Consider the following 56,179-nt stretch of genomic DNA (forward strand, 5'->3'; position numbering starts at 1 on the left):
GAGTCCTCCTCGCTGCGGTCGTCATCCACGCCCGCCTCAGTTAAGAGACACGCTCTAGCCGAGGGCCGCGAAGGCGTCGTCCGTCCGCTCCAGGATCGCGTCGATCTCCCCCTCGGTGTGGGCCGCGGACAGGAACCAGTTGTGCCAGGGGTGCAGGTAGACCCCCCGCTCGACGGCGGCCTCCGCCCACGCCGTGACCAGTCGGAAGTCGGTGTCCCCGGCGAAGGACAGCATGGGCATCTGCACCGGGCCGGTCTGCGCGATCTCGAACCCGTGCGCCGCGGCCTGGCGGGCCAGGCCCTCCCGCAGCCGGGTGCCGGAGCGCTTCATCCGCGGCAGGGCGTCGCCCCTGCGGAGCTCCGTGAGCGTCGCGAGGCCGGCGGCCAGCGGCACCGCCCCGGTCCAGAACGACCCGGTCACGTAGATCGACCGCACCGCGTCCCGCAGGGCGTCCGTGCCGGTGACCGCCCCGAGGGGCTGGCCGTTCGCGATCGCCTTCGACCACGCGGCGAGGTCGGGGCGCACGCCGAGCGGCTCCCAGCTGCCGCCGAGGTCCAGTCGGAACCCGCACCGGACGTCGTCGAGGATCAGCACGGCGCCGGTCCGGTCGGCCAGCGCTCGCAGCCCGCGGGCGAAGGCCGGGTCGACGAGCTCCTGGTCCCGCTTGATGTCGTGGCGCATGGGGCAGACCAGGATCGCGGCGAGATCGTCCCCCGCCTCGGCCGCGGCCGCCTCGGCGGAGGCCGGGTCGTTGTACTCGTAGTGCACGAGGTGGGCCTGGTCCGCCTCGGTGACGCCGGCGCCGCGCAGCGCGAACCCCGGGACCGCGCCGTGGTAGGCGCCGTCGGCGACCAGCACCTTGCGCCTCCCGGTGGCCGCTCGCGCGATCGTGACGCACGTGGTGGTCGCGTCGCTGCCGTTCTTGCAGAACAGCGCCCAGTCCGCGGCCGGGACCGTGTCGACGAGCAGCTCGGCGAAGTCGACGGCGACCGGGCTGGTCCCGTCGAGGCAGTCGCCGCGGTCGAGCTGGTCGAGGATCGCGGCCGTCACGCCCGGGTGCCGGTGGCCGAGCACGACCGGGCCCCAGCCGCACATCAGGTCGAGGTACTCGCGGCCGTCCGCGTCCCGGACCCGGGCGCCCTCGCCGGACACCGTGAACTGGGGATGGGCCGCACTGAACGCGCGCACCGACATGTGTCCGTACATGCCGCCCGGGATGACCCTGTCCGCGCGGTCCCGCAGCGCCAGCTCGTGCGCCCCGAGGGAGGTCTGGGCGGTGGTCATGCGGCGTTCTCCTTCGTGAGCAGCTCGCGGGCGACGGCGGCGATGCCGGGTCCGTCGAGCCGGTAGTGGGCGTAGAGGGCCGCGGGCGGCCCGACGGGGACGTGCTCGTCGGGGACGCCGTGGCGGCGGAAGCGCGGCGCGAGCCCGGCGTCGAGCAGACACTCGGCGACCGCGGAGCCGAGCCCGCCGGTCACGTTGGCCTCCTCGACGGTGAGCACGCCGCCGGTCGTGCGGGCCGCGTCGAGCACGGCCTGGCGGTCCAGCGGCGAGATCGTCCACATGTCGACCACGCGGGCGGAGAGGCCCTCGGCGGCCAGCTCCGTGGCGGCCTGCAGCGCCGGGTGGACCTCGGAGCCGGTGGCGATGATCGTCAGGTCGGACCCGTCCCGGAGGGTCTCGGCACGCCCGAGCTCCAGCTCCGGTACGACGTCGTAGACCTCCGGGTCCCGCCCCCGGCCCAGCCGCAGGTACATCGCGCCCGGGTGGTCGAGGGAGAGCCGCAGCAGCGCGCGCAGGTGGTTCGCGTCCGTCGCGCACACGACGGCGAGGTCGGCGATGCAGCGCATCATGCCGAGGTCTTCCAGGCTGTGGTGGCTGGTGCCGTAGAAGCCCATGGACATGCCGGAGTGGTGCCCGACGACGCGGACCGGCAGGTTCGGGTACGCGCAGTCGGTGCGGATCTGTTCGGCGCACAGCAGCGCGGCGAAGGAGCCGAACGTCGCCGCGAACGGGACGAAGCCGCTCGCCGCCATCCCCGCCGCGAGGGTGATCATGTTCTTCTCGGCGATGCCGACGTTGACGAACCGTTCGGGGTGGCGGGCGCCGAAGTCCGTGGCGCGGTTGGAGCGGCCGAGGTCGGCGGTGAGCACGACGATCCGCTCGTCGTGGTCCGCCAGCTCGGCCAGCTCCGCCCCGAACACGAACGCGGGGACCGCGCGGGTGTCGGTGCCGTCGACCGAGCGGGAGTCCTTGAACCCGAAGAACTCGGCGGGACTCTGGGTCGTGCCCTGCGTGGGGGTCATCGGGTCAGCTCCGCCAGTACGTCGTCGTAGTCGGCGCCCGCGAGGTTGCCGACGTGCCAGTCCGGGCTCAGCTCCATGCGTGCGACGCCCTTGCCCTTCACGGTGTCCGCGACGATCACCTGCGGGACGGTCCCGCCGCGGGCGGGCAGTGCGGCGAACGCGGCGAGCAGCGCGTCGAGGTCGTGGCCGTCGACTCGCTGCGTGCCCCAGCCGAAGGCGGCGAAGCGCTCGGCGATCGGCTCCGCGGCCATGACGTCGGAGACGAAGCCGTCGATGCCCAGCTGGTTGGCGTCGACCACCGCGACGAGGTTCCCCAGCCCGAAGTGGCTCGCCGACATCGCGGCCTCCCAGATCTGGCCCTCGGCCAGCTCCCCGTCGCCGAGCAGCACCCAGCTGCGGTGGTCGCTCCCGGCCAGCCGACCGGCCAGCGCCATGCCGACGCCGACCGACAGCCCGTGCCCCAGCGACCCGGACGAGAAGTCCACGCCCGCGATCCGCTTCATGTCCGGGTGGTCGCCGAACGGGCTGCCGAGCCGGGTGTAGCCGTCCAGCTCCGCGGGGTCGAAGTAGCCGAGGTCGGCGAGCACGGGGTAGAGCCCGATCGCGGCGTGCCCCTTGCTCATCACGAACCGGTCCCGGTCCGGCAGGTCCGGCCGCCCGGGATCGAGCCGCAGCTCGGCGTAGTAGAGGGCGGCGAGGATCTCCGCGCAGGAGAACACCGCGCTGTAGTGGCCCGCACCCGCGATCCGGGTGAGCCGGACCGTCTCGGTGCGGACGAAGCGCGCCTTCTCGGCGAGCTCGCGGGTGGTGGGCACTCAGGACTCCTTGAAACGGTCGAGGACGTTGCCGGTCACCCGGGCGGTGTCGTTGTCGCCGCCGGCGTGGCTCATCGCGGTCGACCAGGCGATGGACCCGACGGAGAACACCGCGCCGCCACCGGGCCGGTGGAACAGCACGACGTCGGCGTGGATCTTCGGGTGCGGGCCGGGCGGTGGGGCCGCGTAGCCGTGGTCGACCTCCTCGGGGACCAGCGCGATCCGCTCCGAGTGGCCCACCGACGAGGCCAGCACGACGGCGTCGGCGGGGGTGCCGAGGGCGACGTCGGCCCGGTCGAGCTCGTCGCCCGCCGCGCCGCCGAGCCCCGGCCCCTCGTCCCCGAACACGTCCCCGACGCCGGCCTTCACCCCGTCGAACACCCAGGACACCGCCGGGTCCGCGCTCGCCGCGGTGCGCCGGTACCCGGAGCCCTTGTCGAACCCCTGGGCGGTGAACCCGACACCCGCGAGGACGTTCGGCGCCCGCCCGCGCAGGCGCCAGAGCCCACCCGGCTCCCCGGTCGCGGACAGGTGCTCCTCGCCCGGGTCCGACACCCAGGTCGCGACGCCCGCGTGCCCACGACGGATCTCCAGCGCCGCGGGCACGCCCGGGTGGCGGGCTGTGACCTGGTAGAAGCCGTTGCCGCCCAGGTACATCAGCCTGCCGCCGGTGCGGGTGTACTCCAGGTAGGAGTCCAGCATCCCGGCCGAGCAGTACTCCGGGTGCGCCCCGGTGAGCACCACCCGGTACCGGGACAGGAGGTCGACCCCCTGCTGCTCGACCTCGTCGTCGGTGACCACGGCGTAGTCCTCGCCGCGGCCGTCGAGCCAGTCGAGGAGCAGCAGGTCCTGGGCGAAGTGGCGGAACCCCCTGGTGGTGGGGGTGTAGTAGTCCGGCCGGACGTTGACGATCGGGCGCAGCCGGGTCGAGTAGCAGACCCCGGAGCCGTCGGTGTGCACGTCGTAGAGCGACCGGCCGAGCTCGGGATGCCGGGCGAGCCACCGGTCGCGCTCGTCGATGCCCCGGTCCTCCCCGTAGAGGGTGAGCCGCTCGGTCTCGTACTCGGCGTAGGTGCGCCAGTTCGCGTACGCCAGGTAGGTCCAGGTCGGCAGCACCACCAGCACCGGGGCGGTGGGGGCCGCCGGGGTGACGACGACCGGGATCCGGTCGGTGTCGACGGTGGGTCCGGTCCCGGCGGTGATCTTCAGGGCGTAGACCCCGCTCGGCAGGTCGGCGGGGACCGCCCAGGTCAGATCGGTGTCCCAGCCGGCGTCGGCGAGGTCGTCGTCGTGCAGGTGCAGGGCGTCGAACTCGACGGGGGCGGCCCGGAAGTCCCGCTCGGTGCCGGTCCAGAACGGGCCGGGCACGCCGCGGGTCGGCAGGTGGTGCACGTCCGCGCCGGTGGTGAGCCCGCCCCGGTCGGGGACGCGGGTGCCCCCGGGATCGACACCCAGGTCCAGCGCGCTCGTCGTGGCCGGGTCGAGCAGGGTCAGCGGGTCGGCGCCGCAGGCGAGGGCCTCGGTCACGGCGGCCGACCACGGCACGCCGACCACCGGGCGGGCCACCCCGCCGTTGAAGGTCCGGCCGAGGCCGGGGCCCGACGTGCCGTCCGAGCCGATCCACAGCGGTCCTGCGGCGGTCACGCTCCCGGTGGCCGCCTCCGCCGCGGCCACCGGGAGCCCGGGCCGGTGCAGCTCCAGCCGTGCCGTCGGCCCGTCGAGCACGGCGGCCGCGAAGGCCCACCGCCGCTCGGCCACCGGGACGTCCAGGGCGAGCAGGACCCGGTCGCCGTCCCGGAGGACCAGACCCGTCCCCGACACCGCCAGGACGAGGGCACCGACGGCGAGCAGCGGGCGCTCCGCCGCGGGCAGCGTCGGGCGGAACCAGAGGGCGAGACCCAGGCCGGACCGCGGCGACAGCGGCGCGGTCACGGCGTGGGAGCCGGAGGTGGTGTGCTGCACACGGCCGGGCACGGTGGCGGGCAGATCCGCGGACACCGGCTCCTCGACCGGCGCGGACCCGTGTCGGGGCCCGCCGCCACGCCGCAGCCGGACGATCTCCGGGCGCACCCGCGGGTGGTCGGTGGAGATCCGGAAGGCGACCTCGCCCCCCGCCGGGACGGACATCCGGTCGCCGTACCCGACCAGCCTCACCGGTTGACCCAGCCCGTCCAGCGCCGGGTGGCCTCGTCGAGGTTGGCGGCCCACCAGGCGTTGTCGCGGACGACCGTGGTGCCCCGGGACTGCGGGCCGTCGACGAACTCGGCGATCTGCGGGTCGCTGCTCGCGGCGGCCGCGGTGTTGGCGGGGCCGTACGGCAGCCGGTTCGCGATCGCCTCCTGGTTCTTCCGCCCGATCAGGCTGTTGATCAGCTGGTAGGCCTGCTCCCGGTGGGGGGCGCCCTTGACGATCGTCACCACGTCGAAGTAGCGCAGCGGCTGGTTCCAGGCCACCGCGAGCGGCGCTCCGCTCTTCATCGCGTCGTACGCACGGCCGGGCCAGGCGAGCATCATGTCGACCTCCCCGGACTGCAGCGCCTGGGTCTGCTGGGCGCCGGTGTCGTAGAACCGCAGCGAGGAGCGGATCCCGTCGAGCTTGGCGAACGCCCGGTCGTAGTCCATCGGGTAGAGCCGGTCCCCGGGGACGCCGTCGGCGAGCAGGGCGGTCTCCATGCCCGCGTCCTTGGCGTAGTTCATGATCCCGCGGTTGCCGGGGAACTTCGCGGTGTCGTAGAAGTCCGCCCAGCTCGTGGGCGGGTTCGCGCCGTACTTCGCGGTGTTGTAGACCAGCAGGAACGACGAGTTGATGACCGGGACGCCGCACTCGGACATCTGGCTCCGGTCGAGTCCGGCCGTGTCGACCCGGCTGTAGTCGATCTTCTCGAAGAGCGTGTCGCACTTGCCCATCGCCGTGTAGGGCGTGGCGTAGAAGACGTCCCAGGTCGGGTTGCCGGCCTGGACCATCGCCGTCAGCTTGGCCTCGTTGTTCGGCGACTCCTCGGCGACCGACACGCCGTCGGCGGCCAGGTCGGCATAGGCGTTGGCCTTGAAGATCTCGGCCAGCGTGCCGCCGGTGTTGGCGAAGACGACGGACTGCGCGCCGCCGCCCGCGGACTCGCCGACCGGGCCGAAGCACGCGGTGGCACCGAAGCCGACCAGGCAGGCCAGGGCGACGGCCGTGAGGGCACCTCTCGTGAAACGCATGGGGGACCACCTTCGGGGAGGATTTCAGAATGTGAAACGCACTTCGTATCGCAGAAAGCATGGCCACACATTTCCGGTGCCGTCAAGAGCGGGCCGAGTCCGGGCCGGATGGCGTTTCCTCGGCGTTACGGCCGATCGACGGGGGTTGACACGACCCGCCTCCGACCGCCACGGTGACATTTCGCTTCGTGAAATGCGTATCGAATAGCGGGAACGAAAGGGGCCGGTATGGCCGTCAGCACCCCGCCGCGACGGGCGTCTCGCGCCCCTGCGGACCGCGGGACCGCCCCACCGGGTCGCCGCCGCGGCCTGCTCCTGCGGGCGACCCTGCTGCTCGCCGTCCCCGCCGTCGTCGTGCTGGTGGTGTTCTTCGTCGTCCCCGCGCTGCGGCTGCTGTGGCTCTCGGTCACCAGCCCGGAACCCGGCCTGGGGAACTACGCGGCGCTGGCCACCGACGACGTGTCGGTCACGGTGGTGCTGCGGACCCTCGGGATGGCGGCGATCGTCACCGTGGTCTGCCTGCTGGTCGCCTACCCCTACGCCTACCTGATGACGGTCGTCTCGGGCCGGTGGCGGGCGGTGCTGCTGGCCGTCGTGCTCGTCCCGTTCTGGACCTCGCTGATGGCCCGCACCTTCGCCTGGGTGGTGTTGCTGCAGGACAACGGCCTGGTCAACACGCTGCTCGGGGCGGTCGGGATCGCGCCGGTCCGCATGTTGGGGACGACCGCAGGCGTGACGGTGGCGATGGCGCAGGTGATGCTGCCGTTCGTGGTGCTGCCGGTCTACTCGACCATGCGCGGCATCGACCGCAGGCTCGTCGACGCCGCGCTGAGCCTCGGCGCGCGCCCGTTCGCCGCCTTCGCGCGGGTCTACCTCCCGCTGTCCTTCCCCGGGGTCGCCGCCGGGGCGACCCTGGTGATGGTGCTGTCGCTCGGCTTCTACGTCACGCCCTCGCTGGTCGGGTCGCCGCAGCAGTCCATGCTGGCCCAGTTCATCTCGGTGCAGGTCAACCAGCTCGTGAACTTCGGCGCGGCGGGGGCGCTGGCGGTCGCGCTGCTGGTGGTCACCCTCGTGCTGCTCGGCGGGGTCCAGCTGCTCACCCGCACGAAGGGCACCCGCCGGGCCGCGGGCGCCGGGCTCGCGGGAGGTCTGACGTGACCGGCTCGCCCGTCCTGCGTCGCACGCTCGCCGTCCTCGGTGTCCTGGTCGGGGCGTGGCTGGTGGTCCCCACCCTGATCGTGATCCCGCTGAGCTTCTCCGGCGAGGACAGCTTCGCGTTCCCGCCGCGGACCTGGGGGGTGCAGCACTACGTCACGTTCTTCACCGAACAGAGCTGGCTGACCGCGCTGCTGGTCTCCCTGCAGCTCGCCGTGATCGTCACCGTGGTGGCCACGGTGCTCGGCACGATGGCCGCGTTCGCGTTGGCCCGCAGCACGTTCCGCGGCAAGGGCGCGGTCGACGGGCTGTTCCTCGCGCCGCTCATCGTGCCCGGGATCGTGGTCGCGGTGGCGATGTACGCGGCCTTCCTCGGCTGGGGGCTCATCGGCACGCCGACGGGGTTCGTGGTGGCGCACACCGTGCTCGCGCTGCCCTTCGTCACCGTCAACGTCACCGCGGCCCTGAGCGGCTTCGACCGCACGCTGGAGCGTGCCGCGGCGAGCCTGGGCGCCTCGTCGTGGGCGACCTTCCGCACCGTGACGCTGCCGATCATCCGGCCGGGGGTGTTCGCGGGCGCCCTGTTCGCCTTCGTGACCTCGTTCGACGAGGTCGTGGTCTCGATGTTCATCCAGTCCCCGAACCTGCAGACGCTGCCGGTGCGGATGTTCACCTCGGTGACCAACGAGGTCGATCCCACCATCGCGGCCGCGTCGACGGTCGTGCTCGTCGTGTCCACCGCCCTGCTCGGGCTCGCCGGCATCACTCGGAGGAACCGCAGCCATGCTTGAGACCCCGACCGGAGCGGGCATCCGCACCGAGGCCCTGACCAAGGTCTTCAAGGGGGCGGTCGCACCCGCCGTCGACGCCGTGGACCTGCACGTCCGACCCGGCGAGTTCATGACTCTGCTGGGCCCGAGCGGGTCGGGCAAGACGACCACGCTGAACATGATCGCCGGGTTCGAGACGGTCACGTCCGGCCGGATCCTGCTCGACGACACCGACATCGCCCGGCTGCCGCCCTACCGGCGCGATCTCGGCATGGTGTTCCAGAGCTACGCGCTGTTCCCGCACATGACGGCGGCGGAGAACGTCGCGTTCCCGCTGCGCAGGCGCAGGGTCGGCAAGGCCGAGGTGGCGCGCCGCGTCCGGGAGGCGCTGGAGCTGGTCCACCTCGGGGAGCACGGCGACCGCCTGCCCGCCCAGCTGTCGGGCGGCCAGCAGCAGCGCGTCGCGCTGGCCCGTGCCTTCGTCTTCTCCCCGCGCGCGATGCTGCTCGACGAGCCGCTGGGCGCGCTGGACAAGAAGCTGCGGGAGTCGCTGCAGCTGGAGATCGCCCGGCTGCACTCGGAGCTGGGCATCACCTTCGTCTTCGTGACCCACGACCAGGAGGAGGCCCTGGCCCTGTCGGACCGGATCGCGGTGTTCCGGGACGGGCGGATCGAGCAGGTGGGCACGCCCGCGGAGCTCTACGAGACCCCGGTCTCGCGGTTCGTCGCCACCTTCCTCGGCGACTCCACCGTGTTCGCGGGGACGCTGCGGGGCGGGCTGCTCGACACCGGCACCGCCCAGCTGCACGCGGACGGGGACGACGGCGGCTGCGCACTCGTGGTGCGCCCCGAGCGGATGCGCCTCGGCGCGGGCGGGGCGGGGTCGAACACGTTGTCGGCCACCGTGACCGACGTGGTGTACCAGGGCGCCTTCCGGCGGGTGCTGGTCGCGTTCGACGCGGGCGGGACCGGCCAGGTGCGCGACACCGACGGCTCCGCCGTCGCCGCGGGGGACCGGGTCGAGGTGAGCTGGCCCACCACCGCCGGAGTCGTCGTCGCCGACTCCACGGTCGCGGAGCCGGTGCCCGCATGAACGACCCGGGGAGCGCCTCGCGGGCGCAGCGTTCCCCCCGGGCCGAGACGTCGAGCCTGGCCGCGGCCAAGCAGGCCGTCGTCGACCTGGGGCGCAGGCTGGCGGCCGACGGTCTCGTCGTCGGGACCGCGGGCAACGTCAGCGTGCGCACCGGCGAGCTGGTCGCCGTGTCGCCCTCCGGCATGCCGTACCGCGACATCACCACCGAGGACGTGGCCGTCCTCGGGCTCGACGGGACCGACCTGGGCGGCGGCAGGCCGTCGTCGGAGGCCCCGCTGCACCTCGCCGTCTACGCGAGCACGGACGCCGCGGCCGTCGTGCACCACCACGGCCTGCACAGCGCCGCCGTCTCGACGGTGTGCGACGTGCTCCCCGCGGTGCACTACTACGTCATGAAGCTCGGCGGGCCGCCGCGCGTCGCGCCGTACGCCACCTACGGCACCCCCGAGCTCGCCGCGTCCGTCGAGGCCGCGCTCGCGGGCCGGACCGCCGCGCTGATGCAGAGCCACGGCGCCGTCGCCTACGGAGCGAGCCCGGACGAGGCCTACGACCGCGCCGAGCTCGTCGAGTGGCTGTGCGCGATGTGGGCCGCGGCCGTCCGGCTGGGGGACCCCCGGGTGCTCGACGACGCGGAGCTCGCCGCCGTGGTGCGGCGGATGGGGGAGTCGTGAGGGTCGTCTGCCTCGGTGCCCACATCCTGGACGTGCTCGGCAGGCCGGTCACCGACATCCCGGCGGGCCAGGGCCGACGGGTGCTGGAGGAGATCCGCGTGACGGCCGCGGGCACCGCGGGCGGCACCGCGGTCGACCTGGCCAAGCTCGGCGCGGACGTGGTGAGCGTCGGCCCGGTGGGGGCGGACGCCGCGGGCCGGATGCTGCGGCTGCTGCTGGCCGACCACGGTGTGGACACCTCGGGGCTCGTCGCGAAACCCGCCGCCACGCCCGCGACCATGCTGCCGATCCGACCGGACGGCAGCAGGCCCGCGCTGCACGCCCCCGGCGCGATGGCCACCCTGACCGGCGCGGACGTGGATCCCCGGCTCCTCGCCGAGGCCGACGTCGTGCACGTCGGCGGGCCGGACGTGTTGGGCGACTTCGCTCTCGACGCCCTGCCCGAGCTGCTGCGACACGCCCGCGCGCACGGCACGGTCGTGTCGATGGACCTGCTCAGCGTGGCGCGCCCCGAGCTGCTCGACCGGCTCGCGGTGCTGTGGCCGCTGGTCGACCACCTGCTGCCCAACGACGACCAGCTCCGCGGGCTGACCGGACGCGCGGACCTCGCCGAGGCCGCCGCCGTGCTGCGCGGCCGCGGCGTCGGGACCGTGGTGGTGACCCGGGGTGGCGACGGCGCGCTGGTGGTGTCGGACGCGGGCGCCGCGCAGGTCCCCGCGCTCGCGGTGCCCGTCGTCGACACCACCGGGTGCGGAGACGCGTTCACCGCGGGCTACCTCGTCGGCCTCGACCGGGGCTGGTCGGTCGTCGACGCCGCGCGGCTGGGCACGGCGGCCGCCTCCCTCGTCGCGCAGGGGCTGGGCTCGGACGCGGGGATCGTCGACCTGCCCTCCACGCTGGGTCTGGTGGGCTCGGCGTGACCGGTAGCGTGATCGTCACCGGGAGGGGCGCGCGATGACGGACAAGGCAGGCGGGGAGCCCGTCCGGGTGCTCGTGAAGGCGATGGCCGTGCTGGACCTGCTCGCCGAGGTGGACGAGATGGGCCTGGGCGACATCGCCGCCCGCCTCGACCTCAACAAGAGCACCTGTCACCGGGTCCTCAGCACGCTGGCCGCGGGCGAGTTCGTGGAGCGTCCCGCGCCCGGCACCTACCGGCTGGGGATCGGCGCGTTCCGGATCGGCAGCGCGATGGCCCGGCGGATGGGGGTGCGGGAACGCGCGCTGCCCGCGATGCGGGAGCTGTACCGGGCCACCGGCGAGACCGTCTTCCTGCTGGTCCCCAGGGGAGGCGAGGCGGTCTGCGTCGAGCGGCTCGACGGGCGCTACGCCTCGACCCACACCCTGCGCGTCGGCGGCGCGCTGCCGCTGCACCTCGGCGCGGGCCCGCGCCTGCTGTTGGCCGGGCTGCCGTACGAGCAGATCGAGGACTACCTGGCCGGTCCGCTGCACCGCCGCGGCGCGCCGGGCGAGCCCACCGCGGCGCAGCTGCGCGAGCAGCTCGACCGGATCCGCCAGGAGGGGTACGCGACGAGCGAGGACGACGTGGAGCTGGGGGTCAGCGCGCTGAGCGTCGGGGTGCGCGACCACACCGGATCGACGGTCGCCGCCCTCTCGATCAGCGGCCTGACCGCCCACCTCCCGGCGGCCGAGCGCGAGCACCACCTGGGGTTGCTGCGGCGGGCCGCCGACGCGGCGTCGCGCGCGCTCGGCAGGCGGTGACAGACTCGAGAGGATGACGGATCCGGCGCGGGCGCAGGCGGGGTTGGTCGAGGCGCTGCGCACCGTCGGCTGCGGGCCCGCCGTCCTCCAGGCCTTCGCCGACGTCCCCCGCCATCTCTTCCTGCCCGGCCACCCGATCGCCGTCGCCTACGCGGACGACGCCGTGCCCACCCGGATCGTCGACGGCGTGGCGACCAGCTCGGCGTCGCAGCCGTCGATGATGGCGATCATGCTGGAGCAGCTCGCGGTCCGGCCGGGGCATCGCGTGCTGGAGATCGGGGCGGGGACCGGCTACAACGCCGCGCTGCTGGCTCGGCTCGGCGCGCACGTGACCTCGATCGACATCGACGCCGAGCTCGTCCGGACCGCGGCCGCCCACCTGGCGGCGGCGGGCGTCACCGGGGTGGACCTGCGGGTCGGGGACGGCGCACTGGGTGTCCCGGACGCCGCGCCCTTCGACCGGATCGTGCTCACCGTGGGCAGCTGGGACCTCCGTCCGGAGTGGGTCGCGCAGCTGGCACCGGGCGGGCGGCTGCTGCTGCCGCTGACCGTGCGCGGCAGCCAGCTGTCGGTCGCGTTCGACCTCGGTGCCGACGGCGTGCTGCGCAGCGACTCCGTGCGCGGCTGCGCCTTCATCCGGCTGCAGGGGCTCGGCGCGGGGCCGGACGCCGTCGAGGAGCTGCGGCCGGGCTGGTCCGCGCAGGTCGCGGAGGGCGCCAGCCCGGACCTCGCGGTGCTGGCCGACTGGCTCGACGCCCCCGGCCCGGTCACCCCGATCGACGGGCCGCTCGAGCGCGCGGACGTCTGGGACGGCCTGGGGCTCTGGCTGATGGTGACCGTCCCGGGCGCCGTCCGGCTGCTGACCTCGCGGACCGCGGAGCCGCCGGGATCGTGGTTCGTCCCCACCGGGCACGGCACCGCGACCGTGGTGCTCCCCGGCCCGGACGGCTGCGCGGCGCTCGTCGCCGACCCGCCCGGCATCCGCGCCTTCGGACCGGGCGGTGCCGCGGCGGCCGCGCGGCTGGCGGGGTGCGTCCAGGGCTGGCGGAACGCCGGTCGCCCGCACGCCGCCGACCTGCGCATCCTCGCCGTGCCCGCGGGGGCGGACCTGCCGGCGGTGGGGGCGGTCGTCGAGAAGGAGTTCAGTCGGCTGGTCGTGGCGCCTAGGGTGCGAGCGTGAGCACCTACGCCGTGATCTACACGTACACCGACGACACCGACCGCCGGATGGCGGTCCGCCCGGAGCACCGGGACTACCTGGCCGGGCTCCCGGAGCTCGTCGTCGCGGGGGCCTGGGCGCCGGAGGAGCCGGTGGGCGGGCTGCTGGTCTTCCGGGCGGCGGACAAGGCGGACGTGCAGGCGATCGTCGACGCGGACCCCTACTCCAAGGCGGGCGTGGTCGCGGACGTGCAGATCCGGGAGTGGGTGCCGCCGCTGGGCCCCGCCGCCGCGGCGATCACCGGTTAGCTCCGTTCGGACCATTCGCGCAGGTCCGGGGCTCGCTACCGTCGTCCGGTATGGGGGAGGTGTCCGTCCGGCTCACCGGGCGGCTCGAGGTGCGGGGCGCACCGGGATCCGCGGGACCCGGCGGGCCGACGCCGCGCAGGCTGCTGGCCCTCCTCGCGGTGCACCGCAGGCGCACCGTGCCCACCCCGGAGATCGTCGACGCGCTGTGGCCGGACACCGCGCCGCGGCGGCCGGAGCGGGCGGTCGCGACGCTGGTCAGCAGGCTGCGCGCGGCGTACGGGCCGGAGCTGGTGGGCGGCGGGGGACCGGGCTACCGGCTCGGGCCCGCGGTGCGGGTGGACGTCGACGAGGCCGCCGACCTCGTCGACCGGTGCACCCGCGAGCGGGATCCCGCGCCCGGGTTGCGCGCGCTGGACCTGCTGGCCGAGGAGTCGCTGCTGATCGGGGAGCCGGACGCGGAGTGGACGCGCCCGGCCCGGGACGCGTTCGCCGCGCTGCTCCGCCGGGCCCGCACGGCCACGGCGGAGGCGGCGCTGGCGCGGGGAGACCCGGCCACCGCGCTGGGGGCCCTCGGGCCCGTCGATCCGCTGGACGAGCCCGCCCACGTCCTGCTGATGCGCGCGACCGCCGCGGCCGGGGACCGGGCGGGCGCCCTGCAGGTCTACGAGCGGCTGCGCGCGGCGCTCGCCGACGAGCTCGGGGTGCCGCCCTCGACCGCCAGCCGCGCCGCGCACACCGCACTGCTGACCGAGGTGGCGACCGGTGCGAGTCCCCAGCGGCCCCCGACCGCGCTGGCGGGTCGGGACGCCGAGCGGGCGCGGCTGACCGCCGCCTGGCGGGCCGCCCGAACGAGCGGGACCCGGGTCGTGCTGATCGTCGGGGAGGGCGGGATCGGCAAGACGGCCCTGGCCGCCGGGCTGGCCGCGGAGGTCGCCGCCGAGGGCGCGCGCGTGCTGGACACCCGCTGCTACGCCTGCGAGCGGTCGCTGTTCCTACAGCCCCTCGCGGACGTCCTGCCCGATGTCGCCGCGGACGGGGACGACCTGCGACGGGTCTTCACCGGGGTGGCCGGGAGGCTCGCCGAACGGCCGACCCTGCTCGTGCTCGACGACCTGCACAACGCGGGCCTCTCGACCGTCGAGCTCCTCCACTTCCTGGCCCGGCGCGGTCCGCGCCGCCCGCTGCTCGTCGTCGGGACGCTGCGGGCGGCGGAGGGTCGTGAGGCACTCGACGTCCTCGCCGAGGTCACCGACCGGATCGAGCTCGGCCCGCTCGACGCCCCTGCCGTCGCCCGTCTCGCGGCGGCCGCGGGCAGGCCCGACCTCGCCGCGACGATCACGGACCGCACGCGGGGACACACCCTGTTCGTCGTCGAGACGCTGCGCGGGCTGGCCGCGGGCGGGACCGGTGTGCCCGAGACGCTGCAGGCGGTGGTGCTCGCCCGGCTCCGCCGCGTGGGGCGGGAGGGCGAGGAGGTGCTGCGTGCGGGTGCGGTGCTCGGCGCCGCGCTGGACCCGGGGGTCGTCGCCGCGATGCTGGGCCGCGAGCCCGTCGAGGTCGCCCGCCGGTGCGAGGCCGCGGTCGCCGAGGGCCTGCTGGTCCTCGGTGAGCGGACCTACGAGTTCGCGAACGACCTGGTCCAGGAGGTGCTCTACGCCTCGACCGCGCCGCCGCTGCGGATCGCCCACCACCGCCGCGCCGCCGACCTGCTCGCCGCCGCTCCGGAGACCCTGGCCGGGCACGCGCTCGCCGCGGGGGACCACGCCCGGGCCGCGCGGGCCCTGCTGGTGGCCGCGGACCGGGCCGTCCGGGCGGTCGCCCACGCGGACGCGGAGGTGCTGCTGGGTCGGGCCCTCACCGCCGCGCGCACCGTCGCGGACGACGAGCTCGTCGCCCGGGTGCTGCTGGCCCGCGGCCAGGTCCGGGAGGCGCTCGGGACCTGGGCCGACGCGCTGGCCGACCTGCGGGCCGCGACGGCCGCGGCGGAGTCGGCGGGGGACCTGCGGCTGGAGATGGTGATCGCGCGGGAACGCGGCGGGCACGTCGCGGTCGCGTTCGGCCAGCCCCTCGACGGCTGCGAACGGCACCTCGACCGCGCGCTGCGGCTGGCGGGCGAGCTGGGGGACCGCGCCGCGGAGGCGCGGACGCTCGCCTGGTCCGCGATCCTCGCGACCAACCGGCTGCGCTTCGCCGAGGCCGTCGCGCTGGGGCGGCGGGCCGTCGCCGCGGGCCGGGCCGCGGGCACCGACGCCGCCCTGGTCGCGGCGCTCGACGGGCTGAAGACCCCCTACGCCTACCTGGGCGCCGTCGGGCCGCTGCAGGAGGTGCTCGCCGAGCTGGGTCCGCTGCTGGGCCCGGCGGGGCTGGGGAAGCTGGAGATCTGGGCCGCGTTCGAGAGCGCCTTCCCCGCGATCGCCGCGGCGGACTGGGCCACGGTGGAGCGCAGGCTGGCCGAGGCGGACGCGCTGTGCGGCGACCGCGACCAACCCGCGCACCGGTCCTGGCTGACGGCGCACCGCGGCTGGGTCCACCGGCTGCGCGGCAGGCTGGACGACGCGGTGCGAGACGGCGCCCAAGCGGTCTCCGAGGCCGCCCGGCGCCCGCACCGCTGGTTCGGCCCCTGCGCCGCCGCGCACCTCGGCACCACGCTGATCGAGGCGGGCAGGCCCGCGGAGGCCGAGCAGATCCTCGCCCGGGGGCTCGAGCAGGCGAGGGCCGAGGCCTACCGGCTGCGCTGTCTGGGACCGTTGGCGCTGGTCACCGGCAGCCGGGAGCTGCTGGCGGAGGCGGACGGGCTCGTCGCGGGCATCACCGCTCCGCCGGGCGAGGCCTGGCTGCTCGGCGCGGACGCCGTGATCGCCGTCGCGGAGGCCTGGCGGGGTCGCGGCGACCCCGCCAGGGCGCGGGCGGTGCTCGCCCCGCTGCTGGCCGCGGCCCGCGGACGGGGCTGGGTCCCGGTCGAGGTGCTCGCGGGGCGGGCGGACGCGGCAGCGGCGGAGGGCCTCGGCCTGCCCGCCGCGGCGGCGCTCGCGGGCGCCGCGACCGCCCTCGCCCGCCGCTCCGGGATGCCGGCGTGAGCGCTGAAACCAGGCTGCAACAGCGGCGAGGACCGTGGCCCGCGCGTCCGGCTCGCAGGGCACGGCGGGCCGGACGCCCGTCCTCGCCGCGTGCCGGAGGAGTCCTCATGACCACCACCGATCCCGTCCTCGACGAGGGCCGTCTCACCGCCTTCGTCGGCCGTGTCGTCGGCGATCTCGGGGCGGTGACCACCGCCGCGGGAGTCGTCATCGGACACCGCCTCGGGCTCTACGGCGCCCTCGCCGCGGGCCCCGCGACCCCGGAGGAGCTGGCCACCCGGAGCGGCTGCGACGTCCGCTACGTCACCGAGTGGGCCCGCGGCCAGGCCGCGGGCGGCTACGTCGGCTACGACCCGGCGTCGGGGGAGTACTCGCTGGACGCCGAGCAGGCCTTCTGCCTCACCGACCCGAACGGACCGGTCTACCTGCCCGCGGCGTTCCAGCTGGCCCTCGGGGCGCTCAAGGCCGAGCCGCGGATCACCGAGGCCTTCCGCACCGGCGCCGGGATGGGCTGGGACGAACAGGACACCGACGTGCACCTGGGCTGTGCCGGGTTCTTCCGGCCGGGGTACGTCGCGAACCTCACCTCGAGCTGGATCCCCGCGCTCGACGGCGTCGAGCAGGCTCTGCAGGCGGGCGCCACCGTGGCCGACGTGGGCTGCGGCGCGGGTGCCTCGTCGGTGCTGCTGGGCGAGGCGTACCCGCGGGCGCGGGTGCGGGGCTCCGACTACCACGCCGGATCGATCGAGCTGGCCCGCATGGCCGCGGTCGAGTCCGGGGTCACGGGGCACGTCGAGTTCGAGGTGGCCACCGCGCAGACCTTCACCGGCACCGGGTACGACCTGGTCACCATGTTCGACTGCCTGCACGACATGGGCGACCCGCTCGGCGCGGCCCGGCACGTCCGGGAGGCGCTGGCGGACGACGGCACGTGGATGGTCGTCGAGCCGATCGCGGGCGACCGGCCGGAGGACAACGCCAACCCGGTCGGCCGGGCGTACTACGGCTTCTCGACGCTGCTCTGCGTCCCCAACGGCCTCTCGCAGCCCGGCGGGTACGCCCTCGGGGCGCAGGCGGGGGAGAGCGCGATCCGCCGGATCGCCACGGACGCGGGCTTCACCCGCTTCCGCCGGGTGGCGGAGACCCCGTTCAACGCGGTCTACGAGATCCGGCCGTGAACGCCGAGCGGGTGACCGTCGACGACGGCGAGGTCGCCGTCCTGGTCGAGGGCACGGGCGAGCAGGTCCTGCTGGTCCACGGGGCGGTCATGGCCGAGGCGCTGGCGCCGTCCAGTGCGCTGCTGGCCGACCGGTGGCGGTGCGCGCGGATCCATCGACGGGGGTTCGGCGAGTCCTCGCGCCCCGCGAACGCCTCCACCGCCGCGGACGCCCGCGACTGCCTCGCCGTCCTCGACGCCCTCGGTGCGCCCCGTGCCCACGTCGTCGGCTGGTCGATGGGGGCCCTCGTCGCGCTGGAGACTGCGGCGACCGCACCGGAGCGCACGGCGAGCCTCACGCTGTTCGAGCCGCCGATCATGTCGGTGCCCGCCGCGGGCGAGATGGCCGCCCTCCTGGGGCCGGTCATGGAGGCCTGGCAGGCGGGGGACACCGATACCGCCCTCGACCGGTTCATGGCGGCGGTGTGGGGGCCGCAGTGGCGACGGGAGTCCGACGAGCTGATCCCCGGGGCGGTTGCGGCCGCGCGCCGGGACGCCGCCGCGACCTTCGAGGGCGACCTCGTCGCGGCCACCGCATGGGCACCGGACCCCACGCTCGGGGCCGGGCTGACCTGCCCGGTGCTCACGGTCGGCGGGGCCGCCAGCGGCCCGTTCTTCGCCCAGGGCCGCCGGGCCGTGCGGGACCTCCTGCCGCAGACCAGGGACGTGGAGGTTCCGGGAGGGAACCATTCGGTGCCCGCCGTGCGGGCGGCGGAGTTCGCCGCGATCGTCTCGGCCTTCCTCACCGAGCCCGCCCGGGTGGGCTGAGTGCGCGCGCGGGAGCCGGACGTCGTCGGGGCCGTGTGCCACGACGGCGTCCGGGTTCCCTACGAGGTCTTCGGCAGCGGCGACCCGACAGTCCTGCTGCTGCCGTCGTGGCCGATCGTGGACCGGCGGCAGTGGCGGTTCCAGGTCCCGCACCTGGCCCGCCGGTACCGGACCGCGGTGCTCGAGACGCGGGGCCAGGGCGGGGCGGACCGGCCGACCGATCCCGCGGCCTACACCGACGCCGCGCACGTGGGGGACGCGCTCGCGGTCCTGGACGAGCTGGGGGTCGAGCGGGCGGTGGTCGCCGGGGTGTCGCGGGGCGGGCGGTTCGCGCTGCAGCTCGCCGCCCGGCACCCGGACCGCGTGCAGGGCGCGGTGATCATCGCGCCGGCGTTCCCCACCGTCGTCCCGCCGGACTTCGAGACCGGGAGCGGGATGGTCAGCCGCAGGCGCTGGCTGGCCGACCACGCCGGGTTCGCCGAGTGGTACCTGCGCCTGATGTTCCCGGAGGCGCACTCGGAGACCGCCGTCGCGGACGGGCTGGAGTGGGCGCTGCAGACCACCCCGGAGGTGCTCGTCGCGACCTACACCGGGATCGTCGAGGACTGCGCGGTCGAGGCCACGGCGCGGTCGGTCCGGTGCCCCGTGCTGCTGGTGCACGGGGACCGGGACGGGATCGTCCCGCTCGCGGTGAGTGAGGACCTGGCCCGCTGGTCCGGCGGCGAGCTGGTGGTCATGGAGGGCAGCGGGCACGTGCCGCAGCTGCGGGACCCGGTGCGGTTCAACGGCCTGCTCACCGGGTTCCTCGAGCGGTTCGCCCCGCGGCCCGCCCCCGTGGTGCGCAGGCGGGGGATCGGCCGCCCGCCGCGCGCCCTCGTCGTCACGTCGTCGATCGGGCTCGGGCACGCCGCCCGCGACCTCGCGATCGTCGACGAGCTGAGCGCGCTGCGGCCGGACCTGCAGGTCGAGTGGCTGGCGGGCGAGCCCGTCGCCGCGGCGTTCGCGGCGCGCGGCGAGTGCGTGCACCCGGGGTCCCGGCTGCTGGTCAGCGAGTCGGCGCACGTCGAGTCCCTGGCAGGCGAGCACGACCTGCGCGCCTTCGACGCCCTGCGCCGGATGGACGACATCCTGCTCTCCCACTTCCACCTGCTCGACGACGTCCTCGCCGCCGATCCCGTCGACCTGGTCGTCGCCGACGAGGGCTGGGAGGTCGACCGCTACCTGCACGAGAACCCGGAGCTCAAGCGGGCGCCGTTCGCCTGGCTGACGGACTTCGTCGGCTGGCTGCCCGTCACCGACGCCGACCCGGACGCCGTGCTGATCGCCGACCGCAACGCGGAGATGATCGACCACGTGGCACGGCACCCGACGGTCCGGGACCGGTCGGTGTTCGTGGGGGAGCGCGCGGACCTCGTCGACCTGCCCCTGGGCCCGGGGCTGCCGACCGTGCGCGAGTGGACCACCGCACACTTCGCCTTCCCCGGGTACGTCGCGCCGCCGCCGGTGGACCGGGCCGAGGCCCGCGCCGCGCTGGGCTACGCCGAGGGCGAGACCGTCTGCCTGGTGACGGTGGGCGGCACCGCGGTCGGGCTGCCGCTGCTGCGGCGGGTGCTCGCCGCGCGCCCGGCGCTGGTCCGCGCGGTGCCGGGGCTGCGGCTCGTGTTGGTCACGGGGCCGCGCATCGTGCTCGAGCCGCACCCGGGCGTCGACCTGCACGGGTACCTGCCGGACCTGCGCCGCCACGTCGCGGCCTGCGACGTCGCGCTCGTCCAGGGCGGCCTGACGACGACGATGGAGCTGGTCGCGGCCCACCGCCCGTTCGTCTCCGTCCCCCTCGCCGGACACTTCGAGCAGCGGATCCACGTGGCGCACCGGCTGCGCAGGCACGGGGCCGGTGCGCAGCTGGAGTTCACCGAGGCCGATCCCGACCGGATCGCGGAGGCCGTCCTCACCGCGCTGCGCACCCCGGTGGACTACCTGCCGGTCCCGAGGGACGGCGCGGCCCGCGCGGCGGCCCTGCTGGCCGAGCTGGTGGGGCGGTGAGCCGGGCTCACACCGGGCTGAGGCGGACCAGCGGGATCTCGCGCTCGGTGCGCTTCTGGTAGCCCGCGTAGTTGCGGTGGCGGCCCGCGATCCGGGCCCACAGCTCCGGGCGCTCGTCCGCACCGACGACCTCGGCGCGCATCGGCCGCGTCGGTCCACCTTGGACGGAGACCCGGACCGCGGGCTCGGCGCGCAGGTTGAGGAACCAGGCCGGATGGCGGTCGTCGCCGCCGCGGGACGCCACGACGATGTAGCGGTCGCCCTCGACCACGGGTGCGGTGAGGAGCACCGTCCGGGGCTCGCCGCTGCGGCGGCCGATGGTGGTGAGCTCGACGACGGGCATGTCCCCCGCGGCGTAGCCGATCCGTCCGCGGGTCACCCGCAACAGCGCCCGGTGGGCGGCGTTCATGGTCTTCAGGACTCGATCACTGGGCACGCGTGCAGGTTAACGGCATCTGAGCGCCGGCCGAGTCCGAGGCGTGACCCCGGACCGCATCCTGGCCGACGTGCTCGCCCAACCGCCCGCGCGCGGGTTCACCACGGGCCCGATCCGGACCCTGCGGCCGGGCCCGCCCAGGCCGCGGGCGGGCGCGACGGAGCACACCGCGCGGGTGCGGCGGGCGGTCGAGGCCGCCCTGGACCGCTATCCCGGGCCGGTCGGGCAGCTCGTCGCCGCCGAGCTGCTGGACTACGCGGACCAGCAGTGGCGCGGGGAGCCGCTGGGGCTCAGCGAGCGGCTGGTCGCGCGGCTGCTGGGCGAGCCCTGCGCCGACGAGGCACCGGTCGGCTGAGGCGGGTTCCCCGCCTGCCGCGCGCCGGGTGGCGGAGCGCCGGTCCGCCGGCGCCCCGCCCGCGGCTCACGCGCCCGCGGCTCACGCGCCCGCGGCTCACGCGCCCGCGGCGTGCTTGTCGATCAGCGAGCCGAGCCGCGGCAGCGCCTCGACGACGTTCTTCTGGGCGTTCGGGCGCAGCTTGGAGTAGGCCTTCCGCAGCGCCTCCGACGACGAGCCCTCGGCCCGGCGGTCCGTGACGGCCAGCAGTGCGTCCGCGGCCTCGGTCTCGCGCGCGGCGAGGTAGCTGCCGAAGTCTCCGGCCGGGTTGGCCCGGTAGTCGGCGTAGAAGGGCTGCAGGGCGCCTGCGAACTGCGGCAGCATCCGGTCGACCGCGGCCGGGACGACGCCCGGGCGGATCTTCGACACGGTCTGGTAGCCCAGCTTCACCGCGGCGCCGGACATCCCGCCCTTGTCCTTCACCTCCTGCCCGACCAGCTCGTTGAGGTCGGCGACGACGGCGGGACGCCGGGCCGGGTCGGTCAGGATGGTCTCGAGAGTGCTCACGGGGGACGTCCTTCCTCTCGCGGTCCGGGGGAACCGCGCGTCCGACGGGGAACGGCGCGAACGTATTACACCCACGTGGTTCCCCGATCGCCCCCCACCGCGCAGCGGGACGACCTCGATGCGCTAGGCGGCGGGGTGGGTTCAGCCGTCCAGAGCCAGGGCGAGGGGCAGGACGGCGGGGGCGCCCGCCCGGCGCAGGGCGCGGGCCGCGACCGTCATGGTCCAGCCCGAGTCGACGACGTCGTCCACCAGCAGCACCGGGCCACCCACCGCGGAGAGGTCCGGTGGCCCGCCGAACGCCTCCCACACCGCCGCCAGCCGCTGCGCCGAGTTCTCGTGCGCCCCGGGACGCGCGCCGACCGGTTCCAGCGTGCCCAGCAGCGGCAGCCGCCCGATCTCCGCGATCCGCCGGGCGAGGTGCTCCAGCTGGCCGGGGCGCGTGCGCGACCCGATCCCCACCACGCCGACCGGCCGCTCGGCCCACTCCCACCCGGCCAGGACGCGGACCACCGCGTCCAGCAGGTCCTTCGGCACCGGCTGGTCCGGCCCGGACAGCAGCTCGCGCAGCCGGGTGCCCCAGCCGATGTCCGACAGCCTGCCCACGGCGCGCCCGGGCTCGGCGACCTCGTCCGCCTTCAGCCGCCCGGACAGCGGCACCCCGATCTCCTTCATCCCGCTGGGCCACATCTTCCGCGGCGCGATCTCGACACCCGGCTTCTGCAGCCGCTCCTGCGCCGCGGCCGACACCTCCGCGGACACCTCGGGCGACCAGACCGAGGCGCTGCAGACGTCGCACCGGCCACAGGGGGTGGGGTCCGGGTCGTCCAGCTGGCGGCGCAGGAACACGAGCCTGCACTCGGTGGTGGCGAGGTAGTCCAGCATCGCCTGCTGCTCGGTCCTGCGGGCCTCCGCGACGCGGGCGTGCCGCTCCCGGTCGTAGACCCACTCCTCGCCGGTGCCGATCCAGCCGCCCTTGACCCGCTTGGCCGCGCCGTCCGAGTCGAGCACCTTGAGCAGCATCTCCAGCCGGGTGCGGGAGAGGTCCACCCGGGTCTCCAGCGACGCGGTGGACACCGGGTGCGCGGAGAGCGCCGCGAGGGTCTGGCGCACCAGCGGCTCCGGCGGGAACGCCAAGGACGCGAAGTAGGCCCAGATCTCCCGGTCCTCCTGGCCCGGCAGCAGCACGACCTCCGCCCGGTCCAGCGCACGCCCCGCACGCCCGATCTGCTGGTAGTACGCCACCGGGGACGCCGGCGCCCCGAGGTGCACGACGAACCCGAGGTCCGGCTTGTCGAACCCCATGCCCAGCGCGGAGGTGGCCACCAGGGCCTTCACCCGGTTCGCCAGCAGGTCGCCCTCCGCGTCCAGCCGGGCCTCCGGGTCGGTCCTGCCGGTGTAGGACCGCACCGCGTACCCGCGGGAGCGCAGGAACTCCGCGACCTCCTCGGCGGCCTGGATGGTCAGCGTGTAGACGATCCCGGCGCCGGGCAGCTCGTCCAGCCGCGAGGCCAGCCAGGCCAACCGGTCGGCGGGCGACTTGATCGACACCACGGACAGCCGCAGCGAGGACCGGTCCAGCGAGCCGCGCAGGACCAGCGGATCGCGGCGCCGCGGAGCGTCAGCGGAGGGGCCGTCGGCAGGGTCGAGGCCCAGCTGCTCGGTGACGTCCGTGACGACCCGGTCGTTCGCGGTGGCCGTGGTGGCCAGCACCGGGATGCCCGCAGGCAGCTCGGCGATCAGGTTGCGCAGCCGCCGGTAGTCCGGCCGGAAGTCGTGCCCCCAGTCCGAGACGCAGTGCGCCTCGTCCACCACCAGCATCCCCGCCGACGCGGTGAGCCGGGGGAGCACCCGGTCCCGGAAGTCCGGGTTGTTGAGCCGCTCCGGGCTGACGAGCAGGACGTCCACCTCGCCCGCGTCGATGTCCGCGTAGGTCTGCTCCCACTCGTCCAGGTTCGCGGAGTTGACGGTGACCGCGACGATCCCGGCCCGGGTGGCCGCGTCGATCTGGTTGCGCATGAGCGCGAGCAGCGGTGAGACGATCACCGTGGGTCCCGCGCCCTGTTCCCGGAGCAGGGCCGTGGCCAGGAAGTACACCGCCGACTTGCCCCACCCCGTGCGCTGCACGACGAGCGCGCGGCGCTTCTCGGCGACGAGGGCGTGGATCGCGGTCCACTGGTCCTCGCGCAGCCGGGCGCCCTCACCCGCCAGGGTGCCGAGGATCTCCTCGGCGCGCGTGCGGAGGTCCTGCTCGGCCACGAGGGTCTTCGGCGCAGTGGTCATGCCCCCATGGTGGCGCCCACCCCCGACAGGAACCTCACCGGCCGCAACAACCCTGTGGACGGGCGGCCGGATGGGCGGCGGAATCGAAGGCCGCGATCCCGCCCTCCACCTTCTCCCGCCACTCCTGCGGCGCGGGACCCGAGGTGGAGGAGTCGTGCCAGTCCCACCACTCGTAGGGCTTGCCCTGCGGGGTCCCGGTGGGGGAGTCCTCCCACTCCTCCTGCCTGCCCCACGGCGTCAGGTCGAGGATGCTCCAGGTGCTGCCCAGGGACTCGTCGCCCCGGTTGTTGACGAAGTAGGTGCGGTAGACCTCGCCCTCCGCGCGCACGAACACGTTGGTGCCGTGCCACTCGTGCACGCCGAAGTCCTCGTCGAACGAGTCGGTCATCGTGTACCAGGGCAGGGTCCAGCCCATGCGCTCCTTCATGGCCACGATGTCCTCCTGCGGGGCGCGCGAGGCGAACACGAACGTCGTGTCGCGGGCGTTCACGTGGGCGAGGTCCCCGATGTGGTCGGCGATCATCGAGCAGCCCCGACACGGCCGCTCCGGCCAGCCGAAGACGCCCTCCTCGAAGAACGCGCGGTACACCACGAGCTGGCGGCGGCCCGCGAACAGCTCCTCCAGGGACACCCGTCCGGCAGGGCCGGAGAAGGAGTAGGAACCCACCTCCTGCCAGGGCATCCGACGCCGAGCGGCGGCCAGCGCGTCGTGCGCGCGCATGAGCTCCTTCTCCCGGACGAGGAGCTCCTGCCGGGCGGTCTCCCACTGCAGCGCTGAGACGATCATGTGTCCTCCTCCTTGATGGTCGGTTCCGCACGCTCCACCTCCGCCTCGATGGTCGGTTCCGCACGCTCCACCTCCGTCAGATGTGCGGTTAGGGCGTCCAGCCGGTCGTCCCAGTCCCGGGCGAGCGCGGCGAGGAACTGCTGGGCGGTCCGCATCGGCGCGGAGCGCAGGCGGTAGCGCACCCGCCGCCGTTCGCCGGGTTCGGCGGTGACCAGGCCGGTGTCGGCGAGCAGCGCGAGGTGCTTCGCGATCGCCTGACGGCTGATCGGCAGCCGCTCGGCGAGGTCGGTCGCGGTGGCGGGGCCGTGCGCGGCCAGCTCGGCGAGCAGGGCCCGCCGGGTGGGGTCGGCGAGGGCGGTGAACACCCCCTCCGCGACGAGCTCGGGATCCGTGCTCACGCGGCGAGGCTGGCCACCAGGTCGCCCAGCTCGGCGGCCCAGCCCTTCACGTTCCCGCCGAAGGCCGTGTCGTGGGCCGCCGCGGACAGCTGCGCGAACCCCGTCTCGACGACCGTGAGCCGGGTCCCGCCGTCCGTCGCCTCCAGCGTGAACTCGACGTAGGTGCGCCGCGGGTCGCCCTCCGGGAGGCCGTGGACGGGCCACGTGAAGCCGAAGGCCCGCGGTTCCTCCACCCGCTCGACCCGGATCGGCGAGACGTGGTCCGGCCAGCGCAGCACCCCGGCGCCGCCGGGGCGCAGGTCGATCTCCGCCTCGTGGCCGAACCAGGACGCCAGGCCCTCGGCGGTGGTCAGTGCGGTCCAGACCCGGGCCGGCGGGTGGGCGAGCTCGACGGTCCGCTCGATCCGGTCCGGGAACGCCATGGTGTCCTCCTATAGCAACTGCTTGGTTGCGACTCAGGTTATGGCAATCGATGGGTTGCGTCAAGGTGTGATGCGGACCTCACGGATAGCTGAACGGCCGATCAGAAGGGAAGATGGCGGAGTGAAGGCCACCCAGTCACCGCTGTTCGGTTCGGTCGACGAGGTCACCGAGCGCCTCGAGCGCGTGGGCTACCTCGCCTCGACCGCCGTCGCGACGACCGTGTACCTCGCCGACCGCCTCGGCAAGCCGCTCCTGGTGGAGGGGCCCGCCGGCGTCGGCAAGACCGAGCTCGCGAAGGCCGTCGCCGCGTCGACGGAGTCCGGGCTCGTCCGGCTCCAGTGCTACGAGGGCATCGACGAGGCCCGCGCGCTGTACGAGTGGAACCACGCCAAGCAGCTGTTGCGGATCACCGCGGGCCAGGGCCAGGAGGACTGGGACGCCACCCGGGACGACGTCTTCTCCGAGGAGTTCCTGCTCCCGCGCCCGCTGCTCACCGCGATCCGCCGGGACGAGCCCACCGTCCTGCTGATCGACGAGATGGACAAGGCGGACGTCGAGGTCGAGGGCCTGCTGCTCGAGGTCCTGTCGGACTACCAGGTCTCGATCCCCGAGATGGGCACGGTCACGGCGACGCGCAAGCCCTTCGCGCTGCTGACCTCCAACTCCACCCGAGAGCTGTCCGAGGCGCTCAAGCGCCGCTGCCTGTTCCTGCACCTGGACTTCCCCGACGCCGACCTCGAGCGCCGGATCGTGCTGACCCGCGTGCCGGAGCTGCCCGAGGCGCTGGTGGACCAGCTGGTCCGCACCGTGCGGGTGCTGCGGGCGATGGAGCTGCGCAAGGTCCCCTCCGTCGCGGAGACCATCGACTGGGGCCGCACCCTGCTGGCCCTCGGCATGGACACCCTGGACGACGACGCCGTCCGCACCACCCTGGGCGTCGTCCTCAAGCACCAGTCGGACCAGGTCAAGGCGACCACGGAGCTGAGGTTGAACTGACATGATCGTCGCCCCGGAGCACGGGCTCCCCGGTCACCTGGTCGCCTTCGTCGGTGCCCTGCGCACGCACGGGGTGTCCGTCGGGCCGGGCGAGACGGTCGACGCGGCGGAGGTCATCACCGCCCTGGACCTGTTGCGCCGCACCGAGCTCCGCGAGGGCCTGGCCGCGGCGTTGCTGCGCCGCTCGGGCCAGCGGCAGGTGTTCGACACCCTCTTCGACCTGTACTTCCCGCCCGCGCTGGGCGCGGGCAGCGGAGACCTCGAGATCCCCCGCGGTGAGGGCGAGGACGGCGAGCCGGGGCCCGTGGACATCGACGCGCTGCGGGACATGCTCGCCGACCTCCTGCGAGACGGGGACGAGGAGAAGCTGCGCGAGCTGGCCCGCGCCGCCGTGGACGCGCTGGGGCGGTCCGGCGCCACCGGCCGCGGCGTCCAGGGACAGAGCCGCAACCCGAGCTGGTCCGCCTACCAGGCGCTGCGGCTGCTCTCGCCGGAGACGCTGCTCGCGCGGATCATGGACGCGCTGCGCCAGGACGAGGAGAGCGACTTCCAGGACGAGGTGCGTCGTCGGGAGATCCGGGACCGGATCGCCCGCTTCCGACAGCTGGTACAGGACGAGGTCCGCCGCCGCACCGCCGAGCAGCGCGGCCGGGACCAGGTGGCCAGGACCGCTGTGCCGAAGCAGACCGAGCAGGTCGAGTTCCTCTCCGCCTACGCCGAGCAGCTGACCCAGCTCCGCCGCACCGTGCACCCGTTGGCGCGCAGGCTGGCCAGCAGGCTCGCGGTGCGCCGCAAGCACGCCAAGCGGGGGCAGCTGGACCTGCGCCGGACGCTGCGCCGGTCGATGTCCACCGGCGGGGTGCCGATGAAGCCCGCCTACAGGACCCGCCGACCGGGCCGCCCCGAGCTGGTCGTGCTGTGCGACGTCTCCGGATCCGTCGCCGGGTTCTCGCACTTCACGTTGTTGCTGGTCCAGGCGCTGCGCGAGCAGTTCTCCAAGGTCAGGGTGTTCGCGTTCGTCGAGAGGACGGACGAGGTCACGCACCTGTTCGAGCCAGGAGCCGAGCTGTCCGGCGTCATGCAGAGGGTGCTGCGCGAGGCCGACCTGACCGCCTTCGACGGACACAGCGACTACGGCCACGCGCTGGGCACGTTCGCCGAGCACTGGGGAGAGGCGATCACCTCGAAGACCTCGCTGCTCATCCTGGGGGACGGGCGGACGAACTACCGCGACCCCAACCTCACGATCGTCAAGCGGATGGTCGGGCAGGCGCGACACGCGCACTGGCTCAACCCCGAGCCCCGCAGGCAGTGGGGGACGGGGGACTCCGCGGCGACCCGGTACGCGGACGTCATCCCGATGCACGAGTGCCGCACCGCGGCCCAGCTGGCGGACGTGGTGGAGGCCCTGCTCCCCGTGTGATGCTCGGCCCTACGCTCGATCGTCACGCACGACCGCGCTCTGGTGGAGCTGCGACGACAGGCCCCGTCAGAGGTCCCAGAGGGCCATGGACAACGGGTCCTCCGAGGGTACGTCCGGGGCGATCCGGGAGCCGTAGACCGTGCCCGCCCGGTCGGCGAACCGGCTGGTCGCGACGCTGACCACCAGGCCGTCGGGCAGGGCGGCGGACTCGATGCCCGTGCTCAGGCCCAGGGTCGGGGCGCCGTAGGAGCGCACGTCCGGCAGCCCCCGGAACGCGACGGCGACGGCCTCACCCGAGCCGGCCGTGTACCCGTCGGTCAGGACCGAGACGGCACCCTCGCGGCGGCCCTTCAAACCCAGCGCCTGTGCGATCCCGCCCATCCCCACGGCGCCGTCGCGCAGGGTCCACGGGATCCGGCCGCCGTCCCGGTCGACGAACGCGCCGATCTCGCCGTCCCCCCGCAGCAGGGGCGCGACCGCCGCGAGCATCGGCCACATCGCCCCGCCGCCGTTGCCGCGCAGGTCCACGATCCACCGCTCCGGCTCGACGCCCTCCAGCGCCGACCGCCCGGCCTCCGCGTACGCCCGCGCGTCCTGCTCCGCGCACGCGGGTAGCGCCACGACGGCGGCCTCGCCCTGCATCTCGACGGTCGGCAGCTCCGGCTCGACGGGTGGCCTGCGGGGTCTGCGCACCCCGCCGTGCGGTCCTCCGACCTCGCGGACGAGGTGGAACAGCTTCAGCTCCAGCTGCTCGGGATCGTCCGCCGCGGCGGCGATCTCCGGTCGCACGGTCGACCAGTCGACCTTGTCGGCGAACAGCGCCCGCTGCTCCAGCAGGTCCAACACCGAGGCGAGCGCCTTCTGGTCCTTCTTGCCGCGACCGAACACGTACTCAGTATGGCGGCGTCGCCACGGGCCCCGGGGCATGGGTGAGATGTCCGAGTTAGGGTGTACTTCGTCGTCGACCCCCCGGAGTCCGCCCGTGCCCGTCCTCTCCCGCCGCACCTTCGTCCGCACCGGGATGCTGGCCGCCTCGGCGACGGTCCTCGCGGCCTGCTCCGGGGAGGTCGCGACCGGCAGCCGGGCCTCCGCCGCCGGGTTCCCGGTCACCATCCCGCACGCCTTCGGCGAGACGACGATCGAGGCCGAGCCGACCCGGGTCGCCACGGTGAGCGCCGCGAACCAGGACGTGGCGATCGCGCTGGGCGTGGTCCCGGTCGCCATGCCGTTCTTCGACTACGGCGGGGACGCCGAGGGCGTGCTGCCGTGGGTGCGGGAGGCCCTGGCGGGCAAGGAGATGCCGCGGGTCGTGGGCCGCTCGCTGGAGCCGATCGCCTTCGAGGAGATCGCCGCCGCGGCCCCGGACCTGATCCTGGCCACCTACTCCGGGCTCACGCAGGAGCAGTACGCCACGCTCTCGCGGATCGCGCCCGTGGTCGCCTACCCCGAGACCGCGTACGCCACGAGCTGGCAGGAGCAGACCCGGATCGCGGGGCGGGCGCTCGGGCGCAGCACCCGCGCCGAGGAGCTGGTCGTGTCCACCCGGTCCCGGCTCGCGGCCGCGGTGCAGGAGTACCCGCAGCTCCGCGGGGCGACGTTCGTCTACACCGGAGGGATGGACGGCGGGCAGCTCGGCGTCTTCCGACCCACGGACGTCCGGGTGCGGCTGCTGGAGGACCTCGGGCTGCGGACCGCGCCGTTCGTCGAGGAGAACGCGCCGGGCGGGGACGCGGTGTACTACACGGTCAGCGCCGAGCTGGTCCCGCGCGTGCAGTCGGACCTGCTGGTCGGCTTCTTCGGGACCGAGGACCTGGCCGCGGCGTTCACCGCCGACACCGCCGTGCAGCAGATGCCCGCGTTCCGGGCCGGGGGGTTCGCGCCGATCGTCGGGGCGGACCGGGTGGCGGCGAGCTCGAGCCCGTCGGTGCTCTCGATCCCGTGGGTGCTCGACGAGTACCTCCCGCTCCTCGCGCGGGCGGCCACGGCGGGCAGGCGTTAGGTCGGCAGCGTCGGCCGCGCCACTCGGGGCTCCCCGAGCGCCATGGAGCGCCACTCGGGCTCCCCGAGCGCCATGGAGCGCCACTCGGGGTCCCCGAGCGCCACGGAGCGACGCTCGGGGTCCCCGAGCGTCAGCCGAAGACCAGCCGCTCCCGACGGCGGTGGGCCGGGCCCAGGAGGACGGCGAGCAGCGGCAGGGCCGGGCCGGCGTGGGCGCGCATCGCCTCCCACTCCTCGGGGGTCGCGAGGTCGACGATCCGCGGCACCCGGAAGGCCGCCGAGGGTCCGCCGGGCATCCGCTGCAGGCCCTTCACGACCGCGGCCCACTCGTCCGCGGGGACGCACCGCTCGACGAGCGGGAACAGTCGGCCCTCCACGGTCTCGACGTGCCGGTCGAGGGCGTCTCGCAGGCGCGCGAGCCGCCCGGCCAGTGCCCCGGCCTGTGCGGGCAGCTCGGCCGAGGGGCCGGCGACGACCAGGGCCGCGGCCTCGCGGACCTCGTCGAGCAGCGGGCCGAGCTCCGTGTGCTCGACGTCGGCGAGCCCGTCGTCCGCGTACCGCGAGACCACCGGCCACACGACCCGGTCCTCGGCCGCGTGGTGGTGGTGGATCTCAGCGCACAGTCCGCGCACCCACGCCTCGAGGGCCTTGGCCCGCTTCGTCCCGATCCCCGCCCGCAGGTCCGCGAGCCGCTCCACCAGTGCGGTCAGCCGGTGCAGATCGGCCTGCATGGTCCGGTGTAGCCCGCGAAGCCCCATCAGGTTCGGGGTGCTGGTGGGGCAGGTCATGTCCGCTCCTCCTCCGTGCCGCAAGTCGGTGCCCCCAGAGTGGGGCGACCCGCTTGGGCAGCACTTGTCGCGCGCTTGTGGTGTCGCCGCGATCACTCTTGACCGGGCGGCCAGTCAAGGCGTAGACCTGAGGCATCGGTAAGTCCTCTGGAGGGAAGTGATCGCGATGACCGCGAAGGTGTGGACGCGCTGGCAGGACTGGGTCGCCCTGGTGATCGGTGTCCTGGTGGCCTTGTCGCCCATCGTGGTGGCCACCAGCACGGCCGCGGTGTGGACGCTCGTCGTCCTCGGCGTGGTCCTGGCTCTGACGGCGCTGTGGTCGCTGGCGCAGCCGGGCTCGGTGGCGAGCGAGTGGGTGCACGGCGTGCTGGGTGTGCTGCTGTTCATCGCCCCGTGGGTGATGGGCTACAGCGACCTGACGGGCGCGTCGTGGGTCTCGTGGGTCGGCGGTGTCCTCGCGGTGGTCGTCGCCGCGACCGCACTGCCGGCGGCGCAGACCGCGCACCGCGGGGTGGCCGCCCACTAGGTCCGTCGAGGGAAGGCGGGGGGCCGCGACCGCACGGGTCGCGGCCTCCCGCGTGTCAGGATGTGTTCCGATGACCGCACCCGAACCGACCCGCGAGCGGATCCTCGCCGCCGCGGAGGAGCTCTTCGCCGAGAAGGGCTTCGACGCCACCCCCACCTCGCGGATCGCCGCCCGCGCCGAGGTGCCGAAGGGCCTGGTGCACTACTACTTCGCGCGCAAGGCGGACCTGCTCGAGGCGCTGGTCGAGCGGCTGCCCCGGGAGCGGATCGACCGGGCCGCGGTCGTCGTCCCCGGGGACGTGGAGGCGAGCCTGTGCCGGCTCGTCGCCGTGCTGGACGCCCTACTGGACTCCTCGGCCGTGCTGTCCCACCTGCTCTGGCGCGAGGCGGACACCCATCCCGCGGTGCGGGACGCGCTGCACCAGCGGTTCGACGCCCTCGTGGCCGAGATCCGCGCGGTCCTGGCCGAGTCCGGAGCGACCGGGGACGTCGACAGCGCGGCGATGCTGCTGGCCTCGGCGGTCAGCTACCGGCACTCGGTCTTCCGGCACGCGGCGGTCGAGTCCGCCGCGCGCACCGACATGACCCCCGAGCTGCGGTTCCTCGCCGCCGGGCTCACCAGCTCGGCTCCTGCTCGTCCCGGACCGGCGTGAGCCCGACGGCGAGCAGCGGCGCCACCGCCGCCACCGCGAACCCGACGGCGTAGCCGGTCACCCCGACCAGCGCGCCGAGCGCGACCGGGGTCAGCGAGGACGCGACGTTCTGCCCGGTGTTCTGGATCCCGAGCGCGCGCCCGGACCAGGCGGACCCGGCGATCTCCGCGACCGCCGTGAACGCCAGCCCGTTGTCCGCCACCGTGACGATCCCGCCGACGGCCAGCGCGACGACCGCGAGCCACGGGGCCACGGCGTCGCCGAGGGCGAACACGAGCAGCACCAGGACCGCCCCCACGGCGAGCTGGCGCATCGGCCGAAGCCGGGAGCCCACCCGGTCCGACCACACGCCGGACCCGATGCGGGACACCGCCCCCGCGATCTGGACCACCGCGACGAAGGCGCCCGCCCCGGCCACGCCCCAGCCCTGCTGGCGGACCAGGTACTCCGTGCCGAAGGCGCTGAAGGCGAACTGCGGCACCACGAGCATCGCGCTGGCCGCGTGCACCCGCCAGAGGACGGGGGAGCGGTAGGGCGTGCCGACGGCCCCCTCGGCGGTCCGCGGCGGTCGCGCCGGGTCCCGCACGACCACGACCACCAGTACCGCCGCCACCAGGCAGACCGCGGCAGGCACGACGAGGGCGGGGAACGCCCCGGTCCGCTGCGCCAGCCCGGGCAGGACGAGGCCCGCCAGCGCCACCCCGAGGGGTTGCGACGTCTGGCGGATCCCCATGGCGAGCCCCCGCTCGGTCCGCGGGAACCACCCCATGATCATGCGGCCGTTCGCGGCGAACACCGACGCCGCCGCGGCACCGCCGACGGCGAGCAGACCCAGGACCGCGGCGGGGGAGCCGGGCGTCGCCAAGGCGACCGCGCCCACCGACACCGTGGTCAGCCCGAGACCGAGCGCCATCACCCGGCGCTCGCCGAACCGGTCCGCCGCCGCGCCCCAGGCGATCAGGGTGAGCAGCAGGCCCACCGTCGGCGCCGCGACGTAGGTGCCCGCTTCGGCGAGGGAGAGACCGAGCTCGTCTCGCAGGGTGGGGACGAGGAACGGGACACCGTAGACGAACGCGCAGGCACCGGTCTGGGCGAGCACGCCGACCGCCAGGATCGCCCAGCGACGCGGGGAGGGTGGCATGCTCGGACCGTACGCTGCGTGTACCACGATGCGGGAGCGCGATCTCGTCAAATGGGAGATCGAACTGATGTTCGACATCGCGGCGTAGGGTCGGTCCCATGGACCTGGCCTGGCAACCCTCCCTGCTGGACGGGCCCGCGTCGACCGTCGACGGCACGTTCGCGGGGCTCGCCCGGCACGAGCTCGGAGCGGGCGCGTGGGTCGATCTCGTGCCCGGCTGGCTGTCCGGCGCGGACGCGTTGTTCGACCGGCTGCTGCGGGACACGCCCTGGGCGCAGCGTGAGGTCCGGATGTACGAGCGCACCCTGCCCGAGCCGCGGCTGACCCACCGCTGGTCCGTCCCCGAGGCACCGGAGCCGGTGCTGCGGGAGGCGGCGGACGCGCTCTCCGCCCGCTACGACATCGCGTTCACGCAGGTCGGGGCCAACCTGTATCGGGACGGGGCGGACAGCGTGGCCTGGCACGGCGACCGGGTGGCCCGCGAACGGGACACCGCGCTCGTCGCGCTGATCTCGCTGGGCGGCGTGCGCCCCTTCCGGCTGCGGCCGCACGGTGGCGGGGCGTCGGTCGGCTTCCTGCCCGGCCCCGGCGACCTGCTGGTCATGGGCGGGACCTGCCAGCGGACCTGGCAGCACGGGGTGCCCAAGGTCCGCGCCGCCGCGGCGCGGATCAGCGTCCAGTTCCGCCACCTCTACTGAGTCAGGTGGTCCAGCCGTCGATCGCCGCCAGGGCGGGCTCGCGAATCGTCGCGGGCGCTCCGGACGCCTCGACGGACGTGCGGGCCATCGCGGCGAGCTGGGCGTCGGTGAGGCCGAGGGAGGTGCGGGCCAGCTCGAACTCGCCCAGTACCCCGGGGCCGAACAGCAGCGGGTCGTCGCCGTTGAGCGTGCAGCGCACGCCGGCGTCGAGCAGCCGGGCCAGCGGATGCTGCTCCAGGTCCGGGACGACCTGGAGCAGGACGTTGGAGGTGGGGCAGACGTCCAGCACGATCCCGTCGGAGGCCAGCCGCTCCACCAGGGCGGGGTCCTCGACCGAGCGCACGCCGTGGCAGATCCGGCGCGCGCCCAGGGCGTCGAGCGCGCCGAGGACGGACGCCGGTCCGGCGAGCTCGCCCGCGTGCGGCGCGCTGATCAGGCCGGCCTCGCGGGCGATGGCGAAGGCCTCGGCGTAGGGCTCCGGCGGCCACTGCGACTCGTCCGCGGCCAGGCCGAACGAGACCACCCCCGCGTCGGCGTACCGGGCGGCGAGTCGCGCCAGGTCCGTCGCCTGTTCGACGGGGAAGCCGCGCAGTGCGGAGATCATGATCCCGCAGCCGATGCCGAGCCGCTCCGCCGCGGCGCGGCCCTCGTCGATCACCAGCTCGGTGACCTCCTCGACCGTGCCGAACCCGGGGCGGCCCACGTAGCGCGGGGGGTAGAAGTGCGGCTCGACCCAGACCGCGCCGTCGGCCGCGGCGTCCTCGACGACCTCGCGCACGATGCGGCGCAGGTCCAGCGGGGTGACGACCAGGGCGTCGGCGGCCTGGTAACGCTGCACGAACTCGGTGAAGCCGTCGTACTCCCGCACCGGCGGGGACGGCACGCCGGCGGCCGCGGCCAGGTCGTCCAGCGTGGCGGGGCGCATGGCCCCCTCGAGGTGCACGTGGAGGTGGGCCTTGGGGAGCGCGGCGAGGTCGCGGGACACGGGTCGGGCCTTCCTGGTCGGTGGGTACGGTGTGCGCCATGGGAGCGGGAGGCGAGTCGGAGCGGGAGCGCCTGCTCGGTCTGGTCGCGGGCTACGTCCTGGAACACGGCATCGCCGATCTCACCCTCCGGAAGCTCGGTGCGGCCATCGGCACCAACAACCGCATGCTCCTCTACTACTTCTCCTCGAAGGAACAACTGATCGAGCAGGCGCTGATGGCGGCGTCGACCCGGTTCCCGGTGTTCGCCGCGGCCATGACCGGGCTGGACGGGACCGGCCCGCTCGCCGAGCGCCTCGACCGCTGCTGGGCGGGCATCGCCGCGGCCGAGAACCACCCGTTCCACCGGCTGTTCTTCGAGGTCTACGGGGTGGCGCTGCACCAGCCCGGTCGGTTCGACGGGTTCCTGTCGCGGGTCGGGCACGACTGGACGAACCTGGTTGCGGGGCAGCTGCGCCGCGAGGGCGTCCCCGATCCGGAGGCGGCGCGGCTCGGCCGCGAGATCGTCGCGCTCTGGCGCGGGCTGCAGTTCGACCTGCTCAGCACCGGGGACGCGGCCGAGGTCGCCGCGGCCCACGCGGCCGCGGCGGCGGCGCTCGCGGATCGCTGCGCCCGGGTCGCTCAGCCGACCGGCTGACCGGCGTGGACGATGTCCAGGACCCGTCGCGGCACCGCGACCGCGGACGTGGTCCAGCCCCAGATCGAGTAGAGCAGCCGGTTCGGGTCGGCGTAGCCGTGGCGGCCGTGGAAGACACGGTAGTTGTCGACGATCGCCATCTCCCCGGCCTCCATCCGGAACCGGGTCCCGGTGTCCCGGGCCGAGACGACGGCGTCGAGCCAGGCCCGCACGGCGGGCCAGTCGTCGTCGGACACCGGGGCGAGGAAGGGGTGGTGGCGGACCTGCGGCAGCCCCGCCGGGGTGGTGCGCAGGATCGGGTGCACGGCGCCCTGCGGGATCCCCGGCTCGGAGTGGTCGATCGGCACGGTGCGCACGAACTCGGCCAGCGCGGCGGGCAGCAGGTCGACCAGCGCGAGGCCGTCGATCAGGAAGTTCTCGCCGCCGTCCGCCGCGGGCCGGGCCTGCAGCAGGAACAGCCGGTCCGGGGCCTCGTCGCCGAAGGCGAACCCGTCGTTGTGCGGGGGCATGGGCAGGGTGGTGTCGCGGCTGACCTCGCGCTTGCGGCCCCGCTCGTCCGCGGGCTGGGCGTCCACGATCGCGCCCTCGGCCTCGGCGTTCGCCCGGGTGGCCTCGATCTGGCGGCCGATCCGCACCAGGTCGTCGCCGAGCATGGCGCGGCCGAACTCCATCGCGGCCTCCTCGGACGCGATGCCCGAGACGAGCGCGGCCCCCTCGACCTCGACGACCTCGCGGGCCTCGGCCGGGGACGAGACCCGGCGGGGGACGAGCGCGGCGGACCCGTAGGACATGGCGTTCCCTTCGTTGAACCAAGTGGTTCACACGACGGTACGCGGCCGATGTGACGGCCGTGTGACGCAGGGCCCGGGATATCCTGCGCCGATGCAGCGCAAGATCGGCGTGATGGGCGGGACCTTCGACCCCATCCATCACGGCCATCTCGTGGCCGCGAGCGAGGTGGCGGACCGGTTCGACCTCGACGAGGTGCTGTTCGTGCCCACCGGGCAGCCGTGGCAGAAGTCCGAGAAGGACGTCAGCCCGGCCGAGGACCGGTACCTGATGACGGTGGTGGCCACCGCCTCGAACCCGCGGTTCTCCACCAGCCGGGTGGACATCGACCGGATCGGGCCGACCTACACCGCGGACACCCTGGCGGACCTGCACCGCCAGATGCCGGACGCCGAGCTCTACTTCATCACCGGCGCGGACGCGCTCTCCCAGATCCTGTCCTGGCGCAAGATCGAGGAGATGTTCGCGTTGGCGCACTTCATCGGCGTCACCCGGCCGGGGTACGAGCTCGTCGACGGGCACCTGCCCAAGGGGGCCGTCACGCTCGTGGAGATCCCCGCCATGGCGATCTCGTCCACGGACTGCCGGGACCGCGTGGCCGCGGGCAGGCCGGTCTGGTACCTCGTCCCGGACGGCGTGGTCCAGTACATCTCCAAGCGCAGGCTCTACGCGCCGCAGCCTTGAGCGCGGGCCCTGGACGGCCCCCTCCGACCTGCAGTGAGCGCCCACCGGGGCCGCACCGACCACGGGCTGACACACTGGTGGTGGGTGGCCGAGGCGCGGCCCCGGAGGGAGTGCACGGGTGACGGCAACGGCGGAGGCGGTGGAGATCGCCCGGGTGGCGGTCGCCGCGGCGGCGGACAAGCTCGCCCAGGACATCGTCGTGCTGGACGTCTCCGGGCAGATGGTCATCACCGACTGCTTCGTGCTGGCCTCCGCGCAGAACGAGCGCCAGGTCCAGGCCATCGTCGACGAGGTCGAGGACAAGCTGCGCGAGCACGGCGTCAAGCCCGTGCGGCGCGAGGGCACGCGCGAGGCGCGCTGGGTCCTGCTCGACTACACCGACGTCGTGGTGCACGTGCAGCACAACGAGGAGCGCGGCTTCTACGGGCTCGACCGGCTCTGGAAGGACTGCCCGACCCTGGAGTTCCCGGAGATCACGGGGAACCCCGCGTGACGCTGCGTCGGGTCGTCCTGCTGCGGCACGGTCAGACCGACTACAACGTCGCGGGCCGCATGCAGGGCCACATCGACTCGCAGCTCACCGAGGAGGGGCGGGAGCAGGCCGTGCGCGCCGCCCCCGCGCTGGCGCAGATGGCGTTCGACCGGATCATCTCCTCCGACCTCGCGCGCGCCGTCGACACCGCGAACACCGTGGCCGAGGCGATCGGCCTGCCCGTCAAGCTGGACCCGCGGCTGCGCGAGACGCACCTGGGCGAGTGGCAGGGCCGCAGCGTCGCCGAGGTGGACGTCGACTACCCCGGCCAGATCACCGAGTGGCGCGGCGACCCCCGCTGGACCCCGCCCGGCGGCGAGTCCCGGGTGGCCGTCGTCGCGCGCTCCCTCCCGGTCGTCGAGGAGATCGACGCCGACCTGGCGGACGAGCCCGGGGACCAGTCCGTGCTGCTGGTGGCGCACGGCGGCATGATCGGCGGGATGGTGTCCGGGCTGCTGGACCTGCCCGAGAGCGTCTGGCCGATCATCGGCGGCATGGGCAACTGCAAGTGGGCGGTGGTGGCCCGACGCAAGGACCACCCGCGGTGGCGGTTGTCCGGGTACAACATCGGTGTCGTCTGACCTGTTGGTCCTCGCGGACTCCCTGGCGTTCCACGGTCCGTCGCGGCCGGAGCCCGCCGATCACCCGGACATCTGGCCCTCGGTCGCCGGGCGCGCGTTGGGCGCGCGGGTCGAGCTGGTCGCCGGGATCGGCTGGACCGCCCGGCACGCCTGGCGGGCGTTGACGGGCGACCCGCGGGTGTGGGCGGTGATGCCGCGCGCGTCCGCGGTCGTGCTGGCGGTCGGCGGGATGGACTCGCTGCCGTCCCCGCTGCCCACGGCGCTGCGCGAGCTGATCCCGGTGCTGCGGCCGGAACCGCTGCGGCGCAGGGTCCGCGCCGGATACGTCGCCGCCCTGCCGCGGCTCGCGCGAGCGCTGCCCGGGCGGGTGGCGCTGCCACCGAGGCTCACCGTCGAGTACCTGGAGCGGTGCCGGGCGGCGGTCACGGCGCTGCGCCCGGGGATCCCCGTGGTCGCGATGCTGCCGTCCGTACACCGGTCCGCCGAGTACGGTGGTGTGCACACCGGACGCGCCGCCGCGGAGCGGGCCACGCGGGAATGGGCTGCGGCACAAGGGGTCCGCGTGCTCGACGTCGGTACGCTGGTGGCCGCGCACGTCCTCGGCGGGCACGGCAACCCCGACGGCGTGCACTGGGGCTGGGCCGCGCACCGCCGGGTCGGGGAGACACTGGCCGAACTGCTGCTCGACGATCACCCGAGGGGGCCGTAGGTTGCCCGACATGTCCGTATCCGCGGTGGCCGTGGTGACCGACTCCACGGCGGACCTGCCCGTCGAGCTGACCGGCGCCGTGCGCGTCGTGCCGCTCGAGGTCCGGCTCGGTTCCCGGATCGTGCGAGACGGCGTGGACATCGGCCCCGGCGAGCTCAGCGCCGCCATCGCCGACCGGCGCCTGGACGTGCAGACCTCCCGCCCGACGCCCGAGTCGTTCGCGTCGCTGTACCGCTCCCTGCTGTCCTCCGGGGCGGACGAGGTGGTGTCGGTCCACCTCTCGCGCGAGCTGTCCGGGACCTGGGACGCGGCGCGGCTGGCCGCGGAGGAGGTCGACCCGGAGCGCGTGCGGGTCGTCGACTCGCGCGCGATGGGGATGGGCCTGGGCTTCGCCGTGCTCGCCGCCGACCGCGCGGCCCGCGCCGGACTGCCCGCGGTCGACGTGGAGGCGGCGGCCGCCGCGGTCGCCGCGCGGTGCCGGGTGATCTTCAGCGTGGACGAGCTGGACCGCCTGCGGCGCGGCGGTCGGATCGGCACGGCCGCGGCGCTGCTGGGCACGGTGCTGGCGGTGAAACCGTTGTTGCACCTGGTGGACGGGCGGATCACGGTGCTGGAGAAGGTCCGCACCGCGGCCCGCGCGACCCAGCGGTTGGTGGAGCACGCCGTCGCTGCGGCCGGCGAGTGCGCGGACCTCGCGGTGCACCATCTCGGGGTCCCGGAACGGGCCGCCGACCTGGCGGAGCAGCTGCGCTCCCGCCTGCCCGGCTCCCCGGCCCCGGTGGTCTCGGAGATCAGCGCGGTGATCGGCGCGCACGTCGGGAACGGGGCGCTGGGTGTGGTGGTGGTTCCGCGGGACCGACCCGTTCCTTGATCCGTACTCGGGGCGGAGGACGGTCGGTTCCCGACCGGTCCTCTCCCCGCGGGTGGATCATGGGCGGGGTGTCGGGTGTCGGATGGCTCTGACGCACGGGGACACCGGCTTCGCGGCGCGCACCTGTCCACCCCGTCCCCGGGCGGCGCGGGTCCCCCCGGCCAGCCTGCCCGACGGGACCGACGATCCGGTGCCCGCCGCTCACTGATCGGGCCGGTTGTCCCCAGCGGAGCGCACTGATCCACAGATCTGCTCGGCGTTCCGACACGGCCCCGATCCGCTCCTAGCGTCGAGGCGTGGCCCGAAGACCCCTGCGAGAGAACCCGGCATCGCGCCTCGCCGCGGTGCTGGGCACGCCCGTCGGCCCGCCCTACCGGCGGGTGTCGGGGGTCGAGGGCGTGACCGAGCGTCCGCCGTCCCACGCCGGTGGTCCGCGCACCGCCCGCCAAGCCTCCGAGCCGTTCGCGGTGCCGCATCCGCGCGGTTCCGCGGGTGCACGAGCGGGCGGTCCCGTCGCGAGTCCGCGGCACCCCCGGGCGGAGCCGCGAGCACGCACAGCGGACTCGTCCGGTCAGAGTCGAGCAGCGACGACGACGGGGGCCTCGTCCGGGCTCGCGCCGGCGGACCCGCGGTCCCCGCTGCCGCCGGTCCTGCGGGCGGCGTTCCCGCCACCGGCAGGGGCGGACGCCGAGCCCGACACCCTGCCGATGGATCTCGGCGCCCTGCGCGGAGACGATCCGTGGGCCGTGTTCGCCGGCTCGGACGGGCAGGCGGACCCCGGCGTCGAGCAGGCCGTACCCCTCCACGCCCCCGGCGGGCGACCGGGCCGGGTGGCGCGGCTGGCCGAACGCTGGGTCCCCGCAGCCTGGCGGGGTGCCCGGCTGGATCCGGGCCGGGTGGGCGCGGTGGCGTTGGTGCTGGTCGCGGCCGTGGCGGCGATCGTCGCGGCGGTCGGCGTGTGGAGTGGCCGCCCGCGTCCCGAGCCGTTGCCCGCGCTGCCGAGCGTCTCCCTCGCCGAGCCCTCCCCGACCCCGACGGCCGCTGCGCCCGCCGAGCTCGTCATCAGCGTGTCCGGCCGGGTGGCGCGCCCCGGCCTGCTGCGGGTCCCGGACGGCACCCGGGTGGCCGAGGCGATCGAGGCGGCGGGCGGGGCGTTGCCCGGCACCGACCTGGCCACGCTCAACCTCGCCCGCCGGGTCGCCGATGGTGAGCAGATCGCGGTGGGGGTGCCGCCCGCGCCCGACGCGGGCGGGGCGTCCGCCGGTGGCGCGCAGGCCGCGGGCCCGGGGGACCGGGTCGATCTCAACCGGGCCACGCTCGAGCAGCTCGACGGGCTGCCGGGCGTCGGCCCGGTCACCGCCCAGCGCATCCTCGACTGGCGCGCCGCCCACGGCCGGTTCGCGCGGGTGGACCAGCTCCGCGAGATCGAGGGCATCGGTGAACGCCGCTTCGCCCAGCTCGAAGGGCTGGTGGCGGTGTGAGCCGTGAGCACCACGGCCCGGGCCGATCCCGCGGAGCACCTGACCGCCGGGGCGATCTCGGCCCGCGTGCCCGGCCTGACCTGCGGTTGGTGCCTGCAGCCCTGGCAGCCTGGGCGGCCGCGCTCCTCGCGCTGCTCGCAGGCCCCGGCGTCGGGCTCGCGGCGTGCGGCGGAGCGGTCGCGGTGGCCCTCACCGCGCGCAGGTGGGCGCCGCGACGGGCCCGGTTCGCGTTCCTGGCGGCTGCGGGCTGTGCCGTCGCGGTCGGGCTGCCCGCCTCGGTCGCGGCGTGGCAGGTCCACGACCATCCGCTGCGCGCGGCGGCAGAGCGGGGCGCCTCGGCGACGCTGCGGGTGGTGATCGGCGACGATCCGCGCGTACTGCGCAGCCCGGTCCCGGGCGAGCCGCGCGTGCTCGTGCCCGCGGAGCTGGTCGGCGCGGTGTCGGGGGCGGGGGAGTGGCGCACCGGCGGACGGGTCCTGCTCCTCGCCCCGGCTCCGGGATGGACCGGGTTGCTGCCGGGCCAGGAGGCGGTCGCCGAGGGTCTGCTCGCTCCCGCCCAGCGCAGCGACCTCACGGTCGCCGTCCTGCGGGTCCGCGGCGCTCCGACGGCGGTGGGCCCCGCGCCGTGGTGGCAGTCGGCGGCGGGCACTCTGCGAGACGGCCTGCAGGCCGCGGCCGGAGTGCTGCCGGAGTCCTCGGCGGGCCTGCTGCCCGGGCTCGCGGTCGGCGACACCCGGCACCAGACCGCGGAGGTCGAGGAGGACTTCCGCGCGGCCGGTCTCACCCACCTCACGGCGGTCAGCGGCGCGAACCTCGTGATCATCGGCGGGGCGGTGCTCGCGGTGGGCAGGCTGCTGCGGGCCGACCCCCGGCTCGCGGCGGGCGCGGCCGCCCTCGCGGTCGTCGGGTTCGTGGTGTTGGCCCGTCCCTCCCCGAGCGTGGTGCGGGCCGCGGTGATGGGCCTGGTCGTGCTGCTCGCGCTCGGGCTGGGTCGGGGGCGCAGCGCGGTGCCCGCACTGGCCGCGGCGGTCCTGGTACTGCTGCTCGTCGATCCGGCCCTGGCGGTGGACGCGGGTTTCGCGCTCTCGGTGCTGGCCACCGGGGCGCTCGTGCTCGTCGCGCCGAGCTGGGCGGCGGCGCTGCAGCGCAGGCGGGTGCCCCTCGGGGTGGCGGAGCTGCTGGTGGTGCCCGCGGCCGCCTGCCTGGCGACGGCACCGCTCATCGCCGGGCTGAACGGGCAGGTCGGCCTGGTCACGGTGCCCGCGAACCTGCTCGTGGTGCCTGCCGTGGCACCGGCGACGGTGCTCGGGGTGCTCGCCGCCGTGGTGTCGCCCTGGAGCCCGGCCCTGGCCGCGGCCTGCGCGGGGGTCGCGGGCCCCGCGGTCGGGTGGATGGTGGTCGTGGCGGACCGGGCCGCCGCGGTGCCGGGCGGTGTCGTGCCGTGGCCGGCCGGGCCGATCGGCGCCGGGCTGCTCGCGGCGGTGCTGCTCGCCCTGGTGATCGCCTTCCGGTACCGGCGGTCCCGGCTGCTCGTGCTGGCGGTCGTCGTCGGTCTCGCGCTGGTCCTGCTGCCCACCCGGATCGTGCGGCCGGGGTGGCCGCCTGCGGGCTGGGTGGCCGTGGCCTGCGACGTCGGGCAGGGGGACGCGATCGTGCTCGCCACCGGTGAACCGGGGCGCGCCGTCCTCGTCGACGTGGGCCCGGCAGACGGTCCCGTCGACGGGTGCCTGCGCAGGCTCGGCGTCGACGCCGTCGCCCTCGTGGTGCTCAGCCACCTGCACGCGGACCACATCGGAGGGTTGGCCGGAGCCCTGCGCGGGCGGCCCGCGGGCGGGATCGCGCTGGGCCCGTCGCACGATCCGGAGTCCGCGGTGCGCCGGATCTCCGCGCAGGCCCGGGAGGCGGGGACGGGGCTGGTCGAGCTCACCGCGGGCCGTCGGGTGGTCTGGCCGGAGCTCACCCTGGAGGTGCTCGCGCCTGCCGAGGCCGAGCCGGTGGACGGCGAGGACGGGACCGCGGTGAACAACACGTCCGTGGTCGTGCGCGCGACGACGCCCGCCGGGCGGATCCTCCTCACCGGCGACATCGAGCTGGAGGCCCAGGCGCAGCTGCTCGCGAGCGGGGCCGATCTGCGCGCGGAGGTGCTCAAGATGCCGCACCACGGCTCCCGCTACACCAGCCGAGAGTTCCTCGCCGCCGTCGCGCCGCGGGCAGTGCTGGTCAGCGTCGGGGCGGGCAACACCTACCGGCACCCCAACCCGGGGTTGATGGACCTGCTCGGCGGCGCCGGGATCGCGGTGCGGCGCACCGACCGCGACGGGGACATCGCACTCACGGCCGGGGACGAGCTCGTCGAGCGCGGGGACCCGCTGCCCGCCCCGCGAGGCTCGGCGTCGCCCCGGACCCACGAACGGACCCCGGCTCGCTCCCGCGACCGTGACCCGGCCCGCGACCGGGCCCGCGAACGCGACCGGGCCCGGGGACCGTGTCCCCGGGCCCGGTGGCGGAGCCTGGTGTGTCGGGTCGTCGTCCCGGCGGTCTCAGCGGTTCTCGAGCGCCTCGCGGACCGCCTTGCTGGTCGACGGCACGGTCGCGGTGGGGCCGACCTCGCCGGACACGGCGTCGAGGGTCTTGAGGCCGTCACCCGTGATGAGCAGGACGGTCTCGGCGTCCCGGTCGATCAGACCCGCCTCGATGAGCTTCCGGGCGGTCGCGACGGTCACGCCTCCCGCGGTCTCGGCGAACACGCCCTCCGTGCGGGCGAGGAGCCGGATGCCTGCGCGCACCTCGTCGTCCGTCACGTGGCCGACCGCACCGCCGGTGCGGCGGACGGCGTCCAGGACGTACGGCCCGTCCGCCGGGTTGCCGATCGCCAGCGAGCGGGCGATCGTGTCCGGCTTGACCGGCTGGATGAAGTCGTGGCCCTCCTCGAACGCGGTCGCGACGGGCGAGCAGCCCGCGGCCTGCGCACCGAAGATCCTGTAGGGCTTGTCCTCGACCAGGCCGAGCTTCACGAACTCGCCGAAGCCCTTGTCCACCTTGGTCAGCTGCGAGCCGGAGGCGACCGGGATGACGATCTGGTCCGGCAGCCGCCAGCCGAGCTGCTCGGCGACCTCGTAGCCCAGGGTCTTGGAGCCCTCGGCGTAGTACGGGCGGACGTTGACGTTCACGAACGCCCAGTCCTCGTGCTCGGCGGCCAGCTCGGTGGCGAGCCGGTTCACGTCGTCGTAGTTGCCGTCGACCGCGAGCAGCGTGCCGCCGTACACCGCGGTCGTGGTGATCTTCGCCTGCTCCAGGTTGGACGGGATCAGCACCACCGAGTCCCAGCCCGCGCGCGCCGCGGCGGCGGCCACCGCGTTGGCCAGGTTGCCGGTCGACGGGCAACAGAGGACGGAGAAGCCCAGCTCACGGGCCGCGGCCAGGGCCACGGCCACGACCCGGTCCTTGAAGGAGTGGGTGGGGTTGCCGGTGTCGTCCTTGATCCACAGCTTGCGGACGCCGAGCTCGGCGGCCAGCCGGTCGGCCTCGATGAGGCGGGTGAGGCCGGGCTCGGTGTTGGGGTGGGACCGCACGTCCGAGGGGACGGGGAGCAGGTCCTGGTAGCGCCAGATGGACTTGGGCCCCGCCTCGATGGACGCGCGGGTGATCTCCGGGAAGTCGTACGCGATCTCCAGCGGGCCGAAGCACCGCGCACACGCGAACTCCGCGGCAAGCGGGGCCTCGGCGCCGCACTCGCGACAGGAGAGGGCGCGCGCGGAGCCCAGATCGTACGAGGTCGTGGCAGGGGTGTCAGCAGCGAGAGTCATCAGATCTCCTCATCTGTCCCGCGGGCGCGGGCCGGAATTGGCACCTGGTTCGTCGACGGGCGCACACGAAGAACGTGTGACGCGCGGATCAAGCGACGCCGGTTGCCGGGGCTTCAACGGGCCGTTCCCTCTGCCCCTCTGGATGAGCCATGTTCAGTTGTGCCCGGCCCCACGGAGGGCGGGCGCCCGGATGATCCGGATGTCGCCCACGTTACGGCACGCCGTGAGCCGTCGGCCAGGTCGTTCCGCCATCTGGGAGCGGGGTCACCCCGCAGAGGTGCGTCGCGGAGTGTCGGTGCGATGCGAGACGATGGCGGCGTGCCCACCGCGCCGACCACCAAGGCCCCCGCCCCGCTGCAGCTCGTCGTCGGCGAGGAGGAGCTGCTGGTCGAGCGGGCGATCGCGGAGATCGTGCGGGCTTCGCGCGCGGTGGACCCCGACACCGACCTGCGTCGCTTCCGGCCGTCCGAGCTCACCCCCGGCGAGCTGAACGGGCACCTCAGCCCGTCGCTGTTCGCCGAGTCCCGGGTCGTGGTCGTCCAGGGCGCGCACGAGGCCGCCAAGGACCTCGCCGCGGCGATCCTCGCCTACGGGGACGAGCCCGCGGAGGGGATCGTGCTGGTGGCCACCCACGCGGGCGGGGCGCGGGGCAAGCAGCTGGCGGACGACCTGCGCAGGAAGGGTGCCGTCGTCACCCGGTGCGACAAGCTCGGGCGCGCCGAGGAGCGGGCGGACTTCGTGCGGTCCGAGGCGCGCCGGGCCGGGGGCACCATCACCGCGGAGGCCGTGTCGGTGCTGCTCGAGGCCGTCGGGTCGGACCTGCGCGAGCTGGCGGCCGCGACCGGACAGCTCGTGGCGGACAGCGGTGGCCGGGTGGACGGGCCCGCGGTGCGCCGCTACCACCGCGGACGGGCGGAGTCGACCGGGTTCGCGGTGGCGGACAAGGCCGTCGCGGGGGACCGGTCCGGGGCGCTGGAGGCGCTGCGGTGGGCCCTGGTGCTGGGGGTCGCCCCGGTGCTGGTGGCGGACGCGCTGGCGGACGCCGTGCGCACCCTGGCCAAGGTCGGGTCGGCGGGCCGCGGGGATCCGAACCGGCTCGCGGGCAGCCTCGGCATGCCGCCGTGGAAGATCCGCAAGGCCCAGGGCCAGGTGCGGGCCTGGCGGCCTGCCGGGCTCGCCGTCGCGATCGCCGCCACCGCGCAGGTGAACGCGGACGTCAAGGGTGCCGCGGCGGACCCGGGCTACGCGCTGGAACGCGCCGTGCTCGCGGTCGTCGAGGCCCGCGGCACCGGCTGACCACTCGCAACGATCACGGGCGCCCCCGGCGCGGACACGACGACGGCGCTGCCCCACGGGAAAGGGCAGCGCCGTCGTCAGACGCTCTGGAGGGAGCGTGCACCGCGCCCCGTCGGGCGCGGAAGGATCAGGCCGAGAGGGCCGCGGCCCGCTTGGCCAGCGACGACTTGCGGTTGGCGGCCTGGTTCTTGTGGATGACGCCCTTACCGGCCGCCTTGTCCAGCGCCTTGGCCGCGGCCTTCTGCAGCTCGAGGGCCTTCTCGGTGTCACCCGAGTCCGCCGCCTCGCGGAACTTGCGGATCGCCGTCTTCACCGAGGACTTCACCGACTTGTTGCGCTGCCGGGCCTTCTCGTTGGTCTTGACGCGCTTGATCTGGGACTTGATGTTCGCCACGCTGGTGTGCCTCTTCAGTCTTCCTGGGTCTCGGGTTCTCGGGGCTCCGGCGACCTGCGTGGTGGTCCCCCACCCACGCGAGCGAGCACGCCGAGCACTCGACGGGACATGCTACGCCCCCGCCACGGACGCCTCCGCAGGGCCCCGACAGGGGGGTGTCGCGCGGGGCGCGAGCGGCCATCGTCGCACACCAGGGGCCCGGGGCGTGATCACCGCGACCGCGGATCACACCGGTCGGCCCGTTAACCCGGACGTAGCACGGCTCCGTCTGGCTCGCACCGCGACGAACGGTCAAGATGACCCGGTGAGCCGAGCAGTGGACCGCAGACCAGCACGCACGGGGGCGGACCCCGAGACCAACGGCCACGAGTCGGGGTCGGCCCTGTTCGACGGCTATCTCGAACCCGACCGACCCAACCCGGACGCGTTCGACGAGATGTTCAACGCCGACGGCAGCGTCCGCGCCCCGTACCGGCAGCTGCACGACGCGATCGCCCCCACCGCCGCCGCCGACCTCAGCGCCCGCAGCGAGGCCCTGGACCGGGCCTACATGGACCAGGGCATCACGTTCAGCCTGTCCGGCAAGGAGCGCCCGTTCCCGCTGGACATCGTGCCGCGGGTGATCAGCGCCAGCGAGTGGTCCCGGCTGCAGCGCGGGATCGTGCAGCGGGTCAAGGCCCTGGAGGCCTTCCTCGCGGACGTCTACAACGACGCCCAGATCGTCCGGGACGGCGTGCTCCCGCGCAGGCTGATCACGAGCTGCGAGCACTTCAAGCGCTCCGCCCACCTGCTCAACCCGCCGAACGGCGTGCGCATCCACGTCGCGGGCATCGACCTGGTCCGGGACCAGGAGGGCACGTTCCGGGTGCTGGAGGACAACCTCCGCAACCCCTCCGGCGTGTCCTACGTGATGGAGAACCGCCGCACGATGGCACGCGTGTTCCCGGACCTGTTCACCCGCCAGCGGGTCCGTCAGGTCGGGGACTACTCCACCCACCTGCTGCACGCGCTGCGCGCCGCCGCCGCGCCGAACGTCGCCGACCCGAACGTCGTCGTGCTGACCCCCGGCGTCTACAACTCCGCGTACTTCGAGCACTCGCTGCTCGCCCGGCAGATGGGTGTGGAGCTGGTCGAGGGCCGGGACCTGTTCTGCCGGGACAACGTCGTCTACATGCGCACGACCGAGGGCGAGCAGCGCGTGGACGTCGTCTACCGCCGGATCGACGACGACTTCCTGGACCCCCTGCAGTTCAAGCCCACCAGCGTGCTCGGGGTCGCCGGGATCATGAACGCGGCGCGCGCGGGCAACGTGGTGATCGCCAACGCGGTGGGCAACGGGGTGGGGGACGACAAGCTCGTCTACACCTACGTCCCGCAGATGATCAAGTACTACCTGGACGAGCGGCCGATCATCCCGAACGTCACCACCCTGCGCTGCTGGCTGGACGGCGAGCGCGAGGAGGTCCTCGACTCGCTCGACCAGCTCGTCATCAAGCCGGTGGAGGGGTCCGGGGGCTACGGGATCCTGTTCGGACCGAACGCGAGCCCCAAGGAGCTGCAGAAACAGCGCAAGGCGATCCGGGACGACCCGCGCGGGTGGATCGCCCAGCCCGTCGTGCAGCTGTCCACCGTCCCGACCAAGGTGGACGACCGGCTGGTGCCCCGCCACGTCGACCTGCGGCCCTTCGCGGTGAACGACGGCGAGGACGTCTTCGTGCTGCCCGGCGGCCTGACCCGGGTGGCGCTGCCGAAGGGCTCGCTCGTGGTGAACTCCAGCCAGGGCGGCGGGTCCAAGGACACCTGGGTGCTCGCCGCGAGCCGCGCCCCCGAGGCCGAGCGCGAGCTGGGGGAGCGGGGCATCGCGAGCAAGGCGCCCGACAGCCGCCCGGCCGCCGAGCAGGGCCGGGAGCTCACCCTCGACCAGCAACAGCAACAGCAACAGCAGGGGAGGGACGCCTGATGCTGGCCCGGAACGCCGAGTCCCTCTACTGGATCGGCCGCTACGTGGAGCGGGCGGACGACACCGCTCGGATCCTGGACGTCTCGGTGCACCAGCTGCTCGAGGACGCCACCATCGACGTCGACCTGGCCGCACGCAGGCTGCTCGGCGTGATGGGCGTCGACCCCGGCACGGACGAGCACCTGGACGCCTTCTCCCTCACCGAGCTGCTGGGCTACTCGGCGGACACCGCGGGCTCGATCGTCTCCTCGATCACCAGCGCGCGGGAGAACGCCCGCGGCGCCCGCGAGGTCGTCTCCAGCGAGATGTTCGAGTGCCTCAACGCCACGTGGAACGCGGTGCCGGAGCGCCAGCGCTACGCCCGCTGGGTGGGCCCGCACGCCTTCTTCAGCTACATCGAGGACCGCGCGGCGATGTTCTCGGGGTTCGCGGCGTCGACGATGAGCCGGGACGACTCCTGGCGGTTCTACCTGCTCGGGCAGAGCGTCGAGCGCGTCGACATGGTGGTGCGGCTGCTGATGAGCCGGGCGACGGATCGGATGAGCTCGCCCGGCTGGCTGTCCGTGCTGCGCTCGGCGGGCGCGCAGGACACGTACCTGCGGACCTACCGCGGCGCCGTCGACGCGGTGCGGGTCGTGCAGTTCATGCTGATGGACCGGCTGTTCCCGCGGTCGGTGTTCCACGCGCTGCGCGAGGCGGAGACGTGCCTGCAGCAGCTGGACAACCGGCCCACCGCCCGCGTCGGGGCGAAGGCCGAGGCGCTGCGCCTGCTCGGCCGGGCCCGCAGCGAGCTGGAGTTCCTCCGCCCGGAGGAGCTCCTGGACGACCTGCCGTCCCAGCTCGAGGGCCTGCAGGAGTGCATCCGTGAGGTCGGCGAGGCCGTCTCGTTGCAGTTCTTCCACGCCGCCCCCTGGGTCGCGTGGACCGCACCGGAGGTGGTCTGAGATGGGCTGGCGCATCAGGGTCGTCCACGAGACGGGCTTCAAGTACAGCTCCCCGGTCCTGGAGACCTACAACGAGGTGCGGCTGACCCCGCGCAGCGACCAGCACCAGAACGTGATCGTCAGCCGGGTGGAGACGGTGCCCGCCACGCGGTCGTACCGCTACGAGGACTACTGGGGCACCCAGGTCACCGCGTTCGACCTGCACGCCCCGCACACGGAGCTGCTGGTCACGGGGACGTCGGTCGTCGAGACCGGGGACGACAGCGAACCGCTGCGGGAGACGGACTGGGAGCAGCTGGCGTCGGAGCCCATCCGGGACCGCTACACCGAGATGCTCGAGTTCACCGACTACGTCAGCCGTGACCCCGAGCTGGCCAGGATCGCCACGCAGCTCAAGAAGGGCCAGGAGCCCGCCGACGCCGTCCTCGCCGCCTGCGAGTGGGTCAAGGACACGATGACCTACCAGTCCGGGACGACCGGCGTGCACACCAGCGCGAAGGACGCCTGGGCCGCGGGCAAGGGCGTCTGTCAGGACTACGCACACCTGACCCTGGTCCTGTTGCGCGAGATGGGGATCCCGGCCCGGTACGTGTCCGGGTACCTGTTGCCGAAGAAGGACGTGAAGGTCGGCGACACCGTCTCCGGCCAGTCCCACGCCTGGATCGAGGCCCGCACCGGCGCCTGGTGGGGCTTCGACCCGACCAACGGCATCCCGATCGGCGCCCGGCACGTGTGGGTCGCGGTCGGCCGCGACTACGCGGACGTGAGCCCGCTCAAGGGCATCTACTCCGGCGGCAGCGCCGAGGCCCTCGACGTCACGGTGGACATGACCCGCCTCGCCTGAAACGCACGAACGGCACTCTTGTGCGGACCTACCGCACAAGAGTGCCGTTCGTGCAGGTCGGGGGGTGGGGCTCCGGCTCAGGCCGAGACCGACTCCTTCTTCTTCCCGCCCACGAGCAGGGAGAAGGGGATCGCGATCGTGCCGATGATCGCCGCGCAGAGGAACGCGGCGTGGGTCCCGGTGGCGTCCGCGGCCACGTCCGGGGTGGAGGCGAACAGCACCATCAGCGTGACGAACAGCGCCGTGCCCGCCGCCCCCGCGACCTGCTGGAGCGTGGCCAGGATGGCGCTGCCGTGCGAGTCGATCTCGCCGGGCAGGCTGCCCAGCGCGTCCGTCATCAACGGGGTGAGCATGAACGACAGGCCCATGACCAGCACGATGTGCAGCCCGACCAGGACGAGCACCGGCGTGCCCTCACCGACGACGAGGGCGAAGCCCCACAGCGCCAGCGCCAGCACCGCGACGCCGGGCAGCACGAGCGGCCGCGCGCCGACCCGGTCGTAGAGCTTGCCGACGAACGGGCCCAACAGACCCATCACCAGCCCGCCCGGCAGCACCGCGATCCCGGTGACGAACGCCGACACCTTCAGCACGTCCTGCATGAACAGCGGCAGCAGGATCAACACGCCGAACAGCGACATCATGCCGAGGACCGACAGGCCCAGCGCCACCGAGAACACCCGGTGGGTGAAGGGCCGCATGTCCAGCAGCGGGTTGCCGGTCCGCTGCAGCCGCAGCTGGCGGAGCACGAACAGTGCCATCGCGGCGACCCCGACGACGATCGGCAGCCACGGCGGCACCGCCGCCTCGCCGCGGGCCGCCTCACCGATCGTCGACAGGCCGAAGACGAGGCCGCCGAAGGCGAGCGCGGACAGGACCACCGACAGCCAGTCCAGCCGGATGGCGCGGGTCTCGCCGTCCAGCTTGAGGAACACCGCGCCGGCCGCGAGGGCGATCAGCGCGATCGGTAGCACGCACAGGAACATCCAGCGCCAGCTCAGGAACGACAGGATGACGCCGGAGATGGTGGGCCCGATGGCCGGGGCCACCGCGATGACCAGGCTGATCATGCCCATCTTCGCGCCGCGCTGGTCCGCGGGCACGAGCCGGATCACCGACGTCATCAGCAGCGGGATCATGACCGCGGTGCCGAGCGCCTGCACGATCCGGCCGACCAGCAGCAGCCCGAAGCCCGGCGAGACCGCCGAGATCAGGGTGCCGAGGCTGAACAGCGTCATCGACATGAGGTAGACGGTGCGCGGGGTCAGCCGCTGCAGCAGGAAGCCGGTGATCGGGATGATCACCGACATCGTGAGCAGGAACCCGCTGGTCAGCCACTGGGCCGTGCCCACGGGGACATCGAGGTCGACCACCAGCACGGGAAGCGCCACGCTCATGATGGTCTCGTTGAGGATCATCACGAACGCCGAGCCGACCAGCAGCCAGATCACCGTCGAGGCGGCGCGGGTGGTGACCGCCGGGGTGGGAGGCGCGTCGTGCGCGGTCATGCCGGAACTCCAAGCGATGGGTCTACACGCGGATCTCGCATGTAGGGACAGACGCTATCCGCCCCCGGAACTCATCGGCTACGCGTTTTCGCCCACCGCGGACGACCGGGCTCACCACACGCGGTAGGGCAGGAACTTCCCGTTCAGCGTGATCCGGACGCGGTCGCCCTTCGGGTCCGGCACGCGCTCGAGGTCCATCTCGAAGTCGATGGCGCTGACGATGCCGTCGCCGAACTCCTCGCGCACCAGCTCGGAGATGGTGGCGCCGTAGACCTGGACGACCTCGGTCAGGCGGTAGACCAGCGGGTCCGTGGTGTCGACGGCTGCGGCGCCGCGCACCGGGGGCAGCGTCAGGGCGTCGACGACGTCGGCGGTGAGGTCCAGCAGCGTGCCGACGGCCTCGGCCTGTTCCCGGCTGAGCGGCTGCTGGCCGAGCAGGGCGGAGGTGGACCACTCCACCGACCTCCCGACGGTCTCGGCGATCTTCGCCCAGCGCAGTCCCAGGCGCTTCTTCGCGGCGAGCACGGCGCGGGCGGCCTCGGCGCGGTCGGGTGTGGGCAGTGGGGTGACGGACATGGGCCCTCCAGATGGTCGCGGTCGACCCGATGCTTCCCCCGATGCGCGGACCTGGCCACCGGAAGCGTGTCAGGCTAACCTGACAGTCATGGACTGGCGAGCGGCCTGGGAACGGGTGGTTCGGCGCGGCCGCACGGGCGAGGCGGCCCTCGAGGCGCTGTCGGACATCGGCTCGCTGCGCCGCGAGCTGGACCGCGAGGAGCTGGAGGCGGTCCGGGACGCGCGGCGGGCGCGGCGGTCGTGGGCGGAGATCGCGACCCGGCTCGGCGTCAGCAGGCAGTCCGCGTGGGAGAAGTGGCGAGACCTGGACGAGGAGCCCGCCGTGGAACCCGTGCTCGCGGAGGCCGTGGACGAGATGGCCCGGGTCGCCACGGGGGCGTTGGTGGAGGTGCCGGACGTCGTCGGGATGACGTGGCGGGAGGCCCGCGCCCGGCTCGCCGAGCACCGGCTGCACCCGCTGGCCGCCGATCCGGAGCTGCGCAGGCGGCTCCGGCCGGACTCGGCCGCCCACGTCGTCACCGAGCAGAAGCCCGCGGCGGGCGAGCGGATCGCGCCGCACGAGGCCGTCACCCTGTGGTTGCGGGAGGGGCCGGGGGACGCCGGGGTCCCCGCACCGCTGGAACCGCGGCCCGACCCCCGGGTCCGGCGGGGTGCCGTCGACGAGGCGACCGGCGAGAGCGTGCGCTGAGGGTCTCGGGCTCCTACCGTGTCCGGATGCGAAGCGACGACGTGCGTTCCGCGGCCGCCGCCTGCACCGGGCTCCTCGCGGGCGCGGCCGGGCGGGACTGGTCGGTGCGAGCCGGGAGTCTGGAGTGGACGGTGTCCGAGGTCGTCGCGCACATGGCCGAGAGCCTGCACTTCTACGCCGCGGACCTCGTCGGCGGCCGGACCCTGAACGACGCGCTGGAGGTGAAGGTCCGCGCGGACCGGCCACCGCAGGCGCTGCTCGGCGTCGTTCGCTCCGGGGCGACCGTCCTGGCCGCCACGATCGACGCCTGCGACGAGCACACCCGCGGCTTCCATCCCGCGGGGTCGCCGGACCCGTCCGGGTTCGCGGCGATGGCCTGCGACGAGCTGCTGATCCACACCGACGACGCCGCACGCGGTCTCGGCCTCGCCTTCGAACCGGACGTCTCCCTCGCGCACCACGTCCTGCGCAGGCTGTTCCCCTGGGCGCCGCACGACCAGCGCTCCTGGCCCACCCTGCGGTGGGCCAACGGCCGGGCGGCGCTGGGCGATCGCCCCCGGCTCGAGACGTGGCGCTGGCACCCCGCCCCACTGGACGAGTGGGACGGCACCGTTTGACACGAACGGCACTCTCGTGCGGACCTAGCGCACAAGAGTGCCGTTCGTGCGGAACGGGGTCGGCTCAGATCGCCTGTTCGGCCGCCCGGTCGACGCGGCGGTGGTAGCGCTCGCCCGCCTTGCCCCCGGCGATCGCCCCGACCAGCGCCACGACGGCGACGATCAGCAGCGACAGCACGCCGGTCCAGCTGAAGGCGGTGTCGGACAACGCGATCCCGGGCACCCGCAGGGCCGCGAAGATCGAGTCCGTGCTGCCGGTGACCGCCGTGGCGATGGTGACCGCGGCGGTGACGACGAGCCCCATGGCCCAGACGGCGAAGCCGTTGCGCGCGCCGTCGAACCGGGCGAGTCTGCCCGCGACGTACCCGCCCGCCGCGTACGCCACCAGCATCACGGCGATGGCCACGATGCCGCCGGTCAGGCCCAGCATCCGCGGGTCCTGGCCCGGGGCGCCGCCGAGGTCCGGGGTGATCCCCGCCAGCCGGACGACGAGGGTGGCCAGCGCGGCGAGCAGCACCGTCAGGCCGACCGCGACCAGCCAGCCGAAGAACGCGGACCCGATCTTGAGCCCACCGAAGCGTTCGTGCTGGTACTCCTGCGCGGCGCTCAGCGCTCCGCGGGAGGTGTAGTGGTGCGCGAGCTCGGCGTCCGGTTCGGTGCGGCCGGGGGCCGAGCGCAGGGTGCGCCGGTCGATCGGGACGGTCACGCCGCCGTCGCCGGGGACGGCGCCTGCCAGGGGCACGAGCCGCGTGCCGCCGAGCCGCTTGCGGACCACACCCCACGGGCTGCCGTCCGGCCCGTCGACCACCTCGGACAGGGTGCCGAGCGTGCCGCCGCCGCGACCGTGGACCGGGCTCCCCACCCAGGACCCGGGCTCGCCGGTGCGCGGGACGTCGCCCTGCACGGGCAGCTGCTGCGTGCGCTGCTCGTCTCGCGGCAGCTCGTGGGTCGCCGGGTCCGCCGCCGGATCGGGACCGGGGCCGGTGGGTGCCGCGGCGTGTGCCTCGGAGCGGGGGGAGGCGGGCGTGCCGGAGCTCACGGAGTCCATGGCGCTCTGTACCCCGCGGTGGTCCGCCTCACACACACCGCACCTGCACGGGCGATACACCCCACGTGGGACGATGGAAAGGATCCCCGTACCGGAATGGACTCCTGAGTGACGAGCTACGCCGACCGCACCTTCACCCCGCCGGAGCGCATCCGGAACTTCTGCATCATCGCCCACATCGACCACGGCAAGTCGACGCTGGCCGACCGGATGCTGCAGATCACCGGGGTCGTCGAGGCACGGGACATGCGCGCGCAGTACCTCGACCGGATGGACATCGAGCGCGAGCGCGGCATCACGATCAAGGCGCAGAACGTCCGGCTGCCGTGGACCGTCGGCGGCGAGGAGCACGTGCTGCACCTCATCGACACCCCCGGGCACGTCGACTTCACCTACGAGGTCTCCCGGGCGCTGGAGGCCTGCGAGGGCGCGATCCTGCTGGTCGACGCCGCGCAGGGGATCGAGGCGCAGACGCTGGCGAACCTCTACCTGGCGCTGGACAAGGACCTCACGATCATCCCGGTCCTCAACAAGATCGACCTGCCCGCGGCGGACCCGGACCGGTACGCGGCGGAGATCGCGCACATCATCGGCTGCGAGCCGGAGGACGTGCTGCGGGTCAGCGCGAAGACCGGTACGGGCGTCGAGGCGCTGCTGGACGAGGCGGTCAAGCAGATCCCCGCCCCCGTCGGCGACCCGGACGCCCCGGCCCGCGCGATGATCTTCGACTCCGTCTACGACACCTACCGCGGCGTCGTCACCTACATCCGGGTGGTGGACGGCAAGATCACCCCGCGCGAGCGGATCAAGATGATGTCCACCGGCACCACGCACGAGCTGCTCGAGGTCGGCATCGTCTCGCCGGACCCCAAGCCCAGCGTGGGCCTGGGGGTCGGCGAGGTCGGCTACCTGATCACCGGGGTGAAGGACGTCCGGCAGTCCAAGGTCGGCGACACCGTCACGTCCCAGCGGCACGGCGCCACCACCCCGCTGACCGGCTACCGCGAGCCCCGGCCGATGGTCTACTCCGGGCTCTACCCGGTGGACGGCTCGCAGTACCCGGACCTGCGCGAGGCGCTGGACAAGCTGCAGCTCAACGACGCCGCGCTGACCTACGAGCCGGAGACCTCCGCGGCGCTGGGCTTCGGCTTCCGCTGCGGCTTCCTCGGGCTGTTGCACCTGGAGATCACCCGGGACCGGCTCGAGCGCGAGTACGACCTGGACCTCATCTCCACCGCGCCGAACGTCGTCTACCGCGTGCGCACCGACGACGGCACCGAGCTGACCGTCACCAACCCGTCGGACTGGCCCACGGGCAAGGTCGCCGAGATCCACGAGCCCATCGTCAAGGTGACGATCCTGGCGCCGTCGGAGTTCATCGGCGCGATCATGGAGCTCTGCCAGTCCCGGCGCGGGCAGCTCGGCGGGATGGACTACCTGTCCGAGACCCGCGTGGAGCTGCGCTACACCATGCCGCTCGC

At 74.4% G+C, this 56,179-nt stretch carries 54 protein-coding genes, 1 pseudogene and 1 riboswitch (1 of these 56 cut by a window edge); of the genes and pseudogenes, 34 read left to right on the forward strand and 21 right to left on the reverse strand.

The window, feature by feature from the left end; translation table 11 throughout:
- Positions 1 to 54: 54 nt before the first annotated feature.
- From ABD993_RS35620 to ABD993_RS35640, 5 genes are read right to left on the reverse strand one after another with little or no spacing between them, the layout of a single operon-like run.
- Entirely contained in the window at positions 55 to 1,284 is a 1,230-nt protein-coding gene (locus ABD993_RS35620; protein ID WP_345428646.1) for an aminotransferase class III-fold pyridoxal phosphate-dependent enzyme, read from the reverse strand.
- Positions 1,281 to 2,306: a transketolase family protein gene (locus ABD993_RS35625; RefSeq protein ID WP_345428648.1), complete on the reverse strand. Its 1,026-nt coding sequence runs from the start codon at positions 2,304 to 2,306 to the stop codon at positions 1,281 to 1,283. The genes ABD993_RS35620 and ABD993_RS35625 overlap by 4 nt, the downstream gene beginning before the upstream one ends.
- On the reverse strand, positions 2,303 to 3,121 hold the full coding sequence (locus ABD993_RS35630) for a transketolase (protein WP_345428650.1): 819 nt from the start codon (positions 3,119 to 3,121) through the stop codon (positions 2,303 to 2,305). The genes ABD993_RS35625 and ABD993_RS35630 overlap by 4 nt, the downstream gene beginning before the upstream one ends.
- The gene (locus ABD993_RS35635; RefSeq protein ID WP_345428652.1) at positions 3,122 to 5,275 is read right to left on the reverse strand and encodes a N,N-dimethylformamidase beta subunit family domain-containing protein; all 2,154 of its coding nucleotides are present in this window, start codon (positions 5,273 to 5,275) and stop codon (positions 3,122 to 3,124) included. It abuts the gene before it with no gap.
- Complete coding sequence (locus ABD993_RS35640; protein WP_345428654.1) at positions 5,272 to 6,324, reverse strand: ABC transporter substrate-binding protein; 1,053 nt, start codon at positions 6,322 to 6,324, stop codon at positions 5,272 to 5,274. The genes ABD993_RS35635 and ABD993_RS35640 overlap by 4 nt, the downstream gene beginning before the upstream one ends.
- A 228-nt stretch (positions 6,325 to 6,552) precedes the next feature.
- Between ABD993_RS35640 and ABD993_RS35645 the strand changes: the two genes are divergently transcribed.
- The 12 genes from ABD993_RS35645 to ABD993_RS35700 all read left to right on the forward strand — a co-directional run bounded on the left by ABD993_RS35645 (position 6,553) and on the right by ABD993_RS35700 (position 20,303).
- A complete protein-coding gene (locus ABD993_RS35645) occupies positions 6,553 to 7,482 on the forward strand; it encodes an ABC transporter permease (protein WP_345428656.1) in 930 nt (309 codons plus the stop codon).
- On the forward strand, positions 7,479 to 8,270 hold the full coding sequence (locus ABD993_RS35650) for an ABC transporter permease (RefSeq protein ID WP_345428658.1): 792 nt from the start codon (positions 7,479 to 7,481) through the stop codon (positions 8,268 to 8,270). Before ABD993_RS35645 ends, ABD993_RS35650 begins: the two co-directional genes overlap by 4 nt.
- Positions 8,263 to 9,342, forward strand: coding sequence for an ABC transporter ATP-binding protein (locus tag ABD993_RS35655; protein ID WP_345428660.1), 1,080 nt, complete (start codon positions 8,263 to 8,265; stop codon positions 9,340 to 9,342). The genes ABD993_RS35650 and ABD993_RS35655 overlap by 8 nt, the downstream gene beginning before the upstream one ends.
- Positions 9,339 to 10,013 (forward strand): class II aldolase/adducin family protein, encoded by a 675-nt coding sequence (locus tag ABD993_RS35660; protein ID WP_345428661.1) that lies wholly within the window; start codon positions 9,339 to 9,341, stop codon positions 10,011 to 10,013. The genes ABD993_RS35655 and ABD993_RS35660 overlap by 4 nt, the downstream gene beginning before the upstream one ends.
- Positions 10,010 to 10,933 (forward strand): carbohydrate kinase family protein, encoded by a 924-nt coding sequence (locus ABD993_RS35665; protein ID WP_345428663.1) that lies wholly within the window; start codon positions 10,010 to 10,012, stop codon positions 10,931 to 10,933. Before ABD993_RS35660 ends, ABD993_RS35665 begins: the two co-directional genes overlap by 4 nt.
- Before the next feature lie 34 nt (positions 10,934 to 10,967).
- Positions 10,968 to 11,732 carry an IclR family transcriptional regulator gene (locus ABD993_RS35670; protein WP_345428665.1) on the forward strand — a complete coding sequence of 255 codons (765 nt, stop codon included), beginning with the start codon at positions 10,968 to 10,970 and terminating at the stop codon, positions 11,730 to 11,732.
- A 13-nt stretch (positions 11,733 to 11,745) separates the two neighbouring features.
- Positions 11,746 to 12,912, forward strand: a complete 1,167-nt coding sequence (locus ABD993_RS35675) for a methyltransferase domain-containing protein (RefSeq protein ID WP_345428667.1) — start codon at positions 11,746 to 11,748, stop codon at positions 12,910 to 12,912.
- Positions 12,909 to 13,199, forward strand: coding sequence for a YciI family protein (locus tag ABD993_RS35680; protein ID WP_345428669.1), 291 nt, complete (start codon positions 12,909 to 12,911; stop codon positions 13,197 to 13,199). The genes ABD993_RS35675 and ABD993_RS35680 overlap by 4 nt, the downstream gene beginning before the upstream one ends.
- Before the next feature lie 50 nt (positions 13,200 to 13,249).
- Positions 13,250 to 16,276, forward strand: a complete 3,027-nt coding sequence (locus ABD993_RS35685; RefSeq protein WP_345428671.1) for an ATP-binding protein — start codon at positions 13,250 to 13,252, stop codon at positions 16,274 to 16,276.
- 107 nt (positions 16,277 to 16,383) lie between these two features.
- A complete protein-coding gene (locus tag ABD993_RS35690; RefSeq protein WP_345428673.1) occupies positions 16,384 to 17,454 on the forward strand; it encodes a class I SAM-dependent methyltransferase in 1,071 nt (356 codons plus the stop codon).
- Positions 17,451 to 18,260, forward strand: coding sequence for an alpha/beta fold hydrolase (locus tag ABD993_RS35695; protein ID WP_345428675.1), 810 nt, complete (start codon positions 17,451 to 17,453; stop codon positions 18,258 to 18,260). Before ABD993_RS35690 ends, ABD993_RS35695 begins: the two co-directional genes overlap by 4 nt.
- Positions 18,261 to 20,303, forward strand: coding sequence for an alpha/beta hydrolase (locus ABD993_RS35700; RefSeq protein ID WP_345428677.1), 2,043 nt, complete (start codon positions 18,261 to 18,263; stop codon positions 20,301 to 20,303).
- 7 nt (positions 20,304 to 20,310) lie between these two features.
- Here the strand turns inward: ABD993_RS35700 and ABD993_RS35705 are convergent, their stop codons facing one another.
- On the reverse strand, positions 20,311 to 20,739 hold the full coding sequence (locus ABD993_RS35705) for a nitroreductase/quinone reductase family protein (RefSeq protein WP_345428679.1): 429 nt from the start codon (positions 20,737 to 20,739) through the stop codon (positions 20,311 to 20,313).
- Between the two features lie 43 nt (positions 20,740 to 20,782).
- Here ABD993_RS35705 and ABD993_RS35710 point away from each other — a divergent pair, with 43 nt between their 5' ends.
- Positions 20,783 to 21,094: a hypothetical protein gene (locus ABD993_RS35710; RefSeq protein ID WP_345428681.1), complete on the forward strand. Its 312-nt coding sequence runs from the start codon at positions 20,783 to 20,785 to the stop codon at positions 21,092 to 21,094.
- Positions 21,095 to 21,190: 96 nt separating this feature from the next.
- Here ABD993_RS35710 and ABD993_RS35715 read toward each other — a convergent pair whose 3' ends face one another.
- The 5 genes from ABD993_RS35715 to ABD993_RS35735 form a co-directional block, all read right to left on the reverse strand.
- Positions 21,191 to 21,640: a DUF6918 family protein gene (locus tag ABD993_RS35715; RefSeq protein ID WP_345428682.1), complete on the reverse strand. Its 450-nt coding sequence runs from the start codon at positions 21,638 to 21,640 to the stop codon at positions 21,191 to 21,193.
- Between the two features lie 141 nt (positions 21,641 to 21,781).
- Entirely contained in the window at positions 21,782 to 23,920 is a 2,139-nt protein-coding gene (locus ABD993_RS35720; protein ID WP_345428684.1) for a RecQ family ATP-dependent DNA helicase, read from the reverse strand.
- A gap of 34 nt (positions 23,921 to 23,954) precedes the next feature.
- Positions 23,955 to 24,707, reverse strand: a complete 753-nt coding sequence (locus ABD993_RS35725) for a DUF899 domain-containing protein (RefSeq protein ID WP_345428686.1) — start codon at positions 24,705 to 24,707, stop codon at positions 23,955 to 23,957.
- On the reverse strand, positions 24,704 to 25,105 hold the full coding sequence (locus ABD993_RS35730; protein ID WP_345428688.1) for a metalloregulator ArsR/SmtB family transcription factor: 402 nt from the start codon (positions 25,103 to 25,105) through the stop codon (positions 24,704 to 24,706). The genes ABD993_RS35725 and ABD993_RS35730 overlap by 4 nt, the downstream gene beginning before the upstream one ends.
- Positions 25,102 to 25,527 (reverse strand): SRPBCC domain-containing protein, encoded by a 426-nt coding sequence (locus ABD993_RS35735; RefSeq protein WP_345428689.1) that lies wholly within the window; start codon positions 25,525 to 25,527, stop codon positions 25,102 to 25,104. The genes ABD993_RS35730 and ABD993_RS35735 overlap by 4 nt, the downstream gene beginning before the upstream one ends.
- Before the next feature lie 121 nt (positions 25,528 to 25,648).
- Here ABD993_RS35735 and ABD993_RS35740 point away from each other — a divergent pair, with 121 nt between their 5' ends.
- Positions 25,649 to 26,524: an AAA family ATPase gene (locus ABD993_RS35740; protein WP_345428691.1), complete on the forward strand. Its 876-nt coding sequence runs from the start codon at positions 25,649 to 25,651 to the stop codon at positions 26,522 to 26,524.
- Position 26,525: 1 nt separating this feature from the next.
- Positions 26,526 to 27,947 carry a vWA domain-containing protein gene (locus tag ABD993_RS35745; protein ID WP_345428693.1) on the forward strand — a complete coding sequence of 474 codons (1,422 nt, stop codon included), beginning with the start codon at positions 26,526 to 26,528 and terminating at the stop codon, positions 27,945 to 27,947.
- 66 nt (positions 27,948 to 28,013) lie between these two features.
- Here ABD993_RS35745 and ABD993_RS35750 read toward each other — a convergent pair whose 3' ends face one another.
- Entirely contained in the window at positions 28,014 to 28,835 is an 822-nt protein-coding gene (locus ABD993_RS35750; RefSeq protein WP_345428695.1) for a S41 family peptidase, read from the reverse strand.
- Positions 28,836 to 28,929: 94 nt separating this feature from the next.
- Between ABD993_RS35750 and ABD993_RS35755 the strand changes: the two genes are divergently transcribed.
- A complete protein-coding gene (locus tag ABD993_RS35755; RefSeq protein WP_345428697.1) occupies positions 28,930 to 29,946 on the forward strand; it encodes an ABC transporter substrate-binding protein in 1,017 nt (338 codons plus the stop codon).
- A 130-nt stretch (positions 29,947 to 30,076) separates the two neighbouring features.
- Here the strand turns inward: ABD993_RS35755 and ABD993_RS35760 are convergent, their stop codons facing one another.
- Positions 30,077 to 30,733 (reverse strand): hemerythrin domain-containing protein, encoded by a 657-nt coding sequence (locus ABD993_RS35760; protein ID WP_345428699.1) that lies wholly within the window; start codon positions 30,731 to 30,733, stop codon positions 30,077 to 30,079.
- 166 nt (positions 30,734 to 30,899) lie between these two features.
- Between ABD993_RS35760 and ABD993_RS35765 the strand changes: the two genes are divergently transcribed.
- Both ABD993_RS35765 and ABD993_RS35770 read left to right on the forward strand, forming a co-directional pair.
- Positions 30,900 to 31,259, forward strand: a complete 360-nt coding sequence (locus ABD993_RS35765) for an SPW repeat domain-containing protein (RefSeq protein WP_345428701.1) — start codon at positions 30,900 to 30,902, stop codon at positions 31,257 to 31,259.
- A gap of 70 nt (positions 31,260 to 31,329) precedes the next feature.
- Positions 31,330 to 31,911, forward strand: coding sequence for a TetR/AcrR family transcriptional regulator (locus ABD993_RS35770; RefSeq protein ID WP_345428703.1), 582 nt, complete (start codon positions 31,330 to 31,332; stop codon positions 31,909 to 31,911).
- Here ABD993_RS35770 and ABD993_RS35775 read toward each other — a convergent pair.
- Positions 31,874 to 33,052: an MFS transporter gene (locus ABD993_RS35775; RefSeq protein ID WP_345428705.1), complete on the reverse strand. Its 1,179-nt coding sequence runs from the start codon at positions 33,050 to 33,052 to the stop codon at positions 31,874 to 31,876. The genes ABD993_RS35770 and ABD993_RS35775 overlap by 38 nt on opposite strands.
- A 98-nt stretch (positions 33,053 to 33,150) precedes the next feature.
- Here ABD993_RS35775 and ABD993_RS35780 point away from each other — a divergent pair, with 98 nt between their 5' ends.
- Complete coding sequence (locus ABD993_RS35780; protein ID WP_345428707.1) at positions 33,151 to 33,750, forward strand: alpha-ketoglutarate-dependent dioxygenase AlkB; 600 nt, start codon at positions 33,151 to 33,153, stop codon at positions 33,748 to 33,750.
- Between the two features lies 1 nt (position 33,751).
- On the opposite strand, the gene add is transcribed toward ABD993_RS35780, so the two are convergent.
- A complete protein-coding gene (gene add, locus ABD993_RS35785) occupies positions 33,752 to 34,735 on the reverse strand; it encodes an adenosine deaminase (RefSeq protein WP_345428709.1) in 984 nt (327 codons plus the stop codon).
- A 38-nt stretch (positions 34,736 to 34,773) separates the two neighbouring features.
- Here add and ABD993_RS35790 point away from each other — a divergent pair, with 38 nt between their 5' ends.
- Positions 34,774 to 35,370, forward strand: a complete 597-nt coding sequence (locus ABD993_RS35790; RefSeq protein ID WP_345428711.1) for a TetR family transcriptional regulator — start codon at positions 34,774 to 34,776, stop codon at positions 35,368 to 35,370.
- Here ABD993_RS35790 and ABD993_RS35795 read toward each other — a convergent pair.
- Positions 35,355 to 36,161: a TauD/TfdA family dioxygenase gene (locus ABD993_RS35795; RefSeq protein ID WP_345428713.1), complete on the reverse strand. Its 807-nt coding sequence runs from the start codon at positions 36,159 to 36,161 to the stop codon at positions 35,355 to 35,357. The two genes, ABD993_RS35790 and ABD993_RS35795, sit on opposite strands and share 16 nt — an antisense overlap.
- Positions 36,162 to 36,252: 91 nt before the next feature.
- Between ABD993_RS35795 and nadD the strand changes: the two genes are divergently transcribed.
- The 7 genes and pseudogenes from nadD to ABD993_RS35830 all read left to right on the forward strand — a co-directional run.
- Positions 36,253 to 36,843, forward strand: coding sequence for a nicotinate-nucleotide adenylyltransferase (gene nadD, locus ABD993_RS35800; RefSeq protein WP_345428714.1), 591 nt, complete (start codon positions 36,253 to 36,255; stop codon positions 36,841 to 36,843).
- A gap of 118 nt (positions 36,844 to 36,961) precedes the next feature.
- A complete protein-coding gene (gene rsfS / locus ABD993_RS35805; RefSeq protein WP_345428716.1) occupies positions 36,962 to 37,336 on the forward strand; it encodes a ribosome silencing factor in 375 nt (124 codons plus the stop codon).
- Complete coding sequence (locus tag ABD993_RS35810) at positions 37,333 to 37,956, forward strand: histidine phosphatase family protein (protein ID WP_345428718.1); 624 nt, start codon at positions 37,333 to 37,335, stop codon at positions 37,954 to 37,956. Before rsfS ends, ABD993_RS35810 begins: the two co-directional genes overlap by 4 nt.
- Entirely contained in the window at positions 37,946 to 38,665 is a 720-nt protein-coding gene (gene octT, locus ABD993_RS35815) for a diglucosylglycerate octanoyltransferase (protein WP_345428720.1), read from the forward strand. Before ABD993_RS35810 ends, octT begins: the two co-directional genes overlap by 11 nt.
- A gap of 10 nt (positions 38,666 to 38,675) precedes the next feature.
- Complete coding sequence (locus ABD993_RS35820) at positions 38,676 to 39,536, forward strand: DegV family protein (protein ID WP_345428721.1); 861 nt, start codon at positions 38,676 to 38,678, stop codon at positions 39,534 to 39,536.
- A 296-nt stretch (positions 39,537 to 39,832) separates the two neighbouring features.
- Entirely contained in the window at positions 39,833 to 41,017 is a 1,185-nt protein-coding gene (locus tag ABD993_RS35825; protein WP_345428723.1) for a helix-hairpin-helix domain-containing protein, read from the forward strand.
- Between the two features lie 680 nt (positions 41,018 to 41,697).
- A pseudogene (locus ABD993_RS35830) lies at positions 41,698 to 43,170 on the forward strand (ComEC/Rec2 family competence protein); the annotation flags it as partial.
- 387 nt (positions 43,171 to 43,557) lie between these two features.
- On the opposite strand, the gene thrC reads toward ABD993_RS35830, so the two are convergent.
- Positions 43,558 to 44,823 carry a threonine synthase gene (gene thrC, locus ABD993_RS35835; RefSeq protein WP_345428725.1) on the reverse strand — a complete coding sequence of 422 codons (1,266 nt, stop codon included), beginning with the start codon at positions 44,821 to 44,823 and terminating at the stop codon, positions 43,558 to 43,560.
- A gap of 6 nt (positions 44,824 to 44,829) precedes the next feature.
- Positions 44,830 to 44,972: riboswitch (SAM riboswitch) on the reverse strand.
- A gap of 151 nt (positions 44,973 to 45,123) precedes the next feature.
- On the opposite strand from thrC, the gene holA reads away from it, so the two are divergent.
- Entirely contained in the window at positions 45,124 to 46,119 is a 996-nt protein-coding gene (holA, locus tag ABD993_RS35840) for a DNA polymerase III subunit delta (protein ID WP_425569248.1), read from the forward strand.
- 127 nt (positions 46,120 to 46,246) lie between these two features.
- Here the strand turns inward: holA and rpsT are convergent, their stop codons facing one another.
- Positions 46,247 to 46,513: a 30S ribosomal protein S20 gene (gene rpsT / locus ABD993_RS35845; protein WP_345428727.1), complete on the reverse strand. Its 267-nt coding sequence runs from the start codon at positions 46,511 to 46,513 to the stop codon at positions 46,247 to 46,249.
- 304 nt (positions 46,514 to 46,817) lie between these two features.
- On the opposite strand from rpsT, the gene ABD993_RS35850 reads away from it, so the two are divergent.
- The 3 genes from ABD993_RS35850 to ABD993_RS35860 are packed head-to-tail and all read left to right on the forward strand — an operon-like array spanning position 46,818 to position 50,261.
- On the forward strand, positions 46,818 to 48,473 hold the full coding sequence (locus ABD993_RS35850; protein WP_425569244.1) for a circularly permuted type 2 ATP-grasp protein: 1,656 nt from the start codon (positions 46,818 to 46,820) through the stop codon (positions 48,471 to 48,473).
- Positions 48,473 to 49,417 carry an alpha-E domain-containing protein gene (locus ABD993_RS35855; protein WP_345428729.1) on the forward strand — a complete coding sequence of 315 codons (945 nt, stop codon included), beginning with the start codon at positions 48,473 to 48,475 and terminating at the stop codon, positions 49,415 to 49,417. Before ABD993_RS35850 ends, ABD993_RS35855 begins: the two co-directional genes overlap by 1 nt.
- A gap of 1 nt (position 49,418) precedes the next feature.
- Positions 49,419 to 50,261, forward strand: coding sequence for a transglutaminase family protein (locus ABD993_RS35860; protein WP_345428731.1), 843 nt, complete (start codon positions 49,419 to 49,421; stop codon positions 50,259 to 50,261).
- A 77-nt stretch (positions 50,262 to 50,338) separates the two neighbouring features.
- Here the strand turns inward: ABD993_RS35860 and ABD993_RS35865 are convergent, their stop codons facing one another.
- Both ABD993_RS35865 and cynS read right to left on the reverse strand, forming a co-directional pair.
- The gene (locus tag ABD993_RS35865; protein WP_345428733.1) at positions 50,339 to 51,769 is read right to left on the reverse strand and encodes a DHA2 family efflux MFS transporter permease subunit; all 1,431 of its coding nucleotides are present in this window, start codon (positions 51,767 to 51,769) and stop codon (positions 50,339 to 50,341) included.
- Between the two features lie 111 nt (positions 51,770 to 51,880).
- Entirely contained in the window at positions 51,881 to 52,345 is a 465-nt protein-coding gene (gene cynS, locus ABD993_RS35870) for a cyanase (RefSeq protein WP_345428735.1), read from the reverse strand.
- An 88-nt stretch (positions 52,346 to 52,433) separates the two neighbouring features.
- Between cynS and ABD993_RS35875 the strand changes: the two genes are divergently transcribed.
- Entirely contained in the window at positions 52,434 to 53,033 is a 600-nt protein-coding gene (locus ABD993_RS35875; RefSeq protein ID WP_345428737.1) for a PASTA domain-containing protein, read from the forward strand.
- Between the two features lie 26 nt (positions 53,034 to 53,059).
- The gene (locus ABD993_RS35880) at positions 53,060 to 53,650 is read left to right on the forward strand and encodes a maleylpyruvate isomerase family mycothiol-dependent enzyme (RefSeq protein WP_345428739.1); all 591 of its coding nucleotides are present in this window, start codon (positions 53,060 to 53,062) and stop codon (positions 53,648 to 53,650) included.
- Positions 53,651 to 53,714: 64 nt separating this feature from the next.
- Here ABD993_RS35880 and ABD993_RS35885 read toward each other — a convergent pair whose 3' ends face one another.
- The gene (locus ABD993_RS35885; protein WP_345428741.1) at positions 53,715 to 54,689 is read right to left on the reverse strand and encodes a hypothetical protein; all 975 of its coding nucleotides are present in this window, start codon (positions 54,687 to 54,689) and stop codon (positions 53,715 to 53,717) included.
- 117 nt (positions 54,690 to 54,806) lie between these two features.
- Between ABD993_RS35885 and lepA the strand changes: the two genes are divergently transcribed.
- Positions 54,807 to 56,179, forward strand: the 5' portion of a protein-coding gene (gene lepA / locus ABD993_RS35890; protein WP_345428743.1) for a translation elongation factor 4. It continues 469 nt past the right edge of the window; the window shows 1,373 of its 1,842 coding nt (coding positions 1-1,373); the start codon lies at positions 54,807 to 54,809; its stop codon lies off the right edge, out of view.

This window comes from Pseudonocardia xishanensis (assembly GCF_039541715.1).
Classification (GTDB): Bacteria; Actinomycetota; Actinomycetes; order Mycobacteriales; family Pseudonocardiaceae; genus Pseudonocardia; species Pseudonocardia xishanensis.

Bases quoted from the DNA above. Each gene is read 5' to 3' on its own strand.
- ABD993_RS35865 (WP_345428733.1), bottom strand. From the start codon at position 51,769: ATGACCGCGCACGACGCGCCTCCCACCCCGGCGGTCACCACCCGCGCC.
- cynS (WP_345428735.1), bottom strand. From the start codon at position 52,345: ATGTCCGTCACCCCACTGCCCACACCCGACCGCGCCGAGGCCGCCCGC.
- ABD993_RS35745 (WP_345428693.1), top strand. From the start codon at position 26,526: ATGATCGTCGCCCCGGAGCACGGGCTCCCCGGTCACCTGGTCGCCTTC.
- ABD993_RS35725 (WP_345428686.1), bottom strand. From the start codon at position 24,707: ATGATCGTCTCAGCGCTGCAGTGGGAGACCGCCCGGCAGGAGCTCCTC.
- ABD993_RS35620 (WP_345428646.1), bottom strand. From the start codon at position 1,284: ATGACCACCGCCCAGACCTCCCTCGGGGCGCACGAGCTGGCGCTGCGG.
- ABD993_RS35655 (WP_345428660.1), top strand. From the start codon at position 8,263: ATGCTTGAGACCCCGACCGGAGCGGGCATCCGCACCGAGGCCCTGACC.
- ABD993_RS35660 (WP_345428661.1), top strand. From the start codon at position 9,339: ATGAACGACCCGGGGAGCGCCTCGCGGGCGCAGCGTTCCCCCCGGGCC.
- ABD993_RS35720 (WP_345428684.1), bottom strand. From the start codon at position 23,920: ATGACCACTGCGCCGAAGACCCTCGTGGCCGAGCAGGACCTCCGCACG.
- ABD993_RS35855 (WP_345428729.1), top strand. From the start codon at position 48,473: ATGCTGGCCCGGAACGCCGAGTCCCTCTACTGGATCGGCCGCTACGTG.
- ABD993_RS35640 (WP_345428654.1), bottom strand. From the start codon at position 6,324: ATGCGTTTCACGAGAGGTGCCCTCACGGCCGTCGCCCTGGCCTGCCTG.
- thrC (WP_345428725.1), bottom strand. From the start codon at position 44,823: ATGACTCTCGCTGCTGACACCCCTGCCACGACCTCGTACGATCTGGGC.
- ABD993_RS35760 (WP_345428699.1), bottom strand. From the start codon at position 30,733: ATGACCTGCCCCACCAGCACCCCGAACCTGATGGGGCTTCGCGGGCTA.
- ABD993_RS35685 (WP_345428671.1), top strand. From the start codon at position 13,250: ATGGGGGAGGTGTCCGTCCGGCTCACCGGGCGGCTCGAGGTGCGGGGC.
- nadD (WP_345428714.1), top strand. From the start codon at position 36,253: ATGCAGCGCAAGATCGGCGTGATGGGCGGGACCTTCGACCCCATCCAT.
- ABD993_RS35775 (WP_345428705.1), bottom strand. From the start codon at position 33,052: ATGCCACCCTCCCCGCGTCGCTGGGCGATCCTGGCGGTCGGCGTGCTC.
- ABD993_RS35875 (WP_345428737.1), top strand. From the start codon at position 52,434: ATGGACTGGCGAGCGGCCTGGGAACGGGTGGTTCGGCGCGGCCGCACG.
- ABD993_RS35670 (WP_345428665.1), top strand. From the start codon at position 10,968: ATGACGGACAAGGCAGGCGGGGAGCCCGTCCGGGTGCTCGTGAAGGCG.
- ABD993_RS35645 (WP_345428656.1), top strand. From the start codon at position 6,553: ATGGCCGTCAGCACCCCGCCGCGACGGGCGTCTCGCGCCCCTGCGGAC.
- ABD993_RS35860 (WP_345428731.1), top strand. From the start codon at position 49,419: ATGGGCTGGCGCATCAGGGTCGTCCACGAGACGGGCTTCAAGTACAGC.
- ABD993_RS35790 (WP_345428711.1), top strand. From the start codon at position 34,774: ATGGGAGCGGGAGGCGAGTCGGAGCGGGAGCGCCTGCTCGGTCTGGTC.
- ABD993_RS35880 (WP_345428739.1), top strand. From the start codon at position 53,060: ATGCGAAGCGACGACGTGCGTTCCGCGGCCGCCGCCTGCACCGGGCTC.
- ABD993_RS35770 (WP_345428703.1), top strand. From the start codon at position 31,330: ATGACCGCACCCGAACCGACCCGCGAGCGGATCCTCGCCGCCGCGGAG.
- ABD993_RS35625 (WP_345428648.1), bottom strand. From the start codon at position 2,306: ATGACCCCCACGCAGGGCACGACCCAGAGTCCCGCCGAGTTCTTCGGG.
- ABD993_RS35765 (WP_345428701.1), top strand. From the start codon at position 30,900: ATGACCGCGAAGGTGTGGACGCGCTGGCAGGACTGGGTCGCCCTGGTG.
- ABD993_RS35795 (WP_345428713.1), bottom strand. From the start codon at position 36,161: ATGTCCTACGGGTCCGCCGCGCTCGTCCCCCGCCGGGTCTCGTCCCCG.
- holA (WP_425569248.1), top strand. From the start codon at position 45,124: ATGCGAGACGATGGCGGCGTGCCCACCGCGCCGACCACCAAGGCCCCC.
- ABD993_RS35820 (WP_345428721.1), top strand. From the start codon at position 38,676: ATGTCCGTATCCGCGGTGGCCGTGGTGACCGACTCCACGGCGGACCTG.
- ABD993_RS35675 (WP_345428667.1), top strand. From the start codon at position 11,746: ATGACGGATCCGGCGCGGGCGCAGGCGGGGTTGGTCGAGGCGCTGCGC.
- ABD993_RS35780 (WP_345428707.1), top strand. From the start codon at position 33,151: ATGGACCTGGCCTGGCAACCCTCCCTGCTGGACGGGCCCGCGTCGACC.
- ABD993_RS35690 (WP_345428673.1), top strand. From the start codon at position 16,384: ATGACCACCACCGATCCCGTCCTCGACGAGGGCCGTCTCACCGCCTTC.
- ABD993_RS35735 (WP_345428689.1), bottom strand. From the start codon at position 25,527: ATGGCGTTCCCGGACCGGATCGAGCGGACCGTCGAGCTCGCCCACCCG.